Genomic DNA, 57671 nt, shown 5'->3' on the forward strand with positions numbered 1-57671 from the left:
GTACCCGGAGCGTCCGGCTGCATCGTATTTAACAAACGAACCGGGATGTTGTTCAATTTAGCCGGCAATATACAAGTCGGGTGAAGGATCTTGGCTCCGAAATAAGCTAATTCGGCAGCTTCCTCGAAATGCAATTGACGGACTGGAGACGTTCCCTGTACGATACGAGGGTCGTTATTGTGCATACCGTCGATGTCTGTCCAGATCTGGATCTCTTCCGCACCGATAGCCGCGCCGATTAAGGATGCGCTATAGTCGCTACCACCTCGTTGTAGGTTATCGATCTCGCCGTAAGCGTTGCGGCAGATATAACCTTGTGTGATGTATAGATCAGCATCCTTATTATCAGCGAGTAATTTCACCAATTTCTCTTTGATATAGACAGGGTCCGGTTCCGCGTTCTTATCCGTACGCATATAATCCAAAGCCGGGATCAATACGGATTTCACGCCGCATTCGTTCAAATAAAGATTCATCATACCCGTAGAGATCAACTCTCCTTGTGCCAAGACAACCTTTTCCTCGAACAAGGTAAACAGATCCTTCGTGAACGTACGGATATATTCGAAATGAGATTTTATCAGTTCTTTGGCCTTCTGTTTATATTCCTCGGTGCTGTATAGTTCCTCAACATGGCCCATATATTTCATGGCAAGCTTGTTGATGATCTCATTCGCTCCGTCTGGGTTCTTTTTGTACAGGTAGTCGGAAATCTCGACTAACGAGTTGGTTGTACCCGACATGGCTGACAATACAACGATCTTACGGTCTCCCGTGATCAGTTTCGCTACATCTTTCATTCTCTGTGCAGATCCCACAGAAGTACCGCCAAACTTTAAAACTTTCATCTTCTTTTGTTCTATATTAAATTGTTTTCTTTTTCAATCGAATGCGACCGCAAAGTTACAAAAAAATTATTCTCTGACATCACTTAGACAGGCATTCTCGCATTTTACTATGCGGGCAGGATAATTATGCACGATCGTATAGTTATGAGTGGTCATAATCACCGCCGTTCCCTGCTGGCAGATGTCGTGTAAGAGTTGTACGATTTGTCCGCTCGTCTCCGGGTCCAAGTTGCCGGTCGGCTCATCCGCCAGTATCAACTTGGGGTTGTTCAGAAGGGCACGGGCAATAACGATACGTTGTTGTTCCCCGCCGGATAGCTCATGCGGCATTTTATAGCCTTTGTCTTGCATGCCTACCTGACGGAGCACGTTGTCTATCCGTTCCTTGATCTCGCTTTTCTTTTTCCATCCGGTGGCTTTCAGCACGAATTCCAGATTCTTGGAGACGGAACGGTCGGTCAACAATTGGAAATCTTGGAAGACGATACCTAGTTTCCTACGCAAATAAGGGATATCCTTCCGCTTCATCTTGGTGAGGTTGTAATCCATGATACGTGCCTCGCCTCGCAAGATCGGTATCTCGCAATACAAGGACTTGAGCAGGCTGCTTTTACCGGAGCCTACCTTCCCGATCACATATACGAACTCTCCGTTACGAAGCGTGAGGCATGCGTCGTGTAATACCCTGTTTTCCTCACGGCATATCTCCACGTTCTCTAATTTGAGTAGAATATCTTCTTCCATAGAATTTATCAACCTTTATGTCTTTTCTTTAATTCACGGGCGAGGTCTTCCAGACGAAGTCCCTTGCTTGTCAATAATACGATTAAGTGGTAAACCAAGTCGGATGCCTCATAGATGAAGCCGTCCTCGGTTCCGTTGGTCGCCTCGATAACGGTCTCTACCGCTTCTTCGCCGACTTTCTGGGCCATGCGATTCACGCCTTTCTGGAATAAGGTAGTCGTATAGGAACCTTCCGGCATTTCTTGACGGCGACGCTCGATGAAGTTCTGCAAGTATTTCAAGAACATGATATCCTCTACGTTCTTCTCGCCGAAACAAGTATCCGCTCCCGTATGACAAACCGGTCCGGCTGGAATCGCCTTGATCAATAATGTATCGTTGTCGCAATCCGCCGTGATGCTAACTACCTGCAACGTATTTCCGCTACTCTCTCCCTTCATCCACAAACGGTTTTTCGTGCGGCTAAAGAATGTAACCTTACCCGTACTTACTGTCTCATCATAAGCTTCTTGATTCATGAAGCCCAACATTAATACCTTACTCGTGTTGTTGTCTTGTACGATAGCGGGTATTAATCCGCCCATTTTCTCGAAATCTAATTTCATCTTTATATATAATGTGTTATATCCTTACATTGATCCCCTCGTCCTTGAGGTATTGCTTCAAGTCGCTAATCCGTATCTCGCCGAAATGGAAAACGCTGGCCGCTAAAGCCGCGCCCGCTTTCCCGTTGGAAAACGTATCCCGGAAATGTTCCATCTTTCCCGCTCCACCGGAGGCGATAACCGGGATATGCAACGTATCGGCCAAGGTAGCCAGAGCGTCGTTCGCGTATCCGTCTTTTACGCCATCGTGCGTCATACTGGTGAAAAGGATCTCGCCGGCGCCACGGCTTTCCGCTTCCGAGGCCCATTGAAACAAATACTTATCCGTCGGGACACGCCCTCCGTTTAGATAGCATAGCCAGTCATTGTTCTCAAAATTAGCGTCGATAGCGACTACGCATACCTGACTACCAAAGTTCTTGGCGATCTCCTCGATTAATGCCGGGTTACGTAAAGCCGCCGAGTTGATCGAGACCTTATCGGCGCCAGCGCTAAGCAAACGATCCACGTCCTTCAATTCGTTGATACCTCCACCCACGGTAAAAGGGATGCTGATATGGGCCGCCACTTGTTTTACCAACTCGGTGAAAGTCTTTCGCCCCTCGTGTGAGGCGGTAATATCCAAGTACACTAATTCGTCGGCCCCTTCACGGCTGTACTGGGCGCCCAACTCCACGGGGTCTCCAGCGTCGCGAAAGTTCACGAAGTTGATGCCTTTTACGGTCTTTCCATCCTTTATATCCAGACAGGGAACAATTCTCTTGGCTAGCATATATCTATTTTATTATTTCAAGTAAAACGAAGTAAATCTTTCAACTGGATCTTCCCCTCATAAATGGCCTTGCCGAAAATGACAGCGGGAATCCCAGCCTCAGATAATTTCTCAATATCCTCGATCGAGCTTACGCCACCGCTCGCTATGATATAAAGGAAGGGGATCTCGTCCCGTATCTCTTTATATAAATCGATAGCCGGGCCTTGCAGCATACCATCCCGTGCGATATCCGTGCAGATCACCTTGGTAATCCCCTTGTCGTAATATCCTTTGATAAAAGGAACCAACTCTTGGCTGGTCGTTTCCTCCCAACCGCTGATGGCGATCTTCTTTTCCTTGGCATCGGCCCCTAATATGATTTTCTCGCTACCGAACTTGCTGATCCAAGAGGTGAACATTTCCGGGTTCTTCACGGCGATACTGCCTCCGGTTACCATCTGGGCGCCGCTTTCGAAGGCGATCTCCAGATCATCCTCTTGTTTCAAGCCCCCTCCGAAATCAATGATCAAGGAAGTCCGGGTCGCTATCCGCTCAAGGATACGGTAGTTGATGATGCGTCCTTCACGGGCTCCATCCAAATCTACCACATGCAAACGCCGGATGCCGTTACCCTCGAACATCTTGGCCACCTCCAGAGGATCTTCGTTGTAAACCTTCTTGGTCGCGTAATCTCCTTGCGTCAACCGGACGCATTTGCCATCTATTATATCTATAGCGGGAATAAGCTCAATCATATCTTTAAAAAGTTTTTCAATATAACCTCTCCTACCGATCCACTTTTTTCCGGATGGAACTGTGTCGCGTAGAAGTTGTCCTTATGTAAAGCGGCGCTGAACGGAAGGATGTAATCGGTCGTAGCCGCCGTATATTCATTTACAGGTACATAATAACTATGTACGAAGTAAACAAATTTGTTCTCCAATCGCTCATTGAATAGGCCGCTTTTAACGTTTGTCAAAGTATTCCAACCCATGTGAGGAACCTTGTCCTCATGCTTTCGCGGAATGAAACGTTTCACTTCCGTAGGGAAGATCCCCAAGCAATCCGCGTTTCCCTCCTCTGAACGCATGCACATCAATTGCATGCCGAGGCATATCCCGAGTACCGGTTGCTTTAGGTTCAAGATCACCTGATCCAATTTATGCTCCCTTAAATACTCCATGGTCGTGAAAGCTTCACCTACTCCGGGAAAGATAACCTTATCCGCTTTATTTAATAATTCCGGATCAGCCGTGATGATCGGGGTAACGCCCAACCGCTTCAAAGCGTAATCTACCGAGTAGATGTTTCCGGCATTATATTTAATAATGGCAACGTCCATTGTTGTTAAGCATTTATATTGAGTTGCAAAAGTAACAAATTATCATTACATAATTATGAATGGCGATTGAAAAGTTCCAAAATGAAATGTATTTGTGATAAACTGGTGTGATCGGGAAGGGGAAATAAAGAAAGGGACGATCGCTTATGTGGACCTATGGAAAGAATATTTCAGCGAAAAGTTGATTTTTTTTACTCCAGCTATTGCAGGTTTAAAAATAATACTTACCTTTGCACCGCAATCGAGAGAGATAGCGATAAAAGAAAAGAGGTTCGGTAGTTCAGCTGGTTAGAATACATGCCTGTCACGCATGGGGTCGCGGGTTCGAGTCCCGTCCGGACCGCCTCTTTTTCAAAATTATTATGGATTATAAAATGGTTCGGTAGTTCAGCTGGTTAGAATACATGCCTGTCACGCATGGGGTCGCGGGTTCGAGTCCCGTCCGGACCGCTTTCAAAGAAAGTAAAATAAAGTAAAGCTCTGTAATTTAAAGATTACAGGGCTTTTTCTTTTTCCTCACTTATCAAGAATGACGGCTCACCTGCAAAACTCTATGTTTGTAAAACACTCGCAAAAGCAGGGGGCGGCAATCTGTTTTGCGGTTGGCTTCAATGATGTTGTAAGCGAAAATGCGATAACCTTGACGTTTTGTTTGAAAATCCGGGATTATGATGACAGGGCCTTTTTGCGAATAGAAGAAATAGGGAGTGCTTTATGTTCAAATTATCCATTTTACCCTGTTTTTTTGCATGAATATCTCTGTTGGGAGACGAAAGTAATGGGATTAGGTAACGCGAAAGCCAGTGTTAGGCAACGCTACCGTATGTGTTTGGCGATACATACGGTAGGAATTGGGTACGCAACCTATAGGAATGGACGATGCATCCGTATGAAAAGCACCTTTCTCCTGCATAAATAGGAGATAGGATGAATTAATCTCGCTAGAATGAAAGGGTATATTTAAGCAAAGTGCTATAATACAATTGATTGCTGATATTTTTTCTCGTATTTGGTAACAGCATGTACCTTTGCCCGGAAAAAACGATTCTCCGGGGCTTCAGATTACATATTGTCATATTGTCAATTTGAGCGTATTACTTATCTTTTGAGTCCCTACCGTTGTAGAGACATATGCTATATATCCCACTATCCTGATAGAATCTTAAAGTTTCCATTTCGAGGGGATGAGACGCAGCACGCTACGTCTCTACAACAAGGCGACAAATTATATATATTAGCTGCGATTTGCTGGGACAAATCTTACATCTTGTCCTTTACTATTTCCTTCAGTAATTCGATTACGCTGTCTTTCTCTTTTAGCATTCGCTCATATAAGGCGTTTTTCTCGTTGTATAGTTCGATAACTTTATCGATCGGATTGAATGTCGGATTATTAAATATTGAACCTGCTTTATCATATAAGGTGCTAGAGACAATATTAATAGACGCAGCGTTATCAAGTTCCGTAATGGCTTCCACCGGAATGTTCAAGGCTACGGCGATCTTATCCAAGATCTCCTGTTCCAGCGTCTCTTTTTTCTCATAGCCAGAGAGGGTCGCCTGCGATACTCCTATTTCTTCCGCAAGAACGTCTTGATTTACATTACGCCATTCTCTCCACCGGCGTATATTAGCCCCATGGTTACATTTCTTCGCTGTCGTTTGCATTGCTTAATTAGTATATAATATTCAATCAGACAAAAGTATGAATTTAATTTGGGTGATGCTTGTTTGATAGAGTAATATTTTATCTGGTGGAGATAAATATATTATGTATCATTGCGATAGGACGTATTCCGATCCCTGCTTATGCGGATCTATTATTAATTTACCGCACTAGGCTGGCAATGCGGGCAATAGTAAATGCTGCCTCCGAGGTAAGCCTCTTTCTGTATCCGTTCGCCACAGACGGGGCAAGGGTCATGGTAGGTGTTCTTCGATAGGATCGTGCGGTAATTGCCTAAGGCGCCGTATAGATCCTTCTCCGTATCCCGGCCTCCTCGGCAAGTCATCTCTTCCAGCGTGGATTTCACGGTGTTGAAGAGGCTGTCTATATCCTCTTCTGATAAAGTCGATATTTTTCGTTTCGGGGAGATCCGGGCATTGAACAAGATATCTTGGCAGACTCCGTTGCCCAGGCCCGGAATACGTTGCTCGGTGGCGAGTAACGCCTTCGCGGATATATCTTTCTTGAAATTCCGGATGAGACTGATAAAATAGGCTTTATCGAATCTCTCGTCCAACGGACATAGCTTATGGATGCTACCTTGGTAATAGGGATTGTCAAACTCGCCTTTGAAAGCGTAGATGGAACCATACATCGAAACCGTGAAAGCTAGGAACGAGTCGTCCTCGAATACGATCATAAGCTGATATTTCTTCGGGGCCTTTTCCGCGGAGGTATAATAACGCATATTGGTTCCGTCTCCGATCAAGAGGTGGGTATCTGCGTCCATAAGGATGTCCACGAATGCGCCATAGCCTTGGGCGCCTAGGACCGTTCGTCCTACCAGCCTATTGGAGTATTCCGCCGGATCGCCATTATAGAACGTGAAACGGTGAGGACTGTTCGACTCGATAACATGCGCTATCCGTTTACCCTTTAGCGTTTCGCTAGCCTGTTTGCCAATGGTGGCGGATTCGGGAATCTCAATCATATTCGTATTGTTTTTAGAGGTGACGGGGTAAATATAGGCATATTTTCCGTACCAATATTCATTGATACGGAAAATAGGAACCGGACTTTAATTCTGGGTCGGATAAAGGGGCTTTCCTGTCTCGTCCACATCTGTCCAGTCTTTTACGTTGACACTGGCCAAAGTGACCGAATTACCGTTGATTACCGCTTTAAATAAATAAGAGTTTCCCGCTTTCAACTCGCCATCCGGAAGGGGCACTTGGGTGGTGTAGGTACGGGTGCTGTTTTCATTGTCGGCGGATATTTCCAACGTGAGAGTCATGGGAGCCGTATGTCTTATCGGCAACATGATATATTGGGCGGTTAATCCGTTTATCCCCATCTTATCCGCTTTTCCGAAGGCGGTAGCAGGAGTGATGACACCTGTGCCCAGATCCATGGTAGCCCCAACCACAGGAGGAGTGATCATGGCGGAGACCAGTTGGTTGATCGTGATGCCTTCACCGCCGGTTAATTCTACTACGACTTGGGTAGCCACATGCCCATAAACAATCGGTATATTGATTTGGGAGCTATTTACATCCTGTTGTATGGCGCTCCACCAAAGATAATCGATACCGTTGAAGAGGGGTTCGGATACGCCACTCGTGAATGTCGGGGGAATCGTGGAGAAATTGTCGGATACGGCGTAGAAATTATAAGTGCCATTGGAGAGAAACATTTTATATCCGTCACTTCCTGTTAACACCCCGGGAGATGAGGTTATGTAAAGACCTGACGCCTCGGGGCTTCCCTTGGTTCCGGCGTTGCTGTCGAAGACATAAACCCTGCTTTGTATCCCTTTATTCATGGGAGACATGGAACGTAATAGGTTCCGGCCCTCCACGGAGGCGTTGAAAGTCACCAACGTACTGTTTCCCGGGTCCTCGTTTCCCGAAGAGCCGTTTGGGGTTGTTCCATCCTCAAAAATAATCGTGTTCTTGTTGCATCCGGCGAGGAGTAACAGGAACATCGTGCTAAATGTAAGCGCATTTGCCGCTTTCAGTAAATTCCGTATCATATAATTTGTGTTTAGTGAATAGTCTATATAATACATTTTGCGAACCGTTTTGGTTCAGAAAGCGGCAAATGTTTTAACCTTAATCTATCGGTTTCACGTAAGACCAGTGGGTTTGTATGATCTTCCATTGGTTGTCGGGGTTGCGTCTGTAAACCTCGGTGCAGTTCCATTTTATTACCTTGTCGGATAAGTAGCAATCAAGGTTGAACGTGAGAACCGCTATGTTTTGCGTGACTTGTACGATCGGGCGGATCATGTCGAAATGATCCGCCGGAGGAAGTTGCATACCTTTATAATAAGTGCGCAGTTGTTCCAATCCCTCTATTTTCGTCTCTAGGGAAGGATCGAAGTAAATCACGTCGGTGTCTGAAAGCTCTACGAATGCCATCGGGTCGGTCGAGGCTAGGGCCTCTTTTTCAAGGGAGATGATCATCTCCGGGATGTTCTCGTTTAATGTTTTGTTCTCCATATTCTTTTGTTGTGCGTTAGTGGATAACGTGCTTCCTAATATGGGAGCCGCTATCCATGATTTGTATTGTCTCATGATGCTTTATTTATTGATAGAGGCAAAATTAGACATACCGAATGGAGTTCGTATAATACGTATAAAGGAGGAAATAGTACTTTTTACGGTTTTGTATTCCTGCGATAGTTTAGCGGGGTCATGTTTGTTTGGGAACGAAATAGACGGATGAAATAGGATGGATCCTCGTAACCTAGAGCTTCCGTTATGGCGGATATAGGCAAGTCTGTATAAGTCAATAGCCGTTTACTCTCGATCAGTATTTTATTTAAGATATATTGTTTTGCGCTGATACCCGTAGCGTTTTTCACGATCTCATTCAGATAGTTCGGGGTGATGCAAAGCCGATCGGCATAGCTCCGGATGGAATGATCTTGCTTGAAGGAATGGTTTACTAACTCGATAAATCGGTCTACATAGATGCTTTTAGATCGGGCGTTTGTGTCTGGAGGTAAAGCGTTCGAGCTAGCGTATAGCCTGTTGAGCAACATTAATGTCTCGTACAACAAGGCCCGGAGCAAGTGTTTGTCTTTCGACTGATAGTCCTTGATCTCTTTATCGATCTCCGAGATCAACTCGGAGATGCGGCCATAGGCTTTCTTGTCGAGACTGAGCTTGGAAGACCGTCTTTCCGTATGGAAATAAGAGAGGTTCCGGAGAAATGCCGGATCATTGAAAAAAGAGAGCAGGAACTCTTCCTCAAAGATAAGAGCGAATCCGTCTTGTATCGTTTTATCGTCCCATTTACGTATTTCGCCGGGCCGGGTAAAGATGATATCTTGAGGCTTTACCCGGTTCGCTTGATGATCGATAAGGAATTCTCCCTCCCCGCTAGTGATCAATGTTATATCGTAATACGTCAATATATGTACGGGTTGTTCCTTGAGATACTTCTTGATCGTGTTCAAGGGAACGACGTCGATAAGTAGCTCATCGCCGTATTTGTGTTTATAGAAGTCGTATTGCGGTATATTATGATTCATCTGCTCATGTTTTTTATTTGAAAAGCATAGGAGCGAATTGGAGGAGATAAGCCCGCCAATTGGCCCAGATATGCCCTCGGGTGGATTCTACGTACTGGTATTTCATACCTAGGCTATCCATTCGCTGGCGGAATTGCTGGTTTGCGTCGTACAGGAAATCGTCCTTTCCGATACCGATCCAGAACAATTGATAACCGGATCTCTTGAGGTTTCCTAACTTCTCGTCGAGATTCGTGTACATCGGGCTATTGGGGTCTACACCATTGGCGCTGAGTCCGGCGGAGAAAAGTCCTATATAGTTAAAATAGTCCGGATAATTCAATGATATATATAATGTATGGAAACCACCCATCGAAAGTCCGGCTATGGCCCGGTGTCGCTTATCCGGGATCGTACGGTAACGGTTATCGATGAAATGAATGATCTCGGTGAAACTCTTCTCGTACGAGCCATCCTTATAACCGGGGAAGCTGTTGCTCATGGCCGGCTTGTAATTCAGGTTATCGGGCGTTTCGCCGGGAGCGGCCTGTTTGCTGGGATTACCGTTTGGCATAACGACAAGCATTGGCTGTATCTTGCCTTCGGCAATCAAGTTATCCATGATACGGGCGGTACGGCCAAGCTCCAGCCAAGCGTTCTCGTCACCGCCACTGCCATGTAACAGGTACAGAACGGGATAAGACTGGATGTTCTTATCGTAAAAAGGAGGCGTATAAACGCTAAGTCTTCGTTCGCTCCCGAGGATGTCCGAGTGATACCAAGTGGTTGTAACATTGCCATGAGGTACGTCACGTACTTGATAATAATCGCCATTTCCCCCGTTGATATAGAACAGGCTGAACAAGGTGCCTACGTCACGGCAAGAGAATGGGTTGTTTGGGGCGATGTTATAAATACCATCTATATTTAAACGATAGGTGTACATTTCGGATGGCAGTGGGGGAGTCGTATAGCTCCATGTACCGTTTTTCCCTTTCGTCATCTGGCCATTGCCCTCGCTGGCTTCCCAGTCTCCTTTTACGGAGACGGACTTCGCTTTTGGGGCTTCTACATAGAAAGTGACGCTATTGTCTGGGTTGATCACGAGAGGTTCTACCTTATCGGTCTTGAATCCTACGTTCTGTTGGGCGAAAGCCATGGATAGCGGCAGTAAGAGAGCCGCGAGTAATGCTAGTCTTTTCATCTTATCTATACGGTTTAAAGAATTAAGTTATAGAGACAAATATACGATTTATTTCGGAAAAATAGAAGTTATACTTACTTGGCACTTGTAGTATATCTTTTTGGGTAAAGTAAGTATATCTTCTTTAGTACTTGCTGTATATATTCTTTTCTGGTTAGGATGATTCTTGCTGATTATAACTAATACATGATTTCACGTTACTACCTTTGCGGCTCTTCTATTGTTAATTAGTCTTATGTGTTTGCACAGTATTTGTTGTTTTGTGCGGCACATTTTTATTAAAAGTGTGCAGTGTTTGAAAAAAGTATTTATCTTTGCGACCGTTTTGTAATCAAGAAAAGTAAAACATGAAGAAAAAAGTAGTATTAGGTGCGGCATTGATGATGATGCCTTTGGTTTCTTTCGCTGGAGGATATTTGACGAATACGAATCAGCATGCAGCCTTTTTAAGGTCACTTTCGCGAGGTGCTGCAATTGATATAGACGGTGCTTTGTCAAACCCGGCGGGTCTTTCTTTTTTGCCGACAGACGGTTTCCGCGTTGGTGTGAGTATCCAAAGTGCTTTCCAGACCCGGGATATTGATGCCTCTTTCAGTACATACAATGGTTTCGACCCAGTGAATAAGGTGCCGACAGTGAGCGACGTTCCCTATAAAAAGTATTACAAAGGAAAGGCTGCCGCTCCCGTGATTCCGAGTGTTTTTGCGGCTTACAAAAAAGGTGATTGGACGATCTCCGGTTTCTTTGCCATTACGGGTGGAGGTGGTAAGGCTTCGTTTGACGATGGTCTGCCAATGTTCGAATCGGCTGCTATGGCCGGTATCTTCCAGGAAAGTGTAGCGAAATATATAAAGACTGGCGGTCAAAGTCCCATCGTCACGCCGGATATGTATACTATTAACAGTGCGATGGACGGAAAACAGTATATTTATTCCCTACAACTTGGCCTGTCATACAAGATCACGGATTGGCTTTCTGCCTTTGCCGGAGGCCGGATGAACTATTTCTCAGGAAACTATGACGGGTATCTGGATGCAAAATTAAAACAGAATTTTGGTGGAGCAGATTTAATGAACCTGGCTTTGGATTGCGACCAGACAGGTTGGGGGTTGACTCCGGTTTTGGGTGTCGATGTCAAATATGGTAAATTCAATTTCGGAGCTAAATATGAGTTTAAGACGAACTTGAACATCGAAAACAATACCAAGAAGTTGGATTATCCCGACAGTGCGGAAGGTTTGGTTGGCCCTTATAAGCATGGTGTAAATACGCCGAACGATATTCCTTCCATGCTTTCGGTGGCAGCTTCTTATCGGTTTTTGCCCATGTTGAAGGCTTCTGTTGAGTATCACTTCTTCGATGATAAGAAGGCGGGAATGGCCGGTGGAAAGCAGAAGGAACTGGAAAGAGGTACGAATGAGTATCTGTTTGGTATAGAGTGGGATGTTGTCAAGAGATTGACCATTAGCGGTGGCGCTCAAATTACAGATTATGGTTTGTCTGATAATTTCCAAAGTGATGTTAGTTTCTCCTGCGATTCTTATTCGCTGGGCTTTGGTGCTAAAGTGATGTTGAGCGAAAAAATGGCTTTGAACGTGGGATATATGTGGACAACTTACCACGATTATACCAAGAAGATGGACAACTACTGCGGCACGGGACTTCCTGGGCAGAATGTGTATAGCCGCACCAACAAGGTGTTCGGATTAAGTTTGGACTACGCTTTCTAAGCTTGAAAATATTCGTATCCTATTGAAAAAGGAAGCTGCCTGTCGTGTGGCTTCCTTTTTTTAATTCATGGGTATTCAACGGACTATATGAAACCCTATGCATTACGGCTCGTAACCATAGGTTTTAGTCGCTGTAAAGCATAGCTGGGTATGGCATAAAAAAAGAGGGTGCATGACGCATCCTCTTTCTTGATTATTTGTTTTACTTGTTGCCGATTATAACTGAATCCAACGTACATAAGCGAAGTCCATACGGTGAGGCAACTCCTTGTTTACAGGATATACACGGAAGCCTATCTTATGGTTACCAGCCTCGGAAGGAGTGGTCGTTAACTTGAAGAATAACTTGGAGCCTTCTTCCTTCATCAACTCGAACTGAGCGGTATTGATTGGTGACAGCGTGTGTTTCTCCGGATCTTCCTTCATGACAACCATTTCAGCACCTAACATACCTTGTAGTTCATGACGGTCGATTACCAAATTGAAGTTGTATTCTTTTCCTACAACCGGGCCATTCACCGTCAAATCTTGGTCGCAAGTGAAAGATTCCACTTGGAAGCTATCCCAATGTTGCGCAACTTCCTCTTTCCAAGCAGCTAATTGCTTAGCGATCTCGTAGTTGTTAGCGGAAATATGAGCGGAACGAGTAGCCAATTTGTGATAGAAACGATCCTCATAATCGTCCAACATACGTTTCATCGTATAATCCGGAGCGATCTTGGCGATAGAGTTCTTGATATATTGGATCCAGTCCGGAGAGTAACCCTTGCTGTTCTTAGCGTAGTAAGTCGGGATGATCTCAGTTTCCAAGCAATGGTAGATCGTAGCCGCATCCAATTGGTCTTGGTATTGCTGGTTCTCATAAGTACGCTTGTCGGTCAATGCCCAACCTGCGCCTTCTACGTAACCCTCATACCACCAACCGTCAAGAACGGAGAAGTTCAATACACCGTTCATCTCGGCTTTCTCACCGGAAGTACCGGAAGCCTCTAACGGACGAGTCGGCGTGTTCAACCATACGTCTACACCAGAAATCAAACGACGGGCCAAACGCATATCGTAGTTCTCCAAGAAGATGATCTTTCCTAAGAACTCCGGACGGCGAGAGATCTCTACGATGTGTTTGATCAAACCTTGACCACCACCATCAGCTGGGTGAGCCTTACCGGTGAATACGAACTGAATCGGGAATTTCTCATTGTTAACGATCTTAGCCAAACGGTCTAAGTCCGTGAACAACAAGTGCGCACGCTTGTAAGTAGCGAAACGACGACCGAAACCGATCAGCAAGGCATTCGGGTTGATCTTCTCTAGGATAGAAACCACCTTGGAAGGATCACCTTGGTTCTTCAACCAGCTATCTTTATATTGAACACGGATGTAATCAATCAATTTATTCTTCAAGGTCATACGGAGATTCCAGATTTCCTCGTCGGATACATTCTGGATTCCTTCCCAACATTTGCGATTTGATTGATCCTCGAAAAGCTTCGTGCCTAATTTATCCGCATAGAATTTCTTCATCTCCGTAGCGGCCCAAGTCGGCATGTGCACACCGTTCGTTACATAACCAACGTGCAGTTCATCCGGGAAGTAACCTTTCCAAACTGGGGCGAACATACGCTGAGAAACCTTACCGTGCAACCAGCTTACGCCGTTAGCCTCTTGGCAAGTGTTCAAGGCGAATACGCTCATGGAGAATTTCTCGTTAGAGCCCGGGTTCTCACGTCCCATATCGATGAAGTCTTGCCAGCTAATACCTAACTTGCCGGGGAACTCACCCATGTAACGTCCGAACAAACCCTCATCAAAGTAATCGTGACCTGCCGGAACCGGAGTGTGTACCGTATAGAGGGCGGAAGCACGAACTACCTCCAACGCTTGGTTGAATGAAAGGCCGTCGTTCTGGATATAGTCTACCAAACGCTGAGCGTTGATCAAAGCGGCGTGTCCCTCGTTGCAGTGATAAATCTGTTTCTTGATACCTAACTTGTTCAGCATCATGATACCACCGATACCCAACAAATACTCTTGTTTCATACGGTTCTCCCAGTCGCCACCATATAATTGGTGCGTGATGGAACGATCCCATTCGCTGTTCTGAGGAATATCCGTATCCATTAAGTATAAAGGTACACGACCTACGCTAACTTTCCAGATATGAGCGTAAACGGTTCTGCCCGGATAAGGAACTTCCAATACCATCGGCTCTCCGTTCGACTGCAATACCTGAGTCAACGGCAGGGCGTTGAAATTTTGCGGCTCGTAATTGGCGATCTGCTGACCGTCCATGGACAAAGTCTGTGTGAAATATCCGTAACGATACAAGAAACCTACGGCACATAAATCGATATTACTATCGCTGGCCTCTTTCAAGTAGTCACCGGCTAATACTCCCAGACCACCTGAGTAAATCTTTAATACATTGGTCAAACCGTACTCCATGCTGAAGTAGGCTACAGACGGTTGTGTCTTGTCGGGTTTTACATTGATATAAGCTTTGAAATCAGCGTATACCTTTTGGATTTCAGCCATTAACTCCTTATCTGCTAAGATCTCTTCCATACGTTTGTGTGAAAGGCTTTGCAATAGCTGTACAGGGTTACCTTCTGTGGATTTCCAAAGTTGTTTGTCGATCTTGCCAAATAGTTTAGCGCCTTCATGATTCCATACCCACCAAAGATTCGTAGCGATCTCATTAAGTGGTTCCAACTGTTGTGGAAGCTTGGAATGTGAGTAGACGTCCTTCCAAATAGGACTGTTTGCGTTATTCGCCTTAATTTTCATTATCGTGAAGTTTAAAGTGTTTGTCTAAAACGAGTGCAAAGATAGCATTATCTTATTAATTATGAGCAATATTTAACTATTTCTTTCCTCGGCATGCCTCATGGCGATATCGAATGCGGTCAGATAATAGTCGATAAACTTGCTCCATTCAGCTTTTCGAGCGAGATCGAAACAACGCTGTTTGATTTCCTCGATGTCCGTAGCATCCTTTTGGCTGAGAGCCAGGATGGAGTTCATGATAGCGTCCGCTACCTCAAAATAATTGAAATCCGTACGATTAATAACCTCTACGCCTTCGCTAAGGTTATCTCCGGATACCGTTTTCTTCGCCCACATACCGAAACCGGCCAGATTGGTCGTGATCGTCGGTATACCGAAAGCGATACTTTCCAGCGGGGTATATCCCCACGGCTCGTAGTAGGAAGGATATACGGTAGCGTCCATCCCTATCAGCATATCATAATAGGTCTTATTGAAAATACCTCCTTTACCGTCCAAATAACAAGGAACGAATATGATCTTTAGTTTTTCGGATGCCGCGTTCGTGAAGCCGGCGTGGTTGATATAATTCAAGACCTTATCTTCTGGCATATTATGCAACCAGTGCGTAATGAAAGGGATTTGAAGCGGAGAGGTCGTCTTTATGTCCTGCTCGATCGCCTCTTTTAAATCCGCACGGGCAGCACGTACCCAAGCCGGTACCATGATAAAGGCGACGACCTCACGCTGCAGGCGTCCGGACGTACGTACACGGTTCATCGCCTCGATGAAGACATCGATACCTTTATTTCTGTATTCATAGCGGCCACTGGTGGAAACCAGCAAAGCGTTCGGGTCGATGGAGCAGCCCAATAATTTCTCCGCAACATTAATTAATGTACGACGTGCCTCCTTCCGCTTTTTAGCGTATTCCTTACCCTCGGGTACGAAGTTGGGCTCAAAGCCGTTCGGGGTAACGATATCCGGTGCCTTATCTAATAACTGTTTACATTCACGGGCCGTGATATCGCTTACGGTCGTGAAGCAATCCACGTAATGGGCGGCCTGCTTCTCTACAGAATGCTTGGCCTCCATGTTTAGCTCCTTAGCCATCTGATCGCCGTTGTAACCGTCCATATAAGCGTATAACGCTTTGTTGTTACCGGCGATAGAGCGTCCGATCGATGTGGCATGCGTCGTGAAAAGTGTCGCTATGGCAGGGATTTGCTTTTGAATGTAAAGCGCTCCCATCGCCAACATCCATTCGTTGAATAGGGCGGCGACTTTCTTGTTTTCCAGTTTGTAGAAGTGATAGAAACTCTCTATTACCTTACCGACCGCATACGCAAAGATACAAGACTCATCGTAATCGCCGTAGGCGTGGATGGAGTCAACTCGGAAATTTTCCCACATAGAATAGAAAAAGGCGTCTCGTTCACTGAAGTAGGACTTGAAATCTACCAGTATAACAGGGGGGGTACCCGGTACGTTCCAGCGACCAACCTTAACTTTCAAGTGATCCACTGCCTCGGCGTGCTTTCTCCAATCCTCAAACAAAGATGCGTCTTCCGTAAAATCGGGAGCGGTTGTGTTTGCCCACACATCCGGACCGATGAATATTACTTTGTCGTTAAAAATTTGTTGAAGCGTATGAGCTTTAGTCGATAGTACGGTATAAATACCTCCCACTTTATTACAGACTTCCCAGCTGCTTTCAAAGAGAAACTCTGGCGTCTTTATCATTTCGTTCATATTTGATTTGTTTATAATCAATGATTTCACCGCTGCAAAGATAATTCATTTTATGTTTTTTCTTGGCCTTTCCTCGGTATTTAATAACATATGTTCTATATTTGTGGATAATTAAATATGAAATAATTATGGCTAAAAGAAGAATTTTAAAGAAAGAGATCAGCTACGTGGCTGGTGAATTGTTCACGGAAGCGCTGGTTTGCAAATTGTATATACCCGGAGTAAATCAAGAGAAAGCGGATGCTTTGATGGCTCGTATCCTAGATATGCAAGATTGTTATATCGTTCGTGCCGGACACCCCGACGGCAAGGATAACAAGGCTCTCGTACGGAATTATTATCGCAAATTAAGAGAGGACTTGCAAAACGAGGTTAACGCTATCGCCGACGAGATAGGAGAGTTGAGCAAGGACAAATAGGCATGAAGAAGGCAATTAGTAAGGCGATACTCCGTATGGCGGGGTGGAAGCTGGGCCCGGTGGATGGCGTGGATTTGCCGAAATGTATCGTATGTGTGGCTCCGCATACCAGTAACTGGGATTTTATCGTAGGGAAACTTTTTTATACCTCGATCGGGTGTAACGCCGGTTTCCTGATTAAGAAAGAGTGGTTTTTTTTTCCTTTTAATTTGCTGTTTAACTGGCTGGGTGGTGTTCCGGTGGATCGTGGTAAACGTACGTCGGTGACCGATCAGATGGTGGAACGTTTCAAGACCAGTGAGCGGTTTCAATTGGCCGTCACACCGGAAGGTACCCGGAAGCGGGCCAAGGACTGGAAAAAAGGATTCTATTTTATCGCTTTGAAAGCGAACGTGCCGATCGTGGTGGCTTATTTTGATTATGGAAAGAAAGAGGTTGGCACGAAAGGTGTTTTTTATCCGACAGGTGATGTGGATAAAGATATCCATACGATACGAGAGATGTATCGGGGAGTTACCGCCTGCCATCCTGAGAATTTCGTACAGGTATAGGTTTCATGGTGAAGAAATAAGAGTTTTGCTATAGGAAAACAAAAGTTTTCCCTAGGAGAAACAAAAGTTTTGCTATGAAGAAACTACTGTTTCTTCACCATGAAACTGTTTCCTTGTCACAATATGTCTTTTTATTACCTTAATATCTTTATTCTATGACTGAAGACTTACGTATCAGTATGATACAATCCCATATCATTTGGGAAGACCGTGAAGAGAACTTGGGTTATTATGGCGAACTGTTGCGCCGTGTTAGTGGAAGAACCGATTTAGCGGTATTGCCGGAGACGTTTACTACGGGATTTTCCATGGACGTAGAGAAACAAGCCGATACGATGGATGGACGGACTGTACCGACTATAAAGGAATGGGCTAAGAAATATAAACTGGCCGTGGCTGGAAGTTTTATCGCGAAAGATAACGGAAAGTTCTACAACCGGGCTTTTTTCATCACTCCGGAAGGAGAGGAGTATTATTACGATAAGCGTCATTTGTTCCGTATGGCGGAAGAGGACAAGCATTTCTCGGCGGGCGACAAACGGCTGATCGTGCCCTATAAAGGCTGGAATATCTGTTTGCAGGTTTGTTATGACCTGCGTTTCCCGGTTTGGAGCCGCAACGTGAATAATGAATATGATCTTTTGATTTATGTAGCCAATTGGCCCGAGGCCCGGAAGAAGGCGTGGAAGGCATTGCTGCATGCACGTGCCATCGAGAACATGGCTTATGTCTGTGGCGTGAACCGTGTGGGGGTAGATGGGAAAGGTTTTCTTTTCAGAGGGGATTCCATGATTTATAACGCTAAGGGAAAGAAATTGGCGGATGCCGGAAAACGAGAGGAAATCACCCGGACATGTACCTTGAAGAAGAGCGAGCTGGATGAATTCCGGGCTAAGTTCCCGGCGTGGAAGGATGCGGATGGATTTAGTATTGACTTCTAATCATCTGATTCCTGCTGATTATGGAAAAACGTAGTCCTTGGGCTTGGATCCCGTCTCTTTATTTTGCCGAAGGCTTGCCCTATGTGGTAGTCATGACGCTTTCTGTGATCATGTATAAACGTCTGGGCGTCTCAAATACGGATATCGCCTTATTTACCAGTTGGCTTTATTTTCCTTGGGTGATCAAGCCCATCTGGAGCCCGTTCGTAGACTTGATTAAAACGAAGCGTTGGTGGATTTATAGCATGCAGCTATTGATTGGCGGGGGAATGGCAGGTGTGGCGTTCGTCCTTCCCGGGGATTTCTTTCTGCGGTTTACCTTGGCTTTCTTTTGGTTGATGGCGTTTAGTTCCGCTACGCACGATATCGCCGCAGATGGGTTCTATATGCTGGGCTTGACGGAGGAGCAACAGGCGTTCTTCATCGGTATCCGAAATACGTTCTACAGGGTGGCGATGCTAACCGGACAAGGTCTGCTGGTTATGCTGGCGGGGCTTTTGGAGGAGAGTACCGGGCGGATTTCTTTTGCTTGGAGTCTGGTGTTTTTTGTATTAGCCGGTACCTTTATCGCCTTGGCTTTGTGGCATAAGTATATCTTACCCCGTCCGGCGAGTGACGCGCAACGTACGAATATCACCCCTCATACCATCTTGGTGGAGTTCGGCAATACTTTCGTGAGCTTTTTCAGCAAGAAAGGGATTATCCCGGCTTTGCTTTTTATGCTGACGTATCGTCTGGGGGAATCCCAATTGGTAAAGTTGGCTTCTCCTTTCCTGCTGGATGGGCGGGAGGTTGGCGGGCTGGCGCTCAGTACCGGTGAGGTCGGGTTCGCTTATGGTACGGTGGGAGTGATCTCCTTATTGCTCGGAGGGGTTTTAGGAGGCCTGGCTATATCCCGGAGTGGCTTGAAGACTTGGTTATGGCCTATGGCATTGGCTATCTCCTTGCCGAATCTGGTCTATTTGTATATGGCCTATACGATGCCGGAGAGTATTGTTGTCGTAAACGCTTGTGTCGCTGTCGAGCAATTCGGCTACGGGTTTGGCTTTACGGCTTATACGATGTATCTGATGCTTTTCGCCGAGGGGGAATATAAGACTTCGCATTATGCGATCAGTACCGGTTTCATGGCGTTAGGTATGATGCTACCGGGAATGGCATCGGGATGGATACAGGAGCAGATCGGTTACCAACATTTCTTTATCTGGGTAATGATCTGTTGCATACCTTTATTTATTGTATTGCCGTTCTTGCGTTTCAAGAAAAAATAATCTTATACCGATAATCCGGGAGTGTAGGGAAGGGTCACGATGAATGTGCTACCTTCCCCTTCTTTGGATTCTAGGGTGATATATCCTCCGAAGTGCTCGATGATAATTTGGCAGATCGCCAGTCCGAGGCCTGTCCCTTGCGCAAACTCGTCCAGTTTGTTGAACCGTTCGAATACTTGGGCTTGCTTATCTGCGGGAATGCCTTTGCCCGTATCGGTCACGGAGATCTGGATCCAACGTTTATCTTGCGTATAATCGTATTTAATCAAGATGTATCCTTGCGTCGTGAATTTTGCGGCGTTGTTTATGAGGTTGGTAATCACTTGGGTTAATCGATGTAGGTCCGCTTGGATAATGGCCGGGAGGACCGGCAGTTGTATTTTAAGCGCTACGCCTTGGGGCATCAACAATTGATGGGTGCGGTAGATATGGGATAGTAATTCGTTTAAGTCACAATTCGTGAGGGTAAACGACATCTTACCGGACTCGATGCGGGATAGATCGAGAATGTCATTGATCAATTTCAATAAGAGGTCGCTGTTCTTACTGATAACTTGCATGAACTCATCCCTCTCGTTCGGGCTTATTTCCATATCGCTTGTTAGCAGTTCCGAAAATCCAACGATGGCGTTAAGCGGGGTACGTATCTCATGGCTCATATTGGCGAGGAACGCTGATTTCATTTGGTCCGCTTCCTCGGCCCTTATACGGGCTTTGATAAGATCTTCCTCTACTTCCTTACTTTGTTGGATATTTAAGCAGAGCCCGTTTACTCCGACATTATTGCGGGTGGAGTCTTGTCCATTCTTCGCTTGCGCATATCTGAATTCCCACCATATATGCCCTTTGCCGTTGAAATTATATCGGCGGCGGGTGATCTTACGGGAAGGGAATCCTGTATCAAGCAGGTGCTTATGTTGGATGAAATCTTCCCGGTCTTCAGGGTGGATAGACTCTTGGAATTGCGTGGAGGTGATCGGCTTTATCGGCATATCCAACGACTTATAGAAATCATGGTCGAACTCGAATACGCCGTTGCTGTATCGGAATGCGAAAATATCACCGCTCTCTAAAGCCAACGAGAGGAATTCTTTCTCTTTCCGTAAACTTTCTTGAGCCTGTTTCTTGTGAGAGGCTTCGCGACGGTATTGTACTCTTTGATAGAAAAGTGTCCATAGGATAAATAGGGTTAGAAGAATCCCGCATAGAATAATATATGTTTGATAACGAACCACAAAGGGCATATTCAAGAAGATGCTGTTTTGAGGCAGTTCTTTCCAATCGATACCCCATTTATTTAAAGTCGGGTAATCGAACAGATAGTTTTTGGCGCTTTCCGTTATTTGTGGGAAGCTATTGGCCGGTGTGCCCTTGAGTATGCTGGCAGCTCGTCGTAAGGCTTCTTGGGTTTGGCTCTCTACCGGGGTCATATATCCTCCGATGAAGTCTCCGTCATATCCTACGGATTCGTTGATCGCCGAGAAGCTGGGAAATGAGCAGAACCTACCTAAGGCTATCGAGGTATAATCTCTTTTGGTAGCAAGGTAGGCCTTGTTGTAAGTACTTGTACCTAACCCCCAGATCAAGTTGGAACTGGTGCGGGGTTGAATGGTTTGTATATAGAGGGAATCGAACGGTACTTTTGGGAACCGCACTAAAGAAGAGGATCTCTTTTTATCGGATGGGGATGAATACTGGGGATATTTAAGGTAATCGGGTCTAGCCTTGGAGCATAGCCCTTTTATTTGCTCATCCATATCTTTCAGGATCTTTTTGTCAAGAGCTGTACTATCAGAGACACGTACAATCACGCATTTTCCCATGATTCGCTCAATAAGTTCGACGTTTTTCCGATAGTCCGGCTTATCCCAAAATCCGGATACGTTAGGATACTTTTGAATTAAGGGTATGTTAGGGTAGTTGACTCCGGTAAAAACGATAGGTACGCTATCTAATAAAGGATGTTCGCAAGCCAATAAGGAATAGGTCGCTTGATCATCGTTTACGATTATGATATCAGGCTTCCATAAAGATAACGTATTGAGTTCCGTATATATTCTTTGTTTCTCTTCTGGCGATTGATAAGCTTCGCAATTAAGATAGAACGTGAAGATACTGGCATGAATGCCTTCCTTTTGGAATCCATTTTTAAAAGTCTCTTCTACATCTTTATAGGCTTGAAAGTCCGGCTCATAAGATTGTACTATCAAGATACGCTTTTCCGTGGTTGAGCGTTCGCAAGAATTTGCGACCAATAAAAACAATGGAAGCAACAATAAAAAAAGATAACGATAAGAAGTGTTCGTCATGTGTATAGCTTCAATATAATAGGTACAAATGTATAAAAAGTAATTGGATATCAAAGAGACAAATGTCTATTTTTCTTGGCTTCTGAGGTTGGTTTATAATTCGAAAACCAAGGAGATGCGGCACCCCTTATTCTTTTCGGACTTGAGCAAGATACGCCCGTTTAATTGTTTTACGATAGCTTGGCAGATCGATAATCCAAGACCTGTTCCTTGCACGAAATCATCCAGCTTCTTGAAACGCTCGAATATCGCTTCTTGGTCCTCGGGAGAGATCCCGATGCCTGTATCCTGCACATAAAGTCGGACGTCTTGTGCCTCAGCGGAATACTCGTAACCGATCTCTATAAAGCCTGCGGAAGTAAATTTTATGGCATTTTTCAGTATATTCTCGAGCGCTTGGTAAAGTCGCTCCTTATCCGAATATAAGCAGATCGGCGTATCGGGGCATTTCTCCTTGAATTCGATACCTTCGGGGACATCGGAAAGATGTTGTTTATAAAGGGTTTTCACTAAATCCGTTAAATTGCAGGATTCTTTATGAAAGACGATACCTCCGGATTCAATCCTTGCCAAATCCAATATGTCATTGACTAACTTTAGTAATAACTCGTTATTGGTCGTGATGATATTAGCGTATTGCTCCTTCTCTTCCGCCGTCAGATCCAGTTCGGCGATTAGGCTTGAAAAGCCGATGATCGCATTTAGCGGGGTACGTATCTCATGACTCATGTTAGCCAAGAATACGGATTTCATCCGGTCGGACTCATTGGCTTTCTCCAAGGCTTCCGCTAATGATTCTTTTTCATGTAATAGGGCTTTTTGCGCTTGTCGTTTTGCCTTGGATTCTTGGGTATACATGATGATGAAGCTACCGAAGACAAAGCAGCACATCGTGCTGACTACGATTATCAAGCTCCAGAATAATCTTGGATATTGGTCCTTAAAAGGAAAGTTCAAAAGTATAGCATCCTTCGGAAGAAGCCTTTTATCAATATTCCAATATTTGACTTCATTGAAATCAAATACATAATTCTTCTTGCTCTTTGTTATCTGTGGGAATGATTCGCTAGGGGAGCCTTTTAATATTTCTGCGGCTCTATCGGTAGATTCTTCTATTTGGGTTTCCAAGGAGGTGATATAGCCACCTACAAGTTTATTCGTATATCCTAGATCCTCGTTGATCGCCGTAAAAGAGGGTTTACTGGAAAAACGGCTGGTGTTCAATACCCGGTAATCCCGTTTGGCCTGTAGATAGTAGATGTAAGGGACGTGTTTACTCATGTACCAAGAAACAGCTGATAGCTTGTCTCCTTGCACGGGCACGACGTTGACGGTCGTACTATCCGGTCGTTTTAAGCTTTGATTGACCCTGTCCAAAGTAGCGATCTCTACCGGTATATACATGATGCGATTATTATCGACCCGAATGTCTGCTTGAGCACATTGCTCATGTAACGTAGCCTTAATGTGCCTATCTATATACGTACTATCGTGCAACATATAAATCGTCGACTTGCCCAACAGATGTTCTATCAAGCGGATGTTCGTGACGTAGTCGGGCTCGTCCCAGAATCCGGAAACATTCGAATATTGCGCTAATAGTGCCTTATTGGGGAAATTTACGCCGCCAAATACAATGGGGACTGTAGAGATTAGCGGATGATGGCATTGCATTAACGTGTAAGTCGCTTGATCCTCGTAGACCAAAACCAGATCGGGTTTCCAAGTAGAGATCGAATCTAGATACAGGTACATCCGTTTTTCTTCGGCGGGTGCCGCATATTGCTCGCAGTTCAAATAGAATGTTTGGATCGACGGATTAATCCCCTTTTTCTCGAGGGATTCCCGGATCAACCGATCGCAGTCTTTATAAGCTACATAATCGCTTTCATAGGAATGCACTACTAATATACGATATTTATTTCCCGACTGTCGACAAGAGGACTGTAGAATGGCTAGCAGAAAAAGTAGAACAAATATGTAATATTTCTGTATAGATCTCGCTAGCATAAGTCGAAAATTAGTACGTTGCCCTTAATCGTAATTTAAAATGAGTGTTTTTATGCGAGTGCAAACTTATTAATAATTATTGGATATCAATGGCTTTTTTATTGAATATATAGGGCTAAAATAAAAAACGGCTATCAGATCCCGAAGGACCCGATAGCCGTTTTTCTATCTTATGTGGAGTAAAGGAGCGATTAAAACCGCTTCTTTTTATTTTACTTCCTCAAAGTCAACGTCCGTAACGTTACCGTCTTTGCTGTTGTTGCTGCTACCTGCATTACCGCCAGCTTGTTGACCACCGAAGTTAGGATCTGCTTGCGGACCGCCTTGAGCGCCGCCACCTTGAGCGTTGTACATTTCTTGGCTAGCTGCTTGGAATACGCTGTTCAATTCTGCCATAGCAGCATCGATACCTGCGATATCCTGAGCCTTATGAGCTTCTTTCAATTTGTTCAAGGCACCTTCGATCGGAGCTTTCTTGTCTGCCGGAAGCTTGTCGCCAAGATCTTTCAATTGTTTCTCGGTCTGGAAGATCATGCTATCCGCTTGATTCAATTTATCGATACGCTCTTTCTCTTTCTTATCGGCCTCTGCGTTTGCGGCAGCCTCTTCTTTCATACGCTTAACCTCATCATCGCTCAAACCGCTGGAAGCCTCGATACGGATACTTTGTACTTTACCGGTTCCTTTATCCTTGGCGGATACGTTCAAGATACCGTTGGCGTCGATATCGAATGTAACCTCGATCTGAGGGACACCACGTTGTGCGGCAGGTATTCCATCTAGGTGGAAACGGCCGATAGACTTGTTGTCTTTAGCCAAAGAACGCTCTCCTTGCAAGATGTGGATCTCAACAGAAGGCTGGTTGTCTACAGCAGTCGTAAATGTCTCGGACTTCTTGGTCGGGATGGTCGTGTTAGACTCGATCAATTTAGTCATTACACCACCCATTGTCTCAATACCTAAAGACAGCGGAGTAACATCCAACAACAATACGTCCTTAACCTCACCTGTCAATACACCACCTTGGATCGCTGCACCTACGGCTACTACTTCATCCGGGTTAACGCCCTTAGATGGAGCTTTACCGAAGAATTTCTCAACGACAGCCTGTACGGCCGGGATACGAGTAGAACCACCTACCAAGATCACTTCGTCGATATCAGAAGTTGATAAACCTGCGTCTTTCAAGGATTGACGGCACGGTTCGATACATGCTTGGATCAGACCGTCAGCCAATTGCTCGAATTTAGCACGAGTCAAAGTCTTAACCAAGTGCTTTGGAATACCGTTTACCGGCATGATATACGGCAAGTTGATCTCCGTGCTAGTCGTACTTGACAACTCGATCTTCGCTTTCTCGGCAGCTTCTTTTAAACGTTGTAAAGCCATCGGGTCTTTACGTAAATCTACGCCTTCCTCACGTTCGAATTCTTCAGCTAACCAGTCGATGATTACGTGGTCGAAGTCATCACCACCTAGGTGAGTATCACCGTTTGTTGATTTTACCTCGAATACGCCGTCACCTAACTCAAGGATGGAGATATCGAATGTACCACCACCTAAGTCGAATACGGCGATCTTCATGTCTTTGTTCGTCTTATCCAAACCATAAGCCAAAGAAGCGGCAGTCGGTTCGTTTACGATACGGCGTACGGTTAAACCTGCGATCTCACCAGCCTCTTTCGTAGCCTGACGTTGAGCGTCACTAAAGTAAGCAGGTACTGTGATAACGGCTTCCGTTACTTCCTGTCCCAAATAATCCTCAGCTGTCTTTTTCATTTTCTGCAGGATCATCGCTGAGATTTCCTGCGGAGTATACAAACGTCCTTCGATATCTACACGAGGAGTGTTGTTATCACCACGCACTACTTTATAAGGAACGCGATTGATTTCCTTTTGTACTTGGTCATAAGTTTCACCCATGAAACGTTTGATAGAGAATATAGTCTTTTCAGGATTGGTGATAGCCTGACGTTTTGCGGGATCACCTACCTTACGCTCGCCGCCTTCTACGAAAGCTACGATTGAAGGTGTTGTTCTTTTACCTTCGCTGTTCGCGATAACAACCGGTTCGTTACCTTCCAATACGGCAACACAAGAGTTGGTTGTTCCTAAGTCGATTCCAATAATCTTTCCCATGATTGTAAATATTTTAATTGTTATTATTCATCGTCCGTCATCCTCCTTGTTTAAAGGATTCACATAGTATTCAACAAATGCCGTGCCAAAGAAGTTTGGGTTTGAAAATAAATAATACGTGTCATGAATCGTGACATTTTGGCGGTTTGGCAGAATACAGAAAGCCCCGGAACCGTTTTAATAGGCCCGGGGCTTCTCTTGTTATTTGTTGATTATTTCCTTTTCTTCTTTCATGTCAAGCTCATTCTTGTCGGCATCAAAGAATTTGTATTCAAGAAAGGCGAGACTTTGATTGGGAATAACTTTTAAACCATGTGTGTACTTCATTTTCCACTTCATGCTCAAGGGGAACAACCCCTTGTTCACATACGCTGCGACATACGGATGTACATGCAGGGTGAATTTCTTCACGTGATGTTTGTTTACTAAGCAATCTATTTTTTCTTCCAGGCTGTCGGTAAACAGGATGGAAGGCTTAACCGTTCCTGTTCCGAAACAGGATGGGCAGTCTTCTGACGTATCCACGTCCATTGCCGGACGTACCCGCTGACGGGTAATCTGCATCAAGCCAAACTTACTAAGAGGAAGGATATTGTGTTTAGCCCGGTCATTTGCCATTGCCTTTGTCATGTGTTCAAATAGCTTTTGCCGGTTGGCAGCCTCTGCCATATCGATAAAGTCTATGACGATGATACCTCCCATGTCTCGTAAGCGGAGCTGACGGGCGATCTCATCGGCGGCGGCTATATTTACGTCGATAGCTGTCTTCTCTTGGGCATCGCTGCCTTTGGAACGGTTCCCGCTGTTCACGTCGATAACGTGCATAGCTTCCGTGTGCTCGATAATCAAGTAAGCTCCACTCTTGTAAGTGACAGTTCGTCCGAATAGCGACTTGATTTGCTTGGTGACCGCAAAGTTGTCGAAGATAGGAAGCTCTCCCGTATATAACTGTACGATTTCTTCCCGTCCCGGTGCGATCAAGCTTACATAGTCGCGGACATTATTATAGACCTCCTTGTCATTTACATAAATATTTTGGAAAGAGGGGTTGAATATATCCCGAAGCAAAGCTACGGTACGTGCCGTTTCCTCATAAATAATAGCCGGAGCTTTGAGTTTAGGCACCTTCACGATATTATCTTCCCATCGTTTCATCAATGTCTTCAATTCATGATCAAGCTCTGCGACACGCTTGCCCTCCGAGGATGTCCGTACGATAACACTGAAATTCTTCGGTTTGATACTTTGGATTAACTGGCGCAAACGGGCTCGTTCCTCGCTTGATTTAATTTTGGTGGAGACAGATACTTTATCGGCGAACGGTATCAGCACGATATATCTTCCGGCAAAAGAAAGCTCGGAAGTCAATCGGGGACCTTTCGTCGAGATAGGCTCTTTAGCAATTTGAACCAACACCTCTTGTCCTACTTTCAGCACGTCGCTAATACTCCCGTTCTTTTCGATCTCCGGTAGAATCTGAGTTTTCGACAGTACCGGCGCCTTTTTGGGATCGCTCAGCAATTGCTTTAAATATTTCTGTTGGGTGTTGAAGTTAGGACCTAAGTCCAAATAGTGAAGAAACGCATCCTTTTTGTAACCGACATCAATGAACGCAGCGTTTAAGCCCGGCATCAGTTTCTTAACCTTACCTAGATAGATATCACCAACAGCGAACGAGACGTTGCGGGCCTCCTTTTGGAGCTCCACAAGGCTCTTGTCCTCCAAGACGGCGATAGATACCTCTTTGGGCTGTACATCAACTACTAATTCACTAATCACTTAAGATGTGTTTTTAAGATCAGACCTTATAAAATACGCAAAGAACAAACTTAAAAGGTCACTTATTAAGTTTGTTCTTTAGAGTTCGTTAGATAGACTTATTTCTTCTTATGTCTATTCTTCTTCAGTCTCTTTTTGCGCTTGTGCGTAGACATTTTATGTCTTTTTCTTTTCTTTCCGCTAGGCATCGCTTTAAAATTTTAAATTAAACGTATAATAATTAATTACTTAACTTCACCAATAAAAGTCTTAGCCGGCTTGAATGACGGAATGTTGTGTTCCGGGATGATGATCGTAGTATTTTTTGAAATATTACGAGCTGTCTTTTGAGCTCTCTTCTTAATAACGAAACTTCCGAAACCTCTCAAGTAAACGTTTTCGCCTTGGGCTAAAGAACTTTTTACGATATCCATGAAGGACTCAACGCTTGCTAGCACTGTCTGTTTGTCGATACCAGTGCTTTTTGAAATCTCGCTAACAATATCTGCTTTAGTCATGTCTATAAATTAATTAATTGATTTTGACCTATTAATTTTTTGGAATGCAAATATATAGCTTTTTATTTAAGTGGAAAAAGAATTGAGCTTCAATTTTTAAATAAAAAGATTCTTCTCGATTCGTAATATATATGTATGTTTGCGGTAATCAAATAGTTATGATGTTGAAAAGAGAGAAAGGGAGCAGTTATGTTACAGTATGAAAGTGAGTTAGAAATCAGCCGGATATTGGTTGAGTGGTATGAAACCTATAAAAGAGAGCTTCCTTGGAGGGAAACGAGAGACCCTTATATCATCTGGATATCGGAGATTATATTGCAACAAACCCGGGTTGTACAGGGATTGGAGTATTTTTTGCGTTTTACCGAACGTTTCCCGGATGTGGCATCTCTAGCGGTGGCGGAAGAGGATGAGGTGCTGAAATATTGGCAGGGCTTGGGGTATTATAGCCGGGCTCGTAACTTACATGCGGCGGCTAAATCTATCATGGAGCGGTTTAACGGGGTTTTCCCGGAGAATTATAAAGAGGTATTATCCTTGAAAGGTATCGGGGAGTATACGGCGGCGGCGATCGTCTCCTTTGCTTGGAACCAACCGTGTCCGGTCGTGGATGGAAATGTGTACCGGGTACTTTCCCGTTTGTTTGCCGTAGATACGCCGATCGACACCACGAAGGGTAAAAAGCAATTTGCGGAACTGGCCGGAATGATCTTGGACCCTAAGAACGCAGGGACGCATAATCAGGCGATCATGGAATTGGGTGCTTTGCAATGTGTTCCTCAAAACCCGGACTGCGGGGTGTGCCCGCTAAAAGATAAATGCGTGGCGTTCGCTTCCGGCAATGTGCAAGCTTATCCGGTGAAACAAAATAAGACGAAGACAAGGGATCGTTATTTCCACTATCTATACATTATATATAAAGAACAAACTTGGATGAACAGACGGACGGGGAAGGATATCTGGACTGGTTTGTATGAATTTCCATTGATCGAGACGGATCATGCGATGGATTTTTCCGGTTTGTGTGAGACGCAAGCCTTCCGTAACCTATTGGGAGATGCTGGAAAATTGAGTATCACCCAAGGGTTATCGAATGTAAAGCATACGCTCTCCCATCAAATTTTATACGCTTCTTTCTATCAAATAGAGATAGAGCAGGTTCCGGAATCCTTGGGGAATTACCTCTCTCTGCCTTGTCGGGATATTGAGAAGTATGCCGTTCCCCGGCTGATACATATTTATTTAGAGAAATTAAACGGAAACTTGTGAGAATGATTGAATTTGTGTTTCTTTGTATGGTTATTAAGAATTTGAATTATGTCATTGAATAAGGTTATATTGATCGGCAACGTAGGCAAAGATCCTGACGTTCGCTATTTTGACAGTGGTGCCGCTGTCGCTAATTTCCCGCTGGCAACCTCGGAACGTGGGTATACGTTGGCAAATGGAACGGTGGTTCCGGAGCGTACGGAGTGGCATAATATCGTAGTTCGTCGGGATTTGGTTCCTTTCGTGGAAAAATGGGTACGTAAAGGTTCCGGTGTATATGTGGAAGGTAAGATTCGTACTCGTAATTATGATGACCAAAGCGGCGTGAAACGATATGTTACGGAGATCCATGCGGATCGTATCGAGTTTTACAGCACGGGTTCCCGTCCGGTCGATGGTGGAAATACGACTGCACAAGGCGGTAGTATGCAGCCCAATGTGGGACAAGGACAACCGGCTCAACCGACCACGGCGCCAAATACCGCTTATCAACAGCCAGCCGCTTCGCAGCCTAGCGCATTCTCAGAATCCAGTGACGCGGATGATCTCCCGTTCTGATATTGTTTAACTAATACTGTTTCCCTTGGACTCGGACTATTATTTATGGGGCTTATTTGAAAACGTAACGGTGCAGGCGCTGACAGCGGGTCCTGTGATCGCATTAAGCTTCGCTTTTTTACTGCTGTTTGTTTCCGGCTTCGTGTCGGCCTCTGAAGTGGCATTCTTTTCTCTAACCCCGGGTGACCTAAATGAGATCGGGGAAGAGAATCGCCCGGCAGATCCTGTTATCAAACGTCTCCTTGAACGTTCGGAGTATCTATTGGCATCTATATTGATCGCTAATAATTTTGTAAATGTGGCGGTCGTTATGCTGTGTACCTATGCGATTAACGCTTGGATTAATTTCTCGGCCGCTCCTCTTCTAGGCTTTGTGCTTGAGACGATTCTCTTGACTTTCTTGCTTTTACTTTTTGGGGAGATCATGCCTAAGATTTACGCACAGAAGAATTCTTTGCGTTTTGTTCGTTTTTCAGCCTCCGTATTAAGTGGTTTGGAACGCTTCTGCCGCCCATTCTCGAAAATCTTGGTTAATTCCACATCGGTCATCAATAAAGCGTTAGCGAAAAAGAAATATGATATCTCTGTAGATGAGCTTTCTAAAGCGTTAGAGCTAACCTCTACCGAGATCCCGGAGGAGAAGGAGATGCTGGCGGAGATTATCAAGTTTTATAATAAGACCGCTGATGAGATCATGACTCCTCGTCTGGATATGGAAGATATCGAGATCAAGATCAGTTTCCGTGAGGTGGTTGATTTTATTATCAAATCCGGCTATTCGCGTATTCCGGTATATTCCGAGACTGAGGATAATATAAAAGGTATCTTATATATCAAGGACTTATTGCCCTATATTGACAAGCCCGATACATTCCGTTGGCAGAGCTTGATCCGACCGGCCTATTTCGTGCCGGAAACCAAGAAGATCGATGATTTGCTGGAAGAGTTCCGTACCAATAAAATTCATATGGCGATCGTGGTCGATGAGTTTGGCGGTACCTCCGGTATTGTGACGATGGAAGATATCCTAGAGGAAATTGTTGGAGAGATCTCCGATGAGTATGATGAGGATGAGCAACAATTCATCCGTTTAGCAGACGGTAGCTTGATCTTTGAGGCAAAGATATTATTGACGGATTTCTTCCGGGTTATCGATGCCGATCCCTCAGATTTTGGTAAATTGACGGAAGAAGTGGAAACTTTGGCCGGTCTTTTGTTGGAGATAAAAGGGGATTTTCCACGCCGTAGGGAGATTATAGATTTTAAGGAATATCGTTTCCAAGTGCTGGAAGTGGATAACAGGAGGATATTAAAGGTTAAATTTAACCGTATCCCTGAAGGTACAGGGAATGATGAGAATGGGAAAGATACGAAGTAAATGTTTATGAAATGGATAGCTGCTGTCATAGGAGGTTCTCTGTTTTTAGGGATATGCTGTATTTCGTGTGTGGAATATACGCCGAAGCCACGGGGCTATGTTCGTATCGAACCTTCGAAGGCACAATATAAACCGCTTGATCTCAGTTACCTGCCTTTTAATTTTGATGTCTCTCAGACTGCGGTCATAGAGGTGCCGGATCAAAAGAAGGGTGTTACGGGCTTGAATATCTCGTATCCGGAGTTAGAGGCTAAGCTTTATTGCAGCTATTTGCCAATTACTCCTGTGTCCTTGGTGACGGTGGAGACGGAAAGCCGCTCTTTCGTCGCCCGCCTGATAAAGTCGGAGAATCGGATATCGGAGAAAGCGTATTCCAACCCTGCCGCAAACGTTTATGGCTCGCTGTTTCTTCTGGATGGAGAATCGGCTTCTCCCATACAATTCCTGTTGACAGATAGTGTATCGAATTTCTTCCGGGGGGCCTTGTATTTTGACTGTAAACCCAATGCGGATTCATTAGCTCCCGCTATCCAATATATCCGGGAAGATATCATAGAACTTATACAAACTTTTAGTTGGAAAGAATAATATGGCCTTGCTATATAAACAACTCTCGCCGCTGCATGGAGTCTGGAAAATGGAAGAAAGCTCTGATGAGCTTTTGGGGATGCTTGAGCATAAAGCGGACTATTCTTCTTTTTTGGAGCGGGTATCGGCAGAGAAGCGGAGGCAGGAACGTTTCGCCAGCCGGATGCTTTTAAAAGAGCTTTTAGGAGAGGAGGCAAGGGTTGACTATCATTCTACGGGTGCCCCGTTCCTCGCATGCGTACCTTTATATATAAGTATATCTCATACGAAAGATTATGTGGCGGTAATCTTGGATAAGCGTCCGACAGGGATCGATATCGAGTATCGTTCGGACCGGATCTTGAAAATACGAAGTCGCTTTATGAATCCGGAGGAAGAGGCGGGTATCGATCTGGAGCATGAGGTCGAGCATCTATTAATCCATTGGTGCGCCAAAGAAACCTTGTTCAAGATAATCGGGCAGGAAGGAGTGGACTTTCAAAAGCATCTTCACGTGAATCCTTTTCCTTATTTATCGAGTGGGACGTTTAAGGGACGAGAAACCCGGACCGAGGCATGTCGGGAATATGAGTTGGCATATCAAGTTACACCGGACTATGTATTGACTTGGTTGAAGTAAGTTAACTTCATACGCTTGTGAAGTTAACTTCATTGACTAACGAAGCTAACTTCATTGGCTCACGAAGCTAGCTTCATCAAATCATGTGGTTGGAAAGATATCGTTCGATCTATTTCTGCCAGATCTCCCAAGCGGCGAAAGCCTGTAATAGAAGCATTTCCAGACCATTTTTCACGACGGCGCCTTTTTCTTTTCCTTTCTTCATGAAAAGGGTCTCATCCGGATTGTAAAGTAAATCATACAATAGATGATTCGGCGTAAGTAAATCGTACGGGATATCCGGACATGAGTCTATATTCGGGAACATACCTAAGGGAGTCGTGTTTACGATCACCGTATATTGCTCCATGGTTTTCGGAGTAATCTCATCGTACGTGATACAAAATTCTTTCGGTTTGCGAGAAACCAGCGTGGCACCAACGCCTAGCTGTTTCAGTCCGTGGAAGACTGCCTTCGACGCCCCTCCCGTACCAAGGATCAACGCTTTCCGGTGCGTTTCTTTCAATAAAGGATCAATCGATTGCTTGAATCCGATAATATCCGAGTTATATCCTTTCAGTTTAAGTTTGCCGAAAAGACCTTTTGTGAACTTGATGACATTTACCGCTCCGATCTGACGGGCATCGTCATCCAAATCGTCTAAATATGGGATTACTTGTTCCTTATAAGGAATGGTCACGTTTAAACCGTTAAGTTCAGGGTTTTCTTTGATTACGTTCTTAATCTCCTTGATAGAGGGAATCTCGAAATTCAAGTACTCAGCGTCGATCTTCTCCGCCTCAAACTTCTGGTTGAAATACGTTTTAGAAAACGAATGTCCGAGGGGATATCCCAGTAAGCCATATTTCTGCATAACCTTTTTATTGTTTATTCTTTAGATCCTGTATATAATGAACAGATCCCGAAGGTAAAGGTCCGTACACGGGCCTGCTTGAAGCCTTGGCGGGTGAGTAAATCCGTCATGACCTTTCCCTGAGGAACTACCTTGATGGAAGCCGGCAAATAATTATACGCGACTTTTTCTTTAGAGAGTAGACGTCCGATAAAGGGGATGACGGTCTTTGAATAGATCTGGTAGAGTTGTCTCATGGGAAAATGTTCCGGTGTGGAAAGTTCCAAGATCATGATATGTCCACCGGGTTTCAGCACCCGGTACATCTCTGAGATACCTTGCTCTATGTTCTCAAAATTACGAACCCCGAAAGCGGCGGTTACGGCATCGAACGAGTTTTCCTCGTAGGTCAAGGCCGTACAGTCCTGTTGCTCGAAGGATATATGCTCCGAATAACCGGCGGCAGCTACTTTTTTCCGTCCCACTTCCATCATGCCTAACGAGATGTCGGCACCGACGATATGGTCGGGTCGCAGCTTTTTGTACATGGAGATAGCCAAGTCTCCGGTACCGGTAGCGATATCCAGTATCGTTTTAGGAGAGAAAGGACGCAGGAAAGCGATCCCTTTCCTGCGCCATATCTTGTCGATACCAAATGAGAGAGTATGGTTGAGTTGATCATACGTTTCGGCTATCGAGTCGAACATACGTTTGACTTGCGTGCCCTTTTGTTCCTCTTTGTTATAAGGAAGTATTGTCTCTGAACCATACTGTGTCATGTGCGGTATCTTATTTATTCTGTAAATATTCAGTAACGTTTTTCTCGATGCGGTTCAGCAAGTTATCAGTCTCGCCTTTTACGAAAGTCTCCCCTGTGATATGCTCGAACAATTCGATATATCGGTTGCTGATTCCTTCTACGATCTCCGGTGTCATTTCAGGAACTTTCTGTCCGGATTTACCTTGGAAGCCATTTTCCATCAACCATTCGCGGACGAACTCCTTGGAAAGTTGCTTCTGCGGTTCCCCTTTGGCGAAACGATCCTCGTATCCTTCTGAGTAGAAATAACGGGAGGAATCCGGAGTATGGATCTCGTCGATCAAATAGATCTTGCCGTCACGATGACCGAACTCATATTTCGTGTCAACCAAGATCAAGCCACGTTCCTTAGCGATCTCGGTACCGCGTTTAAACAAGGCCATCGTATATTTCTCAAGAACCTCGTAGTCCTCTTTAGAGACCAAACCTTTAGCGAGAATCTCCTCTTTAGAGATATCTTGATCATGCTCTCCGATCTCAGCCTTTGTGGTCGGGGTGATGATGGGTTCGGGGAAACGTTGGTTCTCACGCATACCCTCCGGTAGTTTCACGCCGCAGATCTCACGTACACCGCTCTTATAAGCACGCCATGCGCTTCCGCACAGATAACCGCGTACGATCATCTCAACCGGGAAACCTTGGCATTGAACGCCAACCGTTACCATCGGGTCCGGAGTAGCCATTTTCCAGTTCGGACAAATATCAGTCGTAGCGTCAAGGAACTTGGCGGCGATCTGGTTTAACATTTGTCCCTTGTAAGGAATACCTTCCGGCAAGATAACATCGAAAGCGGAAATACGGTCTGTAGCGACCATTACCAATACCTCGTCATTGATGTTGTACACGTCGCGTACTTTCCCATGGTATACGCTCTTTTGTCGCGGGAAATTGAAGTCTGTTTTAACTAATGCCTTCTTCATGACTCTTACTTTTAGTTGTTGTCTATATTCGTTTTCTTCTCTTTTGCCTCTTTGATCTCTTTCTTCCGTTTATCATCGAACTTATCATAAGCCTCTACGATTCGTTGGACAAGTTTATGCCGGACAATATCTTTCTTGGTGAACTCGATCTTACCGATCCCGTTTACGCCCTTCAATATTTGCATGGCCTGTATCAATCCGGACGTGGTAGAAGGCGGAAGGTCTATCTGCGTGACATCTCCGGTGACGATCATCTTGGCGTTCATACCCAAGCGGGTCAAGAACATCTTGATTTGATGCGTCGTCGTGTTTTGCGCCTCGTCCAATATAATGACGGCGTCGTTCAAGGTACGACCGCGCATAAACGCTAGCGGGGCGATCTGTATCACGTTATTCTCCATATATTCCTTCAGCTTGGCTGCCGGTATCATATCCTGCAAGGCATCGTAAAGCGGTTGCAGATAGGGATCTAGCTTATCTTTCATCTCACCCGGCAAGAAACCCAGTTTTTCTCCGGCTTCCACGGCGGGACGGCTTAAGATGATCTTCCGTACTTCCTTATTCTTTAATGCTTTTACGGCTAAGGCGATAGCGACGAATGTTTTACCCGAACCGGCGGGTCCTGTGGCGAAAACCAGATCGTTGTTCTCGAAAGCCTTTACCAATAACTGTTGATTCTCGGTACGTGCGGTAATCGGCTTGCCATTCATGCCGTGGATGATCAGGTTCTCCTGCTTCACGACCGTGGGACCTTTCCCTTTTATAATATCCAGAATCACGTCTTCGGAGAGCGAGTTAAACTCCTCACAGTATTTTTCCACCTCACGGATTTTCTTGAGAAAAAGCTCGGACTCATCCTCATCTCCAATCACTTTCATCACATTTCCACGGGCAACGATACGCAATTTCGGAAACAATGTCTTGATCAATTGCATATTAGAGTTATTCACACCGTAGAAAATTACCGGGTCTACGCTTTCAAGAATATAAATTCTTTCAATCATCCGCTATTCCTTTTATTAAATTACGCTTCAAAAAGATGTGCTATTTTTTATTATTCGAATCAAGTTACAAAATTAGTAATATTCTTTATCCATTGATGCAAAGGGAGAAGTTTTATTTCACGGGAACACATCTTTCAGCCGTCCGTCTACCATTTAGAGAAAAACTAATTGGAGTTAAGGGGGAATTTCGGATTTTTCCGTATGTTTGTCAGGCAAAACGAAGGAAATGAAGATGAAGACTGTGTTTAATGTGATGTTGTTGCTGGTCGTGATCGTGTCGGCGACGGCTTTTTCTTCTTGTAAGGAGAAAAGAGGTGAATTGAAGAAGATTTGGTACAATGGAAGCTATAATCGTGATTTTAATGATTTGAATGACGTTCATTTGTCCGTTGCGAAGAAGATCGGCATAGAGCCTGTCTCTTCGAGGGAAGGAGCGGAGCACGCCTCCCGGGATATGGTGGAGATCAAGACGAATGACTATTACGAGGTAGAGGAGTTGACGCACTCTATTCCGTATTTGGTGCCGGAAGCCGCTAATCTGCTGGAGGATATCGGGAAAAACTTCCAAGACTCATTGAAAAACTTGAATGCTTCCATTTATAAAATAAAGGTAACCAGTGTAACCCGTACGGTTGCCGATGTCAAGAAATTGAGAAAAAGGAATACGAACTCTTCTCTCAACTCTGCCCACCAATACGGAACTACGTTCGATGTATCATGGGTACGCTATACTAAGATAGATGAGAAAGATACCTTAAATATTGATAAGGACCGCTTGAAAATGGTGCTTGCCTCCGTGCTTCGTGATTTGCGCAGGGCGGATCGTTGCTATATCAAGCACGAACGCAAGCAAGGGTGTTTCCACATTACGGCTCGTGAGTTGTAATTTGTTCCAGCGCTTTCGTATAAACCGATTTGTCGTATCCGGAGAAACAGCACATCGTGACTTGCTGGATTTCCGGATTCTCTTTTAGGAAGGTATCGATCGTGCGGATCGCTATCTGTGCCGCCTCCTCGATAGGATAGCCATATACGCCGGTGCTTATTGATGGGAAAGCGATTGTTCTCAGTCTGTTCTCTTTCGCCAATCGCAAGGAGTTTCGATAACAATTTTCCAGTAGCTCCGGCTCTCCGTGTTGTCCGTTTCGGTAGATGGGACCGACGGTGTGTATGACATGACGGGCTTTCAATCGATAACCTTTCGTTATCTTCGCCTCTCCGGTCGGGCATCCTTGTAAAGTTCGGCATTCGTCAAGGAGTTCCGGACCGGCGGCCCAATGGATGGCACCGTCTACGCCGCCACCTCCCAATAAGCTATTGTTTGCGGCATTTACGATGGCGTCTACATCCAATGTCGTAATATCTGCTTGTATAGCAATTATTCGTTCGTTCATATCTTTAGTTATTTGTATGTTGGTCCTGTTCATATATATTCTAAATGTGTGCAATATAGCGAAAAAGTTGCTTTGTTTCAAACTTAAAATAGTTGTTTTGAAAGCATGTACGTGTTTTCTAGGAGGGTTAGTGGGGGATTTTGGCTGTATTTTGCAGAGTCAAATTTTTATTGGAATATTTTATAATATTATTTGGTTTATAAAATAAACTTGTCTATATTTGCGATGTGCAAAGAGTGATGCGCAGCTCCTTTGCATTTTTTTATCTATGGAAGGTTTATAAAATAAACTTGTTTGTAGTAACAGTGATAATAATAAAGAGGAGGATACTAAAATGAGACGAGTTTTATTCATATTATCTTTATTCATGTTGGTATGTGGTTGCATAGAGGCACGTACTATTATTGTAGAGATTGGAAATATACGTGGTAACCATGGGAATATCCTAGTTATGGCTCAGTCAGGAAAAGATACCAAGCCTGTTTATGGCATGGCGAAGTCTGAGAAAGGAAAGGTTACGATCCGACTGGAAAACGTGGATTGGGAAAAGTTTGATCTGTCCGTATTCCATGACGAGAACGAGAATTGGCAAATGGATATGCTGGAAGGAAAAGGGCCTGCGGAAGGATATGCGTTGAAAAGTTGCGAGGTGAAGGATAAGGAAGCGACTTTCAAATTAAAACTGTATTATCCGGTAAATCAATAGAGCCATGGTACGGTTTTTACTGCTATCGCTTTGGATTTTGGCGATAGGCGGGGGTAGTGCTCAAAAGATCTCGGGACAAACGGTTTATAAAGCCCATGTTTCCGATGCGGAGGGAAATGCCGTGGAATATGCGACCGCTGTGCTTTTATCGGGAGAAAAACAGGTAGGGGGTGCCGTGGCCAATAGTGATGGCGATTTTAGCATGGAGGCGGAGGCTGGGAAGTATAGGCTTGTTGTTCAATGTCTCGGATACGAGCCTTTACGGAAAGAGCTGATCTTACCGATAAAACGGCGGGATTCCTTGATTCTAGATCTATCGAACCGTGTTCTGAGGGAAGTCGTTGTTCGAGCGAAGAATATAGAGCGGAAGGCGGACCGCTTTATCATGTCGGTCATGCCATCTGCCGGAAAGGATGGTACGGAATTATTATCGCAGGCACCGGGTGTGTGGCTCTCGGATGGAACGATCTCGATTAATGGGGCGCAAGGGGCGAAGGTGTTTGTGGATGACCGTGAGATTCGTTTAACGGGAGAGGAGCTACTGGCTTATTTGCGGTCTTTGAAATCGGAGGATATAAAAAGGATTGAGGTAATACCGATCGCGGGAGTTGAGTATGAGGCCTCAACTAAGGGTGGAGTGATCAAGATCTCATTGCGGCAACGTCCGGATAACGGTATGCAAGGATATGTATCTTTAGGTACGTCATTGTCTCCATCTTTACAAGGGTATATTCCATCGGCGTCCGTAAATGCACGTGTCGGGAAATGGAGCTTGAATGGAGCGGTATCGGGTACTTTTACTCCCCGGGATAAAGGAGAGATGAACTCCAACAGGGAATACGGAACGGTGGGGAATAAGTTTGTGTCTCAATCTTTGTATGATACGGATTCCAAATATGGGAATGGACGTGTCGGGGCTATTTTCGAGATCGATTCGCTGAATAGTGTCGGAGCTGAGATCGAATATATCAATCAAGCTTCGGACGGAACATCTTGGAGTCAAACGGATTTAGTAAAGAACTCTTATCCTATGAAGAGTACGGGGAATTATCGACAGAAGGATGATTATAACACGTTTTCCGCTACGGTCAATTACTTACGTAAAATGGATGAACAAGGCTCGATATTTAAGGTCATAGCCGATTTCGTAAATAAGCGATCAACCGGGGATAATCTCCATACGATCCGTTATGAACAATCTAATTGGAGCCGTGATACGGTTTACCGGAGTCATGCGGCGGCGGATTATGATATGGCGACAACCGATATTTCTTTCCAAAAGAATTTGCGTGAAAAAATGTCTTTGAAAATCGGGGCTAAATATACCTATACGTTGATGGATGATCATTCCTTGTACGAGGGTTTAAACTCTAGTGGGAGTTGGATTCCTAATGAGGAATATGGATATACCTTGAGATATAATGAAAACATTGTAGGAGCTTACGCCTCTTTCTCTACGGAGATCAAGAACTGGTCGTTCGTTGCGGGGGTACGTGCGGAATATTCCAAGACGTCGGATAGAAGTGAGGATTTTAGTCGGGATTATCTGGATCTTTTTCCGAACTTGAACGTGACCTATGCGTTCGATCCCATCAAGAGGTGGATGCTGGTAGGGCAATATGCTCGTAATATCGAACGTCCTCCGTTCTATACCTTGAATCCGAATCGTATACAGAGTTCGGACTATAGTTATCAGATCGGGAATCCTTATCTGCGTCCTACTTATATCAATCGTTTCAGTGTAACGTTGGTTTATAATTATCGTTATACGGTGACTGTAGGAGGAAACTTGCACCACGACTTGATCCGGGAGTTCTGTAAACAAGATGTGGCGAATCCCGATGTATCCTATATCACGTATGAAAATCACGATCGGGAAAACCATTGGTTTGTAGCGGTCAGCTTGCCGTATCAACCCTTTACTTGGTGTAACTTGACAGGGAATTTCATAGGCGTACGGCAGGATATCCGGATGACGGAATTGTCTTCTTTCTCGTCTCATTATTTAGGGTTTGCCAATGCGATCGCTACCTTTACGCTGCCGGCAGGTTTTACGGTGGAGGCCCGGTATAGTGGAACGAGCCGGCTATATTCCGGTAATAGCGAGGTCGCCCCCCGGCATACGGTTGGAGTAATGGCGAGAAAGAAACTATTGAATGATAAGCTATTGTTGGCAGTTTCAGTCGATAATATCTTTAACCAAGCCAATGAGTACGCCAGTACGTTGGATGTTTATCGAACATCATCCCGTTATGAAAACGGATTTACAGGAAGGGTCTTTAAGGTTGCGTTGACATGGAATTTCAATAGCGGAAAGAAAGTAAGGAAGAGTAAGATTGAGATCGGTTCCGAACGGAGTCGCCTGAATGAAAAATAATAACCGAAAGGTTGCTCAGAAATACCAATGGCCTTATCTTTGGATACGTATTTACATTTTCACATTGAATGAAGAACAAGATAAAATAAATACAGTTATGGAAGATAGAAAATTATCAGAAAAAGAAAGTCTGGATATTATCACTCAGATGATCAACTCCAGCAAGCGAAATATGAAAGTAGGGAGTGGCAATGTGTTGCTTTATTGGGGGTATTTTACCGTGCTCTTATCGGTCGTGATATCCTCTTTGATAGTGTATACGCAAAATTATATTTGGTCTTGGGGATGGATGCTCATGTTTGCTGTCGGACCGGTTATTTCATATAAGCAAAGAGGTTGCGAGCCGGCCGTGGTGACTTATACGGATAAGACGATCTCCAGTGTATGGCAAGTGTTTGGCTGTATGTTTGGACTTACGTTCGTCTTGATCGCGGCGTTTTGCGTGCTTTATGAACAATCCGTCAATTTTATATTAATGCTTCCTTTATCGTTATTATATTGTGGGTTGGGGGTGTCGATAAATGGCATTATCTTGCGGGAGAAATGGATGATTTACTCTCCGGTAGTTGCTTTCGTCTTAGTTATCTACATGCTGATGAGTTTGATAAATCATGGTCCTGTCACGGTCTTGTGGTATTTGTATTTTGGCCTTTCATTTGTGGTAATGATGATTATTCCCGGGCATATTCTTAATAATAAAGCTAAAAAACAATGTTTAAAGAATTAGATCCTTTATTGCATTCCCAACTCCGGCTAGCGGTGATGTCCATTTTACTATCGGTGGAGGAGGCGGAGTTTGTCTATATCAAGGAGAAGACGAACGCTACGGCGGGAAATCTCAGCGTCCAATTGGACAAACTTAATGAAGCTGGTTATATCGAGATCGAGAAGGGGTTTGCCGGGAAGAAGCCCCGAACGGTTTGCCGGATCACAGACAAAGGACGCTTGGCGATGGAGGAGTATGTGAATACATTAAGACAATATATTAATATTTAGCTTGTGCCACCGTGATGGCACAAGTGTGCCACTAGGATGGCACGGCTGTGCCACGCCTATGGAAAGTAGTGGCACAGTAATGGTTTGTCAATCAGTTGTATGCTTTGGGGCGAATTGTTTATCCTTCCACTATCTTATATCCCGAAACGGTGAGTAATTGCCGGATCTCATTAATTTGCTGTTGATTTCTTGTTTCCATCTCCAACCGCAGATAACAGCCATTGATATCAGCCGTATGGCTGACACGCTCGTGATATACGGATACTACATTAGCGCCGGTAGAGGCAATGATTTCAGATACGTGCTGTAGTTGTCCGGGTTTGTCTACCAATTCGATCGTCATGGAACAAGAGCGGCCGGATTTCTGCAAACCACGTCCGATTACCCGGGAAAGGATATTCACGTCGATATTTCCGCCGGAAATCAAACAGATTACTTTTTTCCCTTTGATGGGTACTTTATTAAACATGGCGGCGGCCACGGCTACGGCACCCGCCCCTTCGGCGATTAATTTATGTTGCTCGATCAACGCGAGGATAGCGGTGGAAATCTCATCGTCTGTCACGGATACGATCTCGTCCACATATTGCTGGCAAAGATCGAAAGTATGTATTCCCGGTTCTTTTACGGCGATACCGTCGGCTATGGTACGGACACCTTCGAGGCGTTCGATTTTCCCATGCTCGATAGAGTTTAACATGCTGGGCGCTCCTTTGGCTTGCACTCCGTAAACTCTGATATTCGGGTTCAAGTTCTTGATGGCATAGGCGACTCCCGAGATCAGTCCACCCCCTCCGATCGGAATGATTACAGCCTCTACTTTCGGGAGTTGTTCCAATAACTCCAAACCGATGGTCCCTTGTCCGGCGATCACATCCTCATCATCAAACGGATGGATAAATGTGTATCCTTTCTCATCCTTCAATTGTAAAGCCTTGTTATAGGCGTCATCGTAAACACCTTCGACAAGGCATACATCTGCCCCATAAGATTTAGTAGCCTCGACTTTAGAGATAGGAGCGTTATCGGGCAAGCAGATTAAGGACTTGATACCATGAGCGGTAGCCGCTAATGCCACACCTTGGGCATGGTTTCCCGCCGAGCAAGCCACTACGCCATGCGATTTCTCTTCTTCCGTAAGCTGGGCGATCTTGAAACAAGCGCCGCGCACTTTAAACGATCCGGTTACTTGTAAGTTCTCTGGTTTTAGAAAAATATGGGATTCCGGATTGATATTGGGAGCGCTGATTAAATCAGTGCGTCTGATGACTGTCTTCAAGGCATATGATGCCTGATAAATTTTATCGAGTGTGAGCATTCTGTCTGTATGTTAAAACGATGTCGCGAAAGTATAAAAAATACCGCAACCTATTCATACTTATCTTTGTTATATTATAAATCAAAATATAGAGAAGTATGGTAGTGATCGATTTAACGAAAGATGGTTTTATCGCCAATGTCGGTGATTTTGAGGCGAATCCCAAAGATTGGAAATATATAGGAAGTCGTCCTTGCCTCATAGATTTTCACGCTCCTTGGTGCGGTTATTGCAAACGCTTAAGCTCTATATTGGATGAGTTTGCCAAAGAATTTGATGGGAAGATTTATATTTATAAGGTGGATGTAGATCAAGAGGAGGCACTCGAGACAGCCTTTAATATCCGAACGATTCCCACTTTGATGTTTTGCCCGCTAGACGGCCCCCGTGAGATGATGATCGGCACGATGGGAAAACTGGAGTTAAAGCAGTTGATTCAGGAAAAATTGTTGAAGTAATATAATATGATATATGGTGTGGGGTGTAGAGACGTAGCGTATATGCTACGTCTCTATTTTTTGCTTTCTTATTATATGAATTGAATGAATAGTAACCCCAATCCTACAGAAACTCCGGTCGCTATCAATCCCGGCATCATGAAAGAATGGTTCAAGATGTATTTACCGATGCGGGTTGTGCCCGTGCGATCGAAGTTGATGGCGGCTACGACTGTCGGGTAGTTTGGGATGAAGAAATAACCGTTTACGGCGGGGAATAAAGCGATCAACATATAGGGTGAGATTCCCAATGCGATCCCTAGCGGCAATAACGCACGAATGGTAGCCGCTTGGCTAAATAATAAAATGGACATTACGAAAAGGGCCAACCCGAATAACCAAGGCATCTGTGTAACTATATGCTCGATAGATCCCTTTAATTCAGTCATATTGCCGGCGATAAATGTATCTCCCATCCAAGCGATACCGAAGATCGCTACCACCGCTTGCATACCTGCGGAAAAAACGGAACCCTGTGCGGCCTTGATACCATCTGTTTTTGTAAATAATAAGATGAAAGCGGAGGCTGTCAACATTAATACCTCAATAATATGTGACATCTGCATCGAGACCTTTTCCGTGCCGACGGTAAAGACCGGACGTAGGGACTCCATAGAACCAAAAATAACGATCGCTATCGTAGCGAGAACAAATATAGAGACCGATAAGGCCGCTTTCATTTGGTTTTCAACGCCTTTCGCCTCATAATGTTCCGTGCTAAACTCATGGTTCGCCACCCGCTTTAAGTATTCCGGATCTTGATCTAGCTCTTTACCGACCTTTAAAGAGTAGATCGCTCCCACTAACACACCTAATAAGGTACAAGGAACAGAGATCATCAAGATATTCATCAAGGAGATATTGTATCCGGACAACATACTTAATAAAGCTACCGTAGCCGCCGATATCGGACTAGCGGTAATAGCTTGCTGAGAAGCGATCACGGCGATCGCCATCGGACGTTCGGGACGGATCTTCGTTTCCGTAGCAACCTCGGCGATTACCGGAAGGACCGAATAAGCCACATGCCCCGTTCCGGCTATGAAGGTAAACAAATAGGTGACGAGCGGGCTTAATATCGTGATTCGTTGAGGATTCTTGCGAAGCAATTTTTCCGCCCACTTAACCATAAGATCAAGTCCGCCAGCGGCTTGCATACAACTAGCCGCCGCTATTACGGCAACGATCATAAGCATGACATCGATAGGAGGGGAAGTGGGCTGGAGCCCGAATCCAAAGGTGAGTATACCGAGTCCGAGACCTCCTAACACGCCTAATCCGATACCACCGATACGGGCACCTATAATAATGGCTATTAAAACGAAAGCTAATTGTAACAACATGCTGTGCAATTCTTTTGATTTAGTTTGTATTGGAGACAAAAATACTTATTTTTGCTCCGCTATGAATAACAAAAACACAAAAAACGAATGAAAAGAACAAGTTTCGCTATTTTGATCGGTTTGTTTTGCCTTTTCCCTGCGCTTTTTTCTCAAGTACGCAGTGAGTTCCTGTTGGAAAAGAATTGGAAGTTCACCCGGGAAGACAGCCCGGAGTTTATCAATCCTACTTTTAACGATAGCAAATGGCAATCCGTGACCGTTCCGCATGATTGGGCGATTTACGGCCCTTTCAGCTCTCAGAATGATAAGCAAGAGGTCGCTATCGCCCAAGACGGACAAACGGAGGCCATGGAACATGCCGGCCGAACCGGAGGTTTGCCTTTCGTGGGAGTCGGCTGGTACCGGACCGAGTTTGAGGTTCCTCAATTTACGGATGGGAAGCGTGCCACGATCCTGTTCGACGGTGCGATGAGCCATGCTAAGGTCTACGTGAACGGACAAGAGGTTGGATATTGGCCGTATGGCTATAATTCTTTCTATTTCGATATCACGAAACAACTCATGCCGGGGAAAAAGAACACCTTGGCGGTTCGCCTCGAGAACTTGCCGGAATCCTCCCGTTGGTATCCGGGAGCGGGATTATATAGGAATGTACATGTAATCGTGACGGAAAACGCCTATATCCCGGTCTGGGGAACTTATATTACGACCCCGACCGCCACGAAGGAATTTGCGAAAGTCAATGTACAGACGAAAATCGTACTGCCGGAAGGTGCCGATGCCAGCAAGTATAGCGTGAAAACCAGTGTATGGAACCCGAACGGGCAGAAGCTGACGGAGCAGACTATACCTCTCTCACAGATTAAGTACAATGATAATAGCCTCTCTCAAGAGTTTATCATCCAGACCCCGACTTTATGGTCGCCGGATATGCCCGCCCTGTATTCTGCGGAGACTCGTTTATATGAGGGCGATCAACTGAAAGATATATATACGACCCCGTTCGGTATCCGTTCAATCGAGATCATTCCGAATAAAGGCTTTTTCTTGAATGGTGAGAAGACGGTATTCAAAGGCGTTTGTAATCACCATGACTTAGGCCCGTTAGGGGCTGCCGTCAATGATGCCGCTATCCGTCGTCAGATCCGGATCTTGAAGGACATGGGATGCAACGCTATCCGTACTTCCCATAATATGCCGGCTCCCGAGTTGGTAAGGGCTTGCGATGAGATGGGTATGATGTTGATGGTTGAGAGCTTCGACGAGTGGAACAAGGCGAAATGCGCGAACGGCTATAATTTGATTTTCGACGAATGGGTGGAGAAAGACCTCGTGAATCTGGTACATCATTACCGGAATAACCCGAGCGTCGTGATGTGGTGCGTCGGTAACGAGGTGCCTAACCAATGGGATGAGAGCGGTTGTAAGATCTCCAAGTTCTTGCAGGATATCTGCCATCGGGAAGACCCGACTCGTCCGGTGACGCAAGGTATGGATGCCCCGGATGCCGTCGTGAATAATAATATGGCGGCGGTGATGGATGTGGCGGGATTCAATTATCGTCCGTTCCGTTATCAAGTGAATTATAAGAAACTGCCTCAGCAAATAATCTTGGGAAGCGAGACGGCCTCCACGGTTAGCTCACGAGGGGTTTATAAATTCCCGGTAGAGCGTAAGGCGATGGCTGTCTATGAGGATCACCAAAGTTCCTCGTACGACGTGGAGCATTGCAACTGGTCTAATCTGCCGGAAGACGATTTTATCCAGCATGAGGACCTTCCGTATTGTATCGGGGAATTCGTATGGACAGGATTTGATTATCTGGGCGAGCCTACTCCTTATTATACGAATTGGCCAAGCCATAGCTCCTTGTTCGGTATTATCGATTTGGCGGGTATCCCCAAGGATCGTTACTATCTATACCGTAGTCATTGGAACAAAAGCGCCAAGACCTTGCATATCCTGCCGCATTGGACATGGCCGGGACGTGAGGGCGAGGTGACACCCGTATTCGTTTATACCAATTATCCTTCCGCCGAATTGTTTATCAACGGAAAGAGCCAAGGGAAACGTACGAAAGATCTAAGCATCGGTATCGATAGTAGTTATACCGAAGCGGCTCAAAAGAGTTTCGAGCGCCAGAAACGATATCGTTTGATGTGGATGGATACCAAATACGAGCCGGGAACTTTGAAAGTGGTCGCTTATGATAAGGAGGGTAACGCTGTGGCCGAGGAGGAGGTTCATACCGCAGGGAAGCCGCATCATATTGAGTTATCCGCCGATCGTAACCAATTGACGGCTGACGGAAAAGACCTTTCTTTCATCAATGTTAGAGTCGTAGACAAGAACGGTAACCTTTGTCCGGATGATACCCGCCAGATCCAGTTTAAGGTACGTGGTGCCGGAGCCTACCGTGCGGCGGCAAATGGAAATAGCGCCAGTCTGGAACTCTTCCATCTTCCGGAAATGAAACTGTTTAGCGGGCAACTTACCGCTATCGTGCAGACGGCCGAGGAACCGGGGACGATCTATTTTGAGGCTTCCGCACCGGGAGTAAAAGGGGCGACCTTGGAATTGATCAGTAAATAAGCTTGATTATCATATAACGCAAACCGCGCGATTCACAGCCGTCTCCGGACTTGAATCGTGCGGTTTGTTATCAGTTGGATGTTGTTTCCGCTCTTTATTTAGGCTTCACGATATTCCCGAATACATCAAAGGTAATCGTCTCGTCCTGCCCGTTATGTGAAACCTTGAATAGGTAGAAGGTGCCATTGGCATTCAATAACGTATATATGGACTGTACCTTGTCGCTAGCGTAAGCGGAGGATTCGAAGCCTTGCATCACGATCTGCGGAACCTCTTGCTCGGACATGGCCCATGTGGTACTTTGCCACCTGTAATCCTTATTCAATTGCGCCACTTTATAAATCTGGTTATCGATCATATCCAGCTCGTAACCTAGGCTGTTCTGTTGGATATCCAGCAACTCGGCGTTGGCGAAAGTGATCTCCATCAGGTTGCTGACCTCTTTCGGGATAACGATCGGTGCGTCATTATTGATCTCATCGTCCACGACTTTGATCAGGTTTCCATACTGTGAATAATACAGGTCTACTTCGCTATTGGACTGCTCCGCCTCGATTTTGTAAACGATTCCCATATTCAGGCGATTGATGGCATACGTATCATCCACGGTCCAATTTGAGTAAAAGCCTTGTTTAAAGGCGGTGGATACCGCTGCCGGTAATTGGGCGAAAGAGATGTCTATCTTCTCCATCATCCATACGCCTTGATCCGTGAACCAAGCGGTTGTCTCGGAACCTTCATTATTGAAATCTACCACATAATAGTTACCTTCGATCTCAAAAACAGGGTTCTTGGCATCGGGATATTTCTCTTGAAAAGCGTTCTCTACCGGTGGAAGAGGGATAATACCTTGATGATCATCATCATTTTTGCTACAGCCAGAGAAAAAGAGAGTCAGACCGGCTATACAGGTGAATAGAATTAGTCTTGTGTTCATACATTTTGCGTTTATAAGTTTTGGGCATAGAACAACAGGTCTATCGGAAAAGTTTTGAGCGAAATCGATTTAAGTATATTGAATCAAGAACAAGGATATTGTTTCGACGAGATCCTTGTTCTTGTATAATTGCTACGGATTTACGTTCAAATAATAGGTTGCTGTGCCTATTAAAGAACTTCCATTATACATTGCGCAGGTGATGCGAAGAGATCCACCGTAATGTTGGGAGTTTAGATAGACACTAACATCTAATCGATTACCGGAAGGATAAGTGTACCATCTATCGCATTCTCCATAGAATTCAGCGTTCCAGCTATACGAGGTCGGAGTTCCTGTCTTTGTGTAAGCATATAAAGTCGTCGTGGCATTACCCCCTGGCGCATTGATAGAGGAACTGCCGCTACTATAATCCTCTTGACTCTTCCCTATATAAACAGTCGGCATATCATTTTTTTTCATATATTTTAAGCTTGATGCATCAAAGGGACAATGAGCTTTGGGATGCCTCATAAGAGCGTATTCCCCCCATTTGGAGATGAATATATTGGGCGTAGATGTCGTTACGGCAGAGTGATTATCACTAAGATAGGATACTTTGGTTGCGGCACCTGTTGTTGATATATAACTACCATCTAACCAATATACGTTTGTGGGATTAATAGTCCATCCCATCCAAACTGCTGATCCGCCTTCAGTCATATACCAAGCATAGGCATGACAATTGTAAGTGGTTGTTGAACTACTTATTAGAGTTGCTTGTGAATAGGTTGTTGTACAATATTGGTCATGGCTCGCTTTTTGTGAGGCTGATAATTCCTCACTTCTGTAGTAAGTGTCATTAACGAGTGTCCCGTTAGGAGTGTAAACAGTAGCGGCTGCTCCTTGAGCTTTTGTCTCAACATTGAGATTCGGCTCCCAAATCATGTTTAAATTCTCCATAGTGATCCATTCATTGGGGAATTTTTCGATTCGTTCTCCGGAAAGCAAGAATAGTAATTGCCCGCAAGAAGCACAAGAATTCACCCCATCCAAAACGAGAATGTGTTCTTTTCCATCTCCTTGAATAGTAAAGACCCAAGGGTATGGATAGTCTGTTCCCTTGACATGGGAGTGAGCGACAGAATCTACTACATTCACCAACCATTTAGGATATGTTATCTTTCCGTCTTTAATGACAATTTCTGAACTGGATGTCAAGATTTCTTTATCACCTCCTTGCATATTATCCATTTCATTGTCACATGCGTTCAGCGTGAATGCCAGCATGATTATTAAATAGTATAATACTTTTTTCATGATCTCAATTTATTAAAGGTTACAATGTATTGTTTTAATAACTCTTCGATTACATTACTGCCCGTTAGCTTTTCATCGATGGTGAATTGTTTAAATTTGGGCGTAATGGTCTTGTTGTCTATCCGTTCTAGACTTCGACCTAGGAGATAGACTACGGTTTTTAGACCATATTGTCCATAAATATCCGGGTTGTTTTGTTTGTAAAGGAGTCTCTTTACGGCTTCGGAGGAGATCTCTTGCTGTAAAAGATTATTTGTATTAGATAATATCGTCTCATTAGACAGAAGAGCCTCGATTACCATTTGCCGACTAATTTCATTACCTATTTCTATGGAAGTCAACACTCCTGCTTTCAGTAATTCTTGTTTTTTCATCTTCTCAAATAGCAAAGAAGCATTGTCTTTCCTTTTGAATAACTCTTGTAACCCGTTAAAACGTGCGGAAACCTTGCTAATGCCTTCCTGTATTCCATTGTAAGCGAATATGTCGCCTAATAATGGGTAAGCAAGGCAAAGTTCTATAAGCTCTTCTGTTGATACCGTTTTTAATATCTCTGCCGGAATTTGGCAGGCTTTCAGCATATCCTCATGTGTGGATAATGCTTGCCAAGCCTCCGTTCCTGGTTTTATGGGGTAATCCCAACTTTTTATTGATTGTGCGTTCATATCTATCGATATAAACACGAGGAGGAAAATGCTCCAAACGAAAGTTACTGTTTTTTTCATCTCTCTTTAGAATTTAGGGTAAATAATATAAGATTGGTATTCCTTGATTATGGATTTTCCCAAAAATAGTCCTTTTTGTAAAGATAATCAAGTATTTATATGTTAATTATGATTGAATATCTGTAGATTCTCATTGCTGATGTCTTTGTTTTCGTACAAAAGCGGACACAGTGTTCGATATCGGACATCTCTTTTGTTTTATTTCTTCAATAAATCAATTACTTACGTTTTTGGCACGGGGTTTGCTCTTTGGAGGGTGGAAAATAAAAACAAACGAAATATGGACAGAGAGATATCAAAAGAGGTTCGGCAGAAGGAGCAGCGTAAACAGTTTATAAAGCTGGGGGCGGGGATCGGTATTGCCGTTGTCTTGATTGGCGGGGTGATCGGTTTTATGCAAACCAGCCTGCAACGGAAGGACTTGGTTTTTTCAACGGTAGATAAAGGAGTGATCGAGGTTTCCGTTAGCGCATCCGGCAAGGTGGTACCTGCTTTCGAGGAAATCATCAACTCACCGATCAACTCCCGTATCGTCGAGATTTATAAAAAGGGAGGCGATTCCGTGGATGTAGGTACTCCGATCTTGAAACTGGACTTGCTAAGCGCCGAGACGGATTATAAGAAACAATTGGATGAGGAGCAAATGAAACGCCTCCAATTGGATCAACTCCGTATCCAAAACCGCAATAAGCTTTCCGAGATGGAGATGCAATTGAAAGTCTCTCGCATGGAACTGAACCGAAAGGAAGTGGAGTTGCGCAACGAGCGTTATCTGGATAGCCTAGGCGCCGGAACGACCGATAAGGTCCGTCAAGTGGAACTGGACTATAACGTTAGCGTCTTGAAACTGAAAGAGGATGAGCAAAAATATGAGAACGAGAAATCCTTGACGGATGCCGATTATAAAGTGAAAGAACTCGACCTGAACATCTTCCGAAAGAGTCTAGCCGAGACGAAGCGTACCTTGGAAGACGCCCAGATACGCTCTCCCCGCAAGGCGATCCTGACCTACGTGAACAACGAGGTAGGTGCCCAAGTCTCTCAAGGCAGTCGTGTCGCTATCGTCTCCGACTTGTCCCATTTCAAGATAGAGGGGGAGATCGCCGATACCTATGGCGACCGGATCGCCGCCGGTAGCAAGGCCGTCGTAAAGATCGGCAACGATAAACTGGATGGGGTGGTTAGCGATGTTACCCCCTTATCGAAGAACGGCGTGATCTCCTTCACGGTACAGTTGGAGGAGGATAACCATCGCCGCTTGCGCTCCGGTTTGAAGACCGATGTATACGTGATGAATGCGATCAAGGACGATGTGCTGCGTATTTCCAACGCCTCGTTCTACGTCGGGAAAGGAGAGTATGAGTTGTTTGTTGTCAACGGAGACCAATTGATCAAGCGGAAGGTACAGCTGGGAGACAGCAACTTTGAGTATGTAGAAGTAGTAGGTGGCTTGGAACCGGGTGACGAGGTGGTCGTTTCCGATATGACAAGTTTCAAGGAAAAGAATAAACTGAAATTGAAATAACGATTCGAATTATGTATAAGCAGTACATCAAACAAGCGGTTCAAATGCTGCGTGAAAATACGCTCGTAAGCATAATCTCTATTTCGGGAACGGCCCTTGCGATCGCCATGGTGTTGGTGATGGTATTGGTGTTCCAGATTAAATCCACGGGATATGCCCCTGAGTCCAATCGGTCTAGGTTTATGTATGTCTGGGGTACGGAAGTCGGTTCGAAATCCCCCGGAGGATCGGATCGTAATCGTGGAGGCATGTCCAGCGAGGTCGTGAAGGAATGTTTCTATACCTTGCGGAAACCAGAGGCCGTATCCGGCTATTGTAGTGATAGCCATTCCTTGTCATTGCCCAATAGACGGCTCTTCAAGGAGTATGAGATTTGTTATACGGACGCGGGCCATTGGAAAATATTCGACCATCCTTTCGTGGAAGGAGGCCCCTTTAGCGAGGCTGATTTTCAATCCGGTATACCGAAGATGGTGCTGTCGGAACAGGTGGCGACCGATTTGTTCGGAACAGGACAGGCCGTCGGGCGGCAGGTTGTGATGGATTTTATCACTTTCACCGTCTGCGGGGTGGTGCGTGACGTACCTTCTTCATTGATGAGCTCCTACGCTCAGGTATGGATACCCTATAGCAGCAATGAGGCCCTGACCCGTGTAAATGGGGAGTATGGGGAGAATATGGCCGGTTATTTCAGCGTGGCCTTATTGGCTCGTTCCTCTTCCGACTTCGATGCCATACGCTCGGAACTAGACCAACAGGTCCGTCGCTACAATGACAGCAAGACCGATTATAACGTAGGTTTCCCTTCCGGGCTACTTTCCCAGTTGGATACGGCCATGGGAAGCGGCGCTTTTCAAAAGGTGGACTGGTCTACCTTCTTGGCCGGATCGGGCACTTTCCTTTTCTTCTTGCTCTTGGTCCCGGCGCTGAACTTAACGGGCGTGATCCAATCGTCCGTCCAGAAGCGGAAAGAAGAGATCGGTTTGCGTAAGGCTTTCGGGGCTACGGGACAGAATCTTTTGATGCAGATCTTATCGGAGAACTTTGTGCTGACCTTGATCGGCGGCGTGATCGGCATTGGCCTCTCGATGGTCTTGTTGGTGGTAGGGAAGCCTTTCATGTTGAGCGAGAACGTGAGCCTTACGGCGCCTATGCTTATTAAACCGGGCTTATTTATCTCCGCCCTTATCTTTACGTTCTTGCTGAATATATTAAGCGCCGGGATACCGGCATGGCGTACGACAAGGCAACCGATCGTAGAAGCGTTAAAGGGGAACGAGTGAATCCAATGAATGATGAACAATGAGTTGTCAATTGTCAACTATCAACTATCAAATTATGATTAAGCATATATTTAAAATAATATGGGCCCAGCGCAAGAGCAACGGCTGGATACTGGGCGAGTTGGTTATCGTGATGTGCGCCCTTTGGTTTATGATGGATAAGTTATGGGTGGATGTGCGCTGCTATAACGCCCCGATGGGATATGATATCTCGAATACGTGGCGTTTCAAGCTTTCCACGCTCTCGTCGAACGCCCCGGGTTATGTGCCCGACTCACTTTACGACTCGAACGCAACACAGGATTTGTTGAAGCTTATGGAACGTATCCGCCAAGAGCAGGAGGTCGAGGAGGTATGTGTTACGTATTGGTCCATGCCTTATTCAAACGGAAGTTCGTGGGGGACGCTTCTTCCCTTGGGCGCTGATACCTCGAAGGCGGTAGGACAGAACTACCACAAGCTGAAAGTATCCCCTTCTTATTTCGATGTATTCCGTATGAAGGATAAGGAGGGCCGTGCCATCACCCCGCTGGTGGAGAACGCTTACCGCCCGCTCGTCATAACGGCGGAGGCGGAGGATTTCTTCTTCGGGGGGCAGTCCGCCATAGGCCGGCAGATCTCGGAGAATGACGACCTTTCCGAGCCTTTCACGATCGCCGCTGTCCTTCCTACCTTCCGTAGCAATGACTTCGACCGCCCGGAGAACTGCGCTTTCACGATATTGAAAGGTGAGTCATTGCAGGAGTTCGTGAAGAATTTCGGCGTAAGGAGCGCTGAACTATCGGTACGTACGAAATGCCCGATGACCGAGGATGAGATGTACGCTTTCTTGGAGAAAACAGCGGATCGGATGACGGTAAATAACACCTTCGTCCACGGTGTCACCCTCCTTGCCGACCAGCGTGATGACCAACTCCGGTTTACCAAGAACGAGAACAGCAAGAAACTCTCCATGATGGCCTTCCTGCTCGTGAACGTATTCTTCGGTATCGTAGGCACGTTCTGGTTGCGTACCGAGCGGCGGCGTAGCGAGATCGGTCTCCGCATGGCGATCGGTTCCAGCCGGGGCAGGCTGGGCGAGTACATGTATCTGGAAGGTCTGGGCCTCTTGGCGATCACTGTGCCGATCCTACTGGTCTTCGTCTTCAATATGGCCTTTTTGGATAAGCTGGATTCCTACCGCGAGCCCCTCTCCATCCTCCGCTTTCTAGTAACCCTCAGCGTCTCCTACCTCCTGATGGCCGGCATGATCTGCATGGGAATCTGGTTCCCTGTCCGCAAGGCGGTAAAGATGGCTCCGGCGGAGGCGTTGCATTACGAATAAATTGTCTATCTTTGCGTCTGTCAATTCATTAATGAGAAAGGAGCAAGCGTATGACAGCTATAGAATTAAAAATGTCGTTACTGCAAGAGGTGATGTCCTTGGAGGATGAGAAGTTGATCAAGAAGGCCCTCAACAGCGTCCGCCGTATGAAGATGGCTGCTTTCGGTAAGGCCACCCCGGTAGAGAAGTCGGCAGACGATTACGTGGAGCCTACCAAGGAGGAGATCTTGGCGGGGCTAAGGAACGCCCTGCAAGACGTGAAGGATTTGCGTGAGGGCAAGGATGTGGGGCATAAGTTTAGAGACTTAAGTGAGTTACTCAATGAGGTATAGGATAAAAACCCATCAAGACTTCGATAAAGAGTTCAAACGTCTCTGTAAGAAGTATAGCTCATTGAAGGCTGATTTATCGGCTTTGGGTAAGTCTTTGAGCGAGAACCCTGATCAAGGGACGAGCTTAGGCAAAGGCGTTCGCAAGGTACGCATGGCCATCGCCTCCAAAGGAAAAGGAAAGAGCCATGGGGCGAGAGTGATTACTTACACGGAGGCCATTGTCTGCGCAGATAATGAGGGTACGGTTATTCTCCTCACGATCTACGATAAGGCCGACCGTGACTCCATTTCGGCAGCCGAGATCGATGAACTGCTGAGATCCTTACGTTGGGAATTATAAAATCTGAAACTGTCCATAATCGCTGTCCGATAACGAATCAAGTGTTCGTTATCGGACAGCTTTTTTTACGGGGTGATGTTAGGAATCAAGTGGTTACGTTTTTGGCACGTTATTTGCCTCCGTAGGGGCACAAAGTCGGATGATAACAAACAATCACTGTTTTAGTCGGGTAATAGATAATTTATAATACAAAGGTTTATGATAAAGCAATACATTAAACAAGCGTTGAGGATGATCGGGGAGAACAAGCTGTTGAGCGTGATCTCGATACTCGGTACCGCCTTGGCCATTTGCATGATCATGGTGATCGTCATCCTGTATGTCGTGAATACGGCGAGTTTCAAGCCGGAGGTAAACCGTGGCCGCACCTGCTACATAACGACCGTCATGAGCAATGGCAAGGATGATAACCGGCGCATCTCCTACTCGTCGTTGGGACTGCCCTTGGTGAAGGAATGCTGCTATCCGCTGAAAGGGGCGGAGGCCGTTACCGCCATCAACATGGATCGCTATAGGCCGTTGACCGCCTCGTCCATGGACGGGCTTAAGAATCGGACGAGTTACATCTCTTATACGGATACCGCCTTCTGGAAGATCTTCCAGTTCGATTTCCAGCAAGGAGGCCCCTTCAGCCCGGCGGCTTTCACGAGCGGTATCCGCGACGCCGTGATCAGCGAGAGCGTGGCCTTGGCCCTTTTCGGCACGGACCAAGTCGTGGGGCGGGAGATGAAGCTCGATTTCATCGTCTACAATATCTGCGGGGTCGTGAAGGACGTATCCCGGTTCGCCTCGAAAGCGTGGGCGGAGGTCTGGATCCCTTACACGGTGCGGGACGACGGGGGATACCAAGAGGGCATCAACGGCTCGTATAGCTGTTGCGTCCTGCTGAGACCGGGCGTCACGAGGGAGGAGTTGAGGACCGAGGCGCTGCGGAAGGTCGAGGAGTTCAACGCCAAGACCCGGGACGTCAAGGCCGATATCCTTCACCAGCCCTCCTCCCAGATCGAGGAATGGATCGGCGGCGGTAGCGAGTTCGGGGCGAACCTCTTCTACCTCTACGTTCGTTACGGTATCATCCTTTTCATCCTCCTGCTGGTTCCGGCCTTGAACCTATCGGGCATCACCCAGTCGAGGATGCGCCGCCGGATGGCCGAGCTTGGCGTACGCCGGGCTTTCGGGGCCACGCAAGGCACCATCCTCTGGCAAGTGCTGTCCGAGAACATGGTCTTGACCCTGCTCGGCGGACTGCTGGGATTGGCGATGTCGTACGGCGCCATGTTGTTGCTGAGGGACTGGTTGCTGGTCACCTCGCTGGGGAAGACGGGGCTTTCCACCGGGATGTTTAACGGGGCGGTCTTTATCGCCGCCTTCCTGTTCTGCCTCGTGCTGAACCTGTTTTCCGCCGGCCTCCCGGCTTGGCGAATGTCAAGATTGAATATTACGGACTCTATAAATGGTTGACGCTATGTATAAGATGATTCTAAAACAACTCTGGAACGAGCGCAAGGGGAACTTGTTTATCTGGTTGGAAATGCTCGTGGTCTCTATCTTCCTGTGGTACGCGGCGGACGCCTTGTTCGTGATGTACAGACTCTACTCGCAGCCCTTGGGCTTTAACATCGAGCATACGTATCATGTGAGTTTCGGCGTGATCCCGGAGGAAAGCCCCGATTATGACACGACCTCCGTGCATAGTGAGCGGGGAGGCGGGGATTACCTGACCTTGATGGACCGCATCCGCCGGAACCCCTCCGTGGAATCAATCTGTTTCACCACCGGCGTGCATTTCCATTACCGGGGATCGAATCAATACGCCACGTTCCGGAAGGACTCGTTGATCCGTAATGGCTT

General features: G+C 45.4%; 53 protein-coding genes and 2 tRNA genes (2 of these 55 running past the window's edge). 26 read left to right on the plus strand and 29 right to left on the minus strand.

Translation table 11 applies throughout. The annotated features are described in order from the left end of the window. The 6 genes from HMPREF0999_RS09095 to hisH all read right to left on the minus strand — a co-directional run. Window positions 1-848: the 5' portion of an aspartate kinase gene (locus HMPREF0999_RS09095; protein WP_005854548.1), read on the minus strand. Its footprint begins 469 nt before the window's first position; the window shows 848 of its 1317 coding nt (coding positions 1-848); it begins with the start codon at window positions 846-848; the stop codon falls past the left edge of the window. A 66-nt stretch (window positions 849-914) separates the two neighbouring features. Then, window positions 915-1592, minus strand: a complete 678-nt coding sequence (locus tag HMPREF0999_RS09100; RefSeq protein WP_005854551.1) for a cell division ATP-binding protein FtsE — start codon at window positions 1590-1592, stop codon at window positions 915-917. Window positions 1593-1600: 8 nt separating this feature from the next. Continuing rightward, window positions 1601-2197 (minus strand): bifunctional phosphoribosyl-AMP cyclohydrolase/phosphoribosyl-ATP diphosphatase HisIE, encoded by a 597-nt coding sequence (hisIE, locus tag HMPREF0999_RS09105; RefSeq protein ID WP_005854554.1) that lies wholly within the window; start codon window positions 2195-2197, stop codon window positions 1601-1603. A 16-nt stretch (window positions 2198-2213) separates the two neighbouring features. After that, a complete protein-coding gene (gene hisF, locus HMPREF0999_RS09110; RefSeq protein ID WP_009275763.1) occupies window positions 2214-2969 on the minus strand; it encodes an imidazole glycerol phosphate synthase subunit HisF in 756 nt (251 codons plus the stop codon). 17 nt (window positions 2970-2986) lie between these two features. Beyond that, on the minus strand, window positions 2987-3706 hold the full coding sequence (gene hisA / locus HMPREF0999_RS09115) for a 1-(5-phosphoribosyl)-5-[(5-phosphoribosylamino)methylideneamino]imidazole-4-carboxamide isomerase (RefSeq protein WP_009275764.1): 720 nt from the start codon (window positions 3704-3706) through the stop codon (window positions 2987-2989). After that, window positions 3703-4293 carry an imidazole glycerol phosphate synthase subunit HisH gene (gene hisH, locus HMPREF0999_RS09120; protein WP_005854561.1) on the minus strand — a complete coding sequence of 197 codons (591 nt, stop codon included), beginning with the start codon at window positions 4291-4293 and terminating at the stop codon, window positions 3703-3705. Before hisH ends, hisA begins: the two co-directional genes overlap by 4 nt. A gap of 269 nt (window positions 4294-4562) precedes the next feature. On the opposite strand from hisH, the gene HMPREF0999_RS09125 reads away from it, so the two are divergent. Further along, window positions 4563-4636 (plus strand) — tRNA-Asp (locus HMPREF0999_RS09125). A gap of 33 nt (window positions 4637-4669) precedes the next feature. Continuing rightward, window positions 4670-4743 (plus strand) — tRNA-Asp (locus HMPREF0999_RS09130). 810 nt (window positions 4744-5553) lie between these two features. Here HMPREF0999_RS09130 and HMPREF0999_RS09140 read toward each other — a convergent pair. From HMPREF0999_RS09140 to HMPREF0999_RS09165, 6 genes are all read right to left on the minus strand, one after another. After that, a complete protein-coding gene (locus tag HMPREF0999_RS09140) occupies window positions 5554-5961 on the minus strand; it encodes a helix-turn-helix domain-containing protein (RefSeq protein WP_005854563.1) in 408 nt (135 codons plus the stop codon). 155 nt (window positions 5962-6116) lie between these two features. Continuing rightward, complete coding sequence (locus tag HMPREF0999_RS09145) at window positions 6117-6950, minus strand: DNA-formamidopyrimidine glycosylase family protein (RefSeq protein ID WP_009275766.1); 834 nt, start codon at window positions 6948-6950, stop codon at window positions 6117-6119. Between the two features lie 87 nt (window positions 6951-7037). Continuing rightward, window positions 7038-8027, minus strand: a complete 990-nt coding sequence (locus HMPREF0999_RS09150) for a fimbrillin family protein (protein ID WP_009275767.1) — start codon at window positions 8025-8027, stop codon at window positions 7038-7040. Window positions 8028-8070: 43 nt separating this feature from the next. Beyond that, window positions 8071-8535, minus strand: a complete 465-nt coding sequence (locus tag HMPREF0999_RS09155; protein WP_009275768.1) for a YybH family protein — start codon at window positions 8533-8535, stop codon at window positions 8071-8073. Window positions 8536-8618: 83 nt separating this feature from the next. Next, window positions 8619-9497 (minus strand): AraC family transcriptional regulator, encoded by an 879-nt coding sequence (locus tag HMPREF0999_RS09160; protein WP_009018144.1) that lies wholly within the window; start codon window positions 9495-9497, stop codon window positions 8619-8621. Window positions 9498-9510: 13 nt separating this feature from the next. After that, complete coding sequence (locus HMPREF0999_RS09165) at window positions 9511-10680, minus strand: esterase (RefSeq protein WP_009275769.1); 1170 nt, start codon at window positions 10678-10680, stop codon at window positions 9511-9513. Window positions 10681-11027: 347 nt separating this feature from the next. Here HMPREF0999_RS09165 and HMPREF0999_RS09170 point away from each other — a divergent pair, with 347 nt between their 5' ends. After that, the gene (locus tag HMPREF0999_RS09170; RefSeq protein WP_008780105.1) at window positions 11028-12410 is read left to right on the plus strand and encodes an OmpP1/FadL family transporter; all 1383 of its coding nucleotides are present in this window, start codon (window positions 11028-11030) and stop codon (window positions 12408-12410) included. Between the two features lie 216 nt (window positions 12411-12626). Here the strand turns inward: HMPREF0999_RS09170 and glgP are convergent, their stop codons facing one another. Continuing rightward, window positions 12627-15197: an alpha-glucan family phosphorylase gene (gene glgP, locus HMPREF0999_RS09175; protein ID WP_009275770.1), complete on the minus strand. Its 2571-nt coding sequence runs from the start codon at window positions 15195-15197 to the stop codon at window positions 12627-12629. Between the two features lie 72 nt (window positions 15198-15269). Beyond that, the gene (locus HMPREF0999_RS09180) at window positions 15270-16928 is read right to left on the minus strand and encodes a glycosyltransferase (protein WP_009275771.1); all 1659 of its coding nucleotides are present in this window, start codon (window positions 16926-16928) and stop codon (window positions 15270-15272) included. Window positions 16929-17056: 128 nt separating this feature from the next. Between HMPREF0999_RS09180 and HMPREF0999_RS09185 the strand changes: the two genes are divergently transcribed. The 4 genes from HMPREF0999_RS09185 to HMPREF0999_RS09200 all read left to right on the plus strand — a co-directional run bounded on the left by HMPREF0999_RS09185 (window position 17057) and on the right by HMPREF0999_RS09200 (window position 20110). After that, window positions 17057-17347: a hypothetical protein gene (locus tag HMPREF0999_RS09185; protein WP_009275772.1), complete on the plus strand. Its 291-nt coding sequence runs from the start codon at window positions 17057-17059 to the stop codon at window positions 17345-17347. Window positions 17348-17349: 2 nt separating this feature from the next. Further along, window positions 17350-17898 carry a 1-acyl-sn-glycerol-3-phosphate acyltransferase gene (locus HMPREF0999_RS09190; protein WP_008773478.1) on the plus strand — a complete coding sequence of 183 codons (549 nt, stop codon included), beginning with the start codon at window positions 17350-17352 and terminating at the stop codon, window positions 17896-17898. A 155-nt stretch (window positions 17899-18053) separates the two neighbouring features. Then, on the plus strand, window positions 18054-18839 hold the full coding sequence (locus HMPREF0999_RS09195) for an amidohydrolase (RefSeq protein ID WP_009275773.1): 786 nt from the start codon (window positions 18054-18056) through the stop codon (window positions 18837-18839). A 20-nt stretch (window positions 18840-18859) separates the two neighbouring features. After that, window positions 18860-20110, plus strand: a complete 1251-nt coding sequence (locus HMPREF0999_RS09200) for an MFS transporter (RefSeq protein WP_009275774.1) — start codon at window positions 18860-18862, stop codon at window positions 20108-20110. 2 nt (window positions 20111-20112) lie between these two features. On the opposite strand, the gene HMPREF0999_RS09205 is transcribed toward HMPREF0999_RS09200, so the two are convergent. The 5 genes from HMPREF0999_RS09205 to HMPREF0999_RS09225 form a co-directional block, all read right to left on the minus strand. Further along, on the minus strand, window positions 20113-22419 hold the full coding sequence (locus HMPREF0999_RS09205) for a sensor histidine kinase (protein ID WP_009275775.1): 2307 nt from the start codon (window positions 22417-22419) through the stop codon (window positions 20113-20115). 93 nt (window positions 22420-22512) lie between these two features. After that, a complete protein-coding gene (locus HMPREF0999_RS09210) occupies window positions 22513-24429 on the minus strand; it encodes an ATP-binding protein (RefSeq protein ID WP_009275776.1) in 1917 nt (638 codons plus the stop codon). Window positions 24430-24636: 207 nt separating this feature from the next. Beyond that, window positions 24637-26568 (minus strand): molecular chaperone DnaK, encoded by a 1932-nt coding sequence (dnaK, locus tag HMPREF0999_RS09215; protein ID WP_009275777.1) that lies wholly within the window; start codon window positions 26566-26568, stop codon window positions 24637-24639. A 201-nt stretch (window positions 26569-26769) separates the two neighbouring features. Then, the gene (locus HMPREF0999_RS09220; RefSeq protein WP_005854603.1) at window positions 26770-28347 is read right to left on the minus strand and encodes a ribonuclease E/G; all 1578 of its coding nucleotides are present in this window, start codon (window positions 28345-28347) and stop codon (window positions 26770-26772) included. A 224-nt stretch (window positions 28348-28571) separates the two neighbouring features. Then, window positions 28572-28844 carry an HU family DNA-binding protein gene (locus HMPREF0999_RS09225; protein ID WP_005854607.1) on the minus strand — a complete coding sequence of 91 codons (273 nt, stop codon included), beginning with the start codon at window positions 28842-28844 and terminating at the stop codon, window positions 28572-28574. 189 nt (window positions 28845-29033) lie between these two features. Between HMPREF0999_RS09225 and mutY the strand changes: the two genes are divergently transcribed. From mutY to HMPREF0999_RS09250, 5 genes are read left to right on the plus strand one after another with little or no spacing between them, the layout of a single operon-like run. Next, complete coding sequence (gene mutY, locus HMPREF0999_RS09230; RefSeq protein WP_005854609.1) at window positions 29034-30113, plus strand: A/G-specific adenine glycosylase; 1080 nt, start codon at window positions 29034-29036, stop codon at window positions 30111-30113. A gap of 48 nt (window positions 30114-30161) precedes the next feature. Then, the gene (gene ssb, locus HMPREF0999_RS09235) at window positions 30162-30671 is read left to right on the plus strand and encodes a single-stranded DNA-binding protein (protein ID WP_009275778.1); all 510 of its coding nucleotides are present in this window, start codon (window positions 30162-30164) and stop codon (window positions 30669-30671) included. Between the two features lie 25 nt (window positions 30672-30696). Further along, entirely contained in the window at window positions 30697-32049 is a 1353-nt protein-coding gene (gene gldE, locus HMPREF0999_RS09240; protein WP_009275779.1) for a gliding motility-associated protein GldE, read from the plus strand. 6 nt (window positions 32050-32055) lie between these two features. Further along, the gene (locus tag HMPREF0999_RS09245) at window positions 32056-32637 is read left to right on the plus strand and encodes a gliding motility-associated lipoprotein GldD (protein ID WP_009275780.1); all 582 of its coding nucleotides are present in this window, start codon (window positions 32056-32058) and stop codon (window positions 32635-32637) included. 1 nt (window position 32638) lies between these two features. Then, window positions 32639-33256: a 4'-phosphopantetheinyl transferase family protein gene (locus tag HMPREF0999_RS09250; RefSeq protein WP_009275781.1), complete on the plus strand. Its 618-nt coding sequence runs from the start codon at window positions 32639-32641 to the stop codon at window positions 33254-33256. Between the two features lie 109 nt (window positions 33257-33365). Here HMPREF0999_RS09250 and HMPREF0999_RS09255 read toward each other — a convergent pair whose 3' ends face one another. Genes HMPREF0999_RS09255 through HMPREF0999_RS09270 form a run of 4 tightly spaced genes read right to left on the minus strand, consistent with a single transcriptional unit; the run spans window position 33366 to window position 36832 of the window. After that, a complete protein-coding gene (locus HMPREF0999_RS09255; RefSeq protein ID WP_005854619.1) occupies window positions 33366-34109 on the minus strand; it encodes a shikimate dehydrogenase family protein in 744 nt (247 codons plus the stop codon). A 14-nt stretch (window positions 34110-34123) separates the two neighbouring features. Then, window positions 34124-34867 (minus strand): bifunctional demethylmenaquinone methyltransferase/2-methoxy-6-polyprenyl-1,4-benzoquinol methylase UbiE, encoded by a 744-nt coding sequence (gene ubiE, locus HMPREF0999_RS09260; RefSeq protein ID WP_005864725.1) that lies wholly within the window; start codon window positions 34865-34867, stop codon window positions 34124-34126. Window positions 34868-34877: 10 nt separating this feature from the next. Continuing rightward, a complete protein-coding gene (locus HMPREF0999_RS09265) occupies window positions 34878-35828 on the minus strand; it encodes a phosphoribosylaminoimidazolesuccinocarboxamide synthase (RefSeq protein WP_005864727.1) in 951 nt (316 codons plus the stop codon). 11 nt (window positions 35829-35839) lie between these two features. Continuing rightward, on the minus strand, window positions 35840-36832 hold the full coding sequence (locus HMPREF0999_RS09270) for a PhoH family protein (protein WP_005854625.1): 993 nt from the start codon (window positions 36830-36832) through the stop codon (window positions 35840-35842). A 226-nt stretch (window positions 36833-37058) separates the two neighbouring features. Between HMPREF0999_RS09270 and HMPREF0999_RS09275 the strand changes: the two genes are divergently transcribed. Continuing rightward, a complete protein-coding gene (locus tag HMPREF0999_RS09275) occupies window positions 37059-37718 on the plus strand; it encodes a DUF5715 family protein (protein ID WP_008773450.1) in 660 nt (219 codons plus the stop codon). On the opposite strand, the gene HMPREF0999_RS09280 is transcribed toward HMPREF0999_RS09275, so the two are convergent. After that, entirely contained in the window at window positions 37699-38226 is a 528-nt protein-coding gene (locus tag HMPREF0999_RS09280; RefSeq protein WP_005864731.1) for an O-acetyl-ADP-ribose deacetylase, read from the minus strand. The genes HMPREF0999_RS09275 and HMPREF0999_RS09280 overlap by 20 nt on opposite strands. Window positions 38227-38560: 334 nt before the next feature. Between HMPREF0999_RS09280 and HMPREF0999_RS09285 the strand changes: the two genes are divergently transcribed. From HMPREF0999_RS09285 to HMPREF0999_RS09300, 4 genes are all read left to right on the plus strand, one after another. Next, on the plus strand, window positions 38561-38932 hold the full coding sequence (locus HMPREF0999_RS09285; protein WP_008780144.1) for a DUF2141 domain-containing protein: 372 nt from the start codon (window positions 38561-38563) through the stop codon (window positions 38930-38932). A gap of 4 nt (window positions 38933-38936) precedes the next feature. Next, window positions 38937-41309 (plus strand): outer membrane beta-barrel family protein, encoded by a 2373-nt coding sequence (locus HMPREF0999_RS09290; RefSeq protein ID WP_009275782.1) that lies wholly within the window; start codon window positions 38937-38939, stop codon window positions 41307-41309. Between the two features lie 97 nt (window positions 41310-41406). Next, window positions 41407-42036 carry a hypothetical protein gene (locus tag HMPREF0999_RS09295; RefSeq protein WP_005854635.1) on the plus strand — a complete coding sequence of 210 codons (630 nt, stop codon included), beginning with the start codon at window positions 41407-41409 and terminating at the stop codon, window positions 42034-42036. After that, entirely contained in the window at window positions 42021-42305 is a 285-nt protein-coding gene (locus HMPREF0999_RS09300; RefSeq protein WP_009275783.1) for a winged helix-turn-helix domain-containing protein, read from the plus strand. Before HMPREF0999_RS09295 ends, HMPREF0999_RS09300 begins: the two co-directional genes overlap by 16 nt. 118 nt (window positions 42306-42423) lie before the next feature. Here HMPREF0999_RS09300 and ilvA read toward each other — a convergent pair whose 3' ends face one another. Next, on the minus strand, window positions 42424-43623 hold the full coding sequence (gene ilvA / locus HMPREF0999_RS09305; RefSeq protein WP_009275784.1) for a threonine ammonia-lyase: 1200 nt from the start codon (window positions 43621-43623) through the stop codon (window positions 42424-42426). Window positions 43624-43721: 98 nt separating this feature from the next. Here ilvA and HMPREF0999_RS09310 point away from each other — a divergent pair, with 98 nt between their 5' ends. Then, on the plus strand, window positions 43722-44081 hold the full coding sequence (locus HMPREF0999_RS09310; protein WP_009275785.1) for a thioredoxin domain-containing protein: 360 nt from the start codon (window positions 43722-43724) through the stop codon (window positions 44079-44081). A 71-nt stretch (window positions 44082-44152) separates the two neighbouring features. On the opposite strand, the gene HMPREF0999_RS09315 is transcribed toward HMPREF0999_RS09310, so the two are convergent. Next, window positions 44153-45463, minus strand: a complete 1311-nt coding sequence (locus HMPREF0999_RS09315; RefSeq protein ID WP_005854642.1) for an anaerobic C4-dicarboxylate transporter family protein — start codon at window positions 45461-45463, stop codon at window positions 44153-44155. 87 nt (window positions 45464-45550) lie between these two features. On the opposite strand from HMPREF0999_RS09315, the gene galB reads away from it, so the two are divergent. Continuing rightward, a complete protein-coding gene (gene galB / locus HMPREF0999_RS09320; RefSeq protein WP_009275786.1) occupies window positions 45551-48055 on the plus strand; it encodes a beta-galactosidase GalB in 2505 nt (834 codons plus the stop codon). Between the two features lie 94 nt (window positions 48056-48149). Here galB and HMPREF0999_RS09325 read toward each other — a convergent pair whose 3' ends face one another. The 3 genes from HMPREF0999_RS09325 to HMPREF0999_RS09335 all read right to left on the minus strand — a co-directional run bounded on the left by HMPREF0999_RS09325 (window position 48150) and on the right by HMPREF0999_RS09335 (window position 51016). Further along, a complete protein-coding gene (locus HMPREF0999_RS09325; protein ID WP_009275787.1) occupies window positions 48150-48992 on the minus strand; it encodes a PepSY-like domain-containing protein in 843 nt (280 codons plus the stop codon). A 132-nt stretch (window positions 48993-49124) separates the two neighbouring features. After that, window positions 49125-50291 (minus strand): hypothetical protein, encoded by a 1167-nt coding sequence (locus tag HMPREF0999_RS09330; protein ID WP_005854648.1) that lies wholly within the window; start codon window positions 50289-50291, stop codon window positions 49125-49127. Then, a complete protein-coding gene (locus tag HMPREF0999_RS09335) occupies window positions 50288-51016 on the minus strand; it encodes a hypothetical protein (protein WP_005854650.1) in 729 nt (242 codons plus the stop codon). Before HMPREF0999_RS09335 ends, HMPREF0999_RS09330 begins: the two co-directional genes overlap by 4 nt. 280 nt (window positions 51017-51296) lie before the next feature. Here HMPREF0999_RS09335 and HMPREF0999_RS09340 point away from each other — a divergent pair, with 280 nt between their 5' ends. From HMPREF0999_RS09340 to HMPREF0999_RS09370, 7 genes are all read left to right on the plus strand, one after another. Beyond that, a complete protein-coding gene (locus HMPREF0999_RS09340; RefSeq protein ID WP_009275788.1) occupies window positions 51297-52541 on the plus strand; it encodes an efflux RND transporter periplasmic adaptor subunit in 1245 nt (414 codons plus the stop codon). Window positions 52542-52552: 11 nt separating this feature from the next. After that, window positions 52553-53824, plus strand: coding sequence for an ABC transporter permease (locus HMPREF0999_RS09345; RefSeq protein ID WP_009275789.1), 1272 nt, complete (start codon window positions 52553-52555; stop codon window positions 53822-53824). Window positions 53825-53879: 55 nt separating this feature from the next. Then, complete coding sequence (locus HMPREF0999_RS09350; RefSeq protein WP_009275790.1) at window positions 53880-55148, plus strand: ABC transporter permease; 1269 nt, start codon at window positions 53880-53882, stop codon at window positions 55146-55148. A gap of 50 nt (window positions 55149-55198) precedes the next feature. Further along, on the plus strand, window positions 55199-55480 hold the full coding sequence (locus HMPREF0999_RS09355; RefSeq protein ID WP_009275791.1) for a hypothetical protein: 282 nt from the start codon (window positions 55199-55201) through the stop codon (window positions 55478-55480). Next, window positions 55470-55820: a hypothetical protein gene (locus HMPREF0999_RS09360; RefSeq protein WP_005854661.1), complete on the plus strand. Its 351-nt coding sequence runs from the start codon at window positions 55470-55472 to the stop codon at window positions 55818-55820. Before HMPREF0999_RS09355 ends, HMPREF0999_RS09360 begins: the two co-directional genes overlap by 11 nt. Window positions 55821-56018: 198 nt before the next feature. After that, window positions 56019-57281 (plus strand): ABC transporter permease, encoded by a 1263-nt coding sequence (locus tag HMPREF0999_RS09365; RefSeq protein WP_009275792.1) that lies wholly within the window; start codon window positions 56019-56021, stop codon window positions 57279-57281. 4 nt (window positions 57282-57285) lie between these two features. Continuing rightward, window positions 57286-57671, plus strand: the 5' portion of a protein-coding gene (locus HMPREF0999_RS09370; RefSeq protein ID WP_009275793.1) for an ABC transporter permease. 886 nt of this gene lie beyond the right edge of the window; only the first 386 of its 1272 coding nucleotides appear in the window; the start codon lies at window positions 57286-57288; its stop codon lies beyond the right edge, outside the window.

Origin of the sequence: Parabacteroides sp. D25, from assembly GCF_000307475.1 — a bacterium.
Classification (GTDB): domain Bacteria; phylum Bacteroidota; class Bacteroidia; order Bacteroidales; family Tannerellaceae; genus Parabacteroides; species Parabacteroides distasonis.

Coding starts and splice junctions, on each gene's coding strand:
- HMPREF0999_RS09255 (WP_005854619.1), bottom strand. CDS start 34,109: ATGCAGAAATATGGCTTACTGGGATATCCCCTCGGACATTCGTTTTCT.
- HMPREF0999_RS09345 (WP_009275789.1), top strand. CDS start 52,553: ATGTATAAGCAGTACATCAAACAAGCGGTTCAAATGCTGCGTGAAAAT.
- HMPREF0999_RS09340 (WP_009275788.1), top strand. CDS start 51,297: ATGGACAGAGAGATATCAAAAGAGGTTCGGCAGAAGGAGCAGCGTAAA.
- glgP (WP_009275770.1), bottom strand. CDS start 15,197: ATGAAAATTAAGGCGAATAACGCAAACAGTCCTATTTGGAAGGACGTC.
- dnaK (WP_009275777.1), bottom strand. CDS start 26,568: ATGGGAAAGATTATTGGAATCGACTTAGGAACAACCAACTCTTGTGTT.
- HMPREF0999_RS09275 (WP_008773450.1), top strand. CDS start 37,059: ATGAAGATGAAGACTGTGTTTAATGTGATGTTGTTGCTGGTCGTGATC.
- HMPREF0999_RS09300 (WP_009275783.1), top strand. CDS start 42,021: ATGTTTAAAGAATTAGATCCTTTATTGCATTCCCAACTCCGGCTAGCG.
- HMPREF0999_RS09315 (WP_005854642.1), bottom strand. CDS start 45,463: ATGTTGTTACAATTAGCTTTCGTTTTAATAGCCATTATTATAGGTGCC.
- HMPREF0999_RS09180 (WP_009275771.1), bottom strand. CDS start 16,928: ATGAACGAAATGATAAAGACGCCAGAGTTTCTCTTTGAAAGCAGCTGG.
- HMPREF0999_RS09210 (WP_009275776.1), bottom strand. CDS start 24,429: ATGCTAGCGAGATCTATACAGAAATATTACATATTTGTTCTACTTTTT.
- HMPREF0999_RS09190 (WP_008773478.1), top strand. CDS start 17,350: ATGAAGAAGGCAATTAGTAAGGCGATACTCCGTATGGCGGGGTGGAAG.
- HMPREF0999_RS09265 (WP_005864727.1), bottom strand. CDS start 35,828: ATGAAGAAGGCATTAGTTAAAACAGACTTCAATTTCCCGCGACAAAAG.
- HMPREF0999_RS09160 (WP_009018144.1), bottom strand. CDS start 9,497: ATGAATCATAATATACCGCAATACGACTTCTATAAACACAAATACGGC.
- HMPREF0999_RS09185 (WP_009275772.1), top strand. CDS start 17,057: ATGGCTAAAAGAAGAATTTTAAAGAAAGAGATCAGCTACGTGGCTGGT.
- hisH (WP_005854561.1), bottom strand. CDS start 4,293: ATGGACGTTGCCATTATTAAATATAATGCCGGAAACATCTACTCGGTA.
- HMPREF0999_RS09350 (WP_009275790.1), top strand. CDS start 53,880: ATGATTAAGCATATATTTAAAATAATATGGGCCCAGCGCAAGAGCAAC.
- HMPREF0999_RS09355 (WP_009275791.1), top strand. CDS start 55,199: ATGACAGCTATAGAATTAAAAATGTCGTTACTGCAAGAGGTGATGTCC.
- HMPREF0999_RS09200 (WP_009275774.1), top strand. CDS start 18,860: ATGGAAAAACGTAGTCCTTGGGCTTGGATCCCGTCTCTTTATTTTGCC.
- HMPREF0999_RS09205 (WP_009275775.1), bottom strand. CDS start 22,419: ATGACGAACACTTCTTATCGTTATCTTTTTTTATTGTTGCTTCCATTG.
- HMPREF0999_RS09165 (WP_009275769.1), bottom strand. CDS start 10,680: ATGAAAAGACTAGCATTACTCGCGGCTCTCTTACTGCCGCTATCCATG.
- mutY (WP_005854609.1), top strand. CDS start 29,034: ATGTTACAGTATGAAAGTGAGTTAGAAATCAGCCGGATATTGGTTGAG.
- HMPREF0999_RS09365 (WP_009275792.1), top strand. CDS start 56,019: ATGATAAAGCAATACATTAAACAAGCGTTGAGGATGATCGGGGAGAAC.
- HMPREF0999_RS09150 (WP_009275767.1), bottom strand. CDS start 8,027: ATGTATTATATAGACTATTCACTAAACACAAATTATATGATACGGAAT.
- HMPREF0999_RS09290 (WP_009275782.1), top strand. CDS start 38,937: ATGGTACGGTTTTTACTGCTATCGCTTTGGATTTTGGCGATAGGCGGG.
- galB (WP_009275786.1), top strand. CDS start 45,551: ATGAAAAGAACAAGTTTCGCTATTTTGATCGGTTTGTTTTGCCTTTTC.
- HMPREF0999_RS09155 (WP_009275768.1), bottom strand. CDS start 8,535: ATGAGACAATACAAATCATGGATAGCGGCTCCCATATTAGGAAGCACG.
- HMPREF0999_RS09145 (WP_009275766.1), bottom strand. CDS start 6,950: ATGATTGAGATTCCCGAATCCGCCACCATTGGCAAACAGGCTAGCGAA.
- hisIE (WP_005854554.1), bottom strand. CDS start 2,197: ATGAAATTAGATTTCGAGAAAATGGGCGGATTAATACCCGCTATCGTA.
- HMPREF0999_RS09310 (WP_009275785.1), top strand. CDS start 43,722: ATGGTAGTGATCGATTTAACGAAAGATGGTTTTATCGCCAATGTCGGT.
- HMPREF0999_RS09360 (WP_005854661.1), top strand. CDS start 55,470: ATGAGGTATAGGATAAAAACCCATCAAGACTTCGATAAAGAGTTCAAA.
- HMPREF0999_RS09225 (WP_005854607.1), bottom strand. CDS start 28,844: ATGACTAAAGCAGATATTGTTAGCGAGATTTCAAAAAGCACTGGTATC.
- HMPREF0999_RS09285 (WP_008780144.1), top strand. CDS start 38,561: ATGAGACGAGTTTTATTCATATTATCTTTATTCATGTTGGTATGTGGT.
- HMPREF0999_RS09100 (WP_005854551.1), bottom strand. CDS start 1,592: ATGGAAGAAGATATTCTACTCAAATTAGAGAACGTGGAGATATGCCGT.
- ilvA (WP_009275784.1), bottom strand. CDS start 43,623: ATGCTCACACTCGATAAAATTTATCAGGCATCATATGCCTTGAAGACA.
- HMPREF0999_RS09195 (WP_009275773.1), top strand. CDS start 18,054: ATGACTGAAGACTTACGTATCAGTATGATACAATCCCATATCATTTGG.
- ubiE (WP_005864725.1), bottom strand. CDS start 34,867: ATGACACAGTATGGTTCAGAGACAATACTTCCTTATAACAAAGAGGAA.
- ssb (WP_009275778.1), top strand. CDS start 30,162: ATGTCATTGAATAAGGTTATATTGATCGGCAACGTAGGCAAAGATCCT.
- HMPREF0999_RS09250 (WP_009275781.1), top strand. CDS start 32,639: ATGGCCTTGCTATATAAACAACTCTCGCCGCTGCATGGAGTCTGGAAA.
- hisF (WP_009275763.1), bottom strand. CDS start 2,969: ATGCTAGCCAAGAGAATTGTTCCCTGTCTGGATATAAAGGATGGAAAG.
- HMPREF0999_RS09280 (WP_005864731.1), bottom strand. CDS start 38,226: ATGAACGAACGAATAATTGCTATACAAGCAGATATTACGACATTGGAT.
- HMPREF0999_RS09295 (WP_005854635.1), top strand. CDS start 41,407: ATGGAAGATAGAAAATTATCAGAAAAAGAAAGTCTGGATATTATCACT.
- HMPREF0999_RS09325 (WP_009275787.1), bottom strand. CDS start 48,992: ATGAACACAAGACTAATTCTATTCACCTGTATAGCCGGTCTGACTCTC.
- HMPREF0999_RS09330 (WP_005854648.1), bottom strand. CDS start 50,291: ATGAAAAAAGTATTATACTATTTAATAATCATGCTGGCATTCACGCTG.
- hisA (WP_009275764.1), bottom strand. CDS start 3,706: ATGATTGAGCTTATTCCCGCTATAGATATAATAGATGGCAAATGCGTC.
- HMPREF0999_RS09335 (WP_005854650.1), bottom strand. CDS start 51,016: ATGAAAAAAACAGTAACTTTCGTTTGGAGCATTTTCCTCCTCGTGTTT.
- HMPREF0999_RS09245 (WP_009275780.1), top strand. CDS start 32,056: ATGAAATGGATAGCTGCTGTCATAGGAGGTTCTCTGTTTTTAGGGATA.
- HMPREF0999_RS09140 (WP_005854563.1), bottom strand. CDS start 5,961: ATGCAAACGACAGCGAAGAAATGTAACCATGGGGCTAATATACGCCGG.
- HMPREF0999_RS09170 (WP_008780105.1), top strand. CDS start 11,028: ATGAAGAAAAAAGTAGTATTAGGTGCGGCATTGATGATGATGCCTTTG.
- HMPREF0999_RS09270 (WP_005854625.1), bottom strand. CDS start 36,832: ATGATTGAAAGAATTTATATTCTTGAAAGCGTAGACCCGGTAATTTTC.